General features: G+C 43.8%; 36 protein-coding genes and 1 tRNA gene (2 of these 37 cut by a window edge). 4 read left to right on the plus strand and 33 right to left on the minus strand.

Features of this window, described 5'->3' with window-relative positions:
• The 4 genes from ACRD6K_RS13130 to ACRD6K_RS13145 all read right to left on the minus strand — a co-directional run.
• On the minus strand, positions 1–979 hold the 5' portion of the coding sequence (locus tag ACRD6K_RS13130; RefSeq protein ID WP_430973601.1) for a glucoamylase family protein. The gene continues 353 nt to the left of window position 1, outside the view; the window shows 979 of its 1,332 coding nt (coding positions 1–979); its start codon is at positions 977–979; the stop codon falls past the left edge of the window.
• Between the two features lie 232 nt (positions 980–1,211).
• Positions 1,212–2,306: a LamG domain-containing protein gene (locus ACRD6K_RS13135; RefSeq protein ID WP_430973602.1), complete on the minus strand. Its 1,095-nt coding sequence runs from the start codon at positions 2,304–2,306 to the stop codon at positions 1,212–1,214.
• A gap of 24 nt (positions 2,307–2,330) precedes the next feature.
• Positions 2,331–3,869 carry a RagB/SusD family nutrient uptake outer membrane protein gene (locus ACRD6K_RS13140; protein WP_430973603.1) on the minus strand — a complete coding sequence of 513 codons (1,539 nt, stop codon included), beginning with the start codon at positions 3,867–3,869 and terminating at the stop codon, positions 2,331–2,333.
• Positions 3,870–3,890: 21 nt separating this feature from the next.
• Positions 3,891–6,908 carry a SusC/RagA family TonB-linked outer membrane protein gene (locus ACRD6K_RS13145; protein ID WP_430973604.1) on the minus strand — a complete coding sequence of 1,006 codons (3,018 nt, stop codon included), beginning with the start codon at positions 6,906–6,908 and terminating at the stop codon, positions 3,891–3,893.
• A gap of 438 nt (positions 6,909–7,346) precedes the next feature.
• Between ACRD6K_RS13145 and ACRD6K_RS13150 the strand changes: the two genes are divergently transcribed.
• The 3 genes from ACRD6K_RS13150 (at position 7,347) to ACRD6K_RS13160 (ending at position 10,911) form a co-directional block, all read left to right on the plus strand.
• Entirely contained in the window at positions 7,347–10,187 is a 2,841-nt protein-coding gene (locus ACRD6K_RS13150) for a helix-turn-helix and ligand-binding sensor domain-containing protein (protein WP_430973605.1), read from the plus strand.
• Between the two features lie 86 nt (positions 10,188–10,273).
• A tRNA-Trp gene (locus ACRD6K_RS13155) sits at positions 10,274–10,346 on the plus strand.
• A 136-nt stretch (positions 10,347–10,482) separates the two neighbouring features.
• Positions 10,483–10,911 (plus strand): GFA family protein, encoded by a 429-nt coding sequence (locus ACRD6K_RS13160; protein WP_430973606.1) that lies wholly within the window; start codon positions 10,483–10,485, stop codon positions 10,909–10,911.
• Positions 10,912–11,105: 194 nt separating this feature from the next.
• On the opposite strand, the gene ACRD6K_RS13165 is transcribed toward ACRD6K_RS13160, so the two are convergent.
• The 14 genes from ACRD6K_RS13165 to ACRD6K_RS13230 all read right to left on the minus strand — a co-directional run bounded on the left by ACRD6K_RS13165 (position 11,106) and on the right by ACRD6K_RS13230 (position 33,099).
• The gene (locus ACRD6K_RS13165; RefSeq protein WP_430973607.1) at positions 11,106–11,960 is read right to left on the minus strand and encodes a sugar phosphate isomerase/epimerase family protein; all 855 of its coding nucleotides are present in this window, start codon (positions 11,958–11,960) and stop codon (positions 11,106–11,108) included.
• 38 nt (positions 11,961–11,998) lie between these two features.
• Positions 11,999–13,720: an FAD-dependent oxidoreductase gene (locus ACRD6K_RS13170; RefSeq protein WP_430973608.1), complete on the minus strand. Its 1,722-nt coding sequence runs from the start codon at positions 13,718–13,720 to the stop codon at positions 11,999–12,001.
• A gap of 119 nt (positions 13,721–13,839) precedes the next feature.
• On the minus strand, positions 13,840–14,982 hold the full coding sequence (locus ACRD6K_RS13175) for an SGNH/GDSL hydrolase family protein (protein ID WP_430973609.1): 1,143 nt from the start codon (positions 14,980–14,982) through the stop codon (positions 13,840–13,842).
• Complete coding sequence (locus ACRD6K_RS13180) at positions 14,979–16,163, minus strand: n-acyl-d-glucosamine 2-epimerase (RefSeq protein WP_430973610.1); 1,185 nt, start codon at positions 16,161–16,163, stop codon at positions 14,979–14,981. The genes ACRD6K_RS13175 and ACRD6K_RS13180 overlap by 4 nt, the downstream gene beginning before the upstream one ends.
• A gap of 11 nt (positions 16,164–16,174) precedes the next feature.
• Positions 16,175–17,110, minus strand: a complete 936-nt coding sequence (locus ACRD6K_RS13185; RefSeq protein WP_299580012.1) for a DUF4434 domain-containing protein — start codon at positions 17,108–17,110, stop codon at positions 16,175–16,177.
• Between the two features lie 154 nt (positions 17,111–17,264).
• Positions 17,265–19,097, minus strand: a complete 1,833-nt coding sequence (locus tag ACRD6K_RS13190; RefSeq protein ID WP_299580009.1) for a sodium:solute symporter family protein — start codon at positions 19,095–19,097, stop codon at positions 17,265–17,267.
• A 64-nt stretch (positions 19,098–19,161) separates the two neighbouring features.
• Positions 19,162–20,580 (minus strand): DUF5009 domain-containing protein, encoded by a 1,419-nt coding sequence (locus ACRD6K_RS13195; RefSeq protein ID WP_430973611.1) that lies wholly within the window; start codon positions 20,578–20,580, stop codon positions 19,162–19,164.
• Between the two features lie 11 nt (positions 20,581–20,591).
• On the minus strand, positions 20,592–22,037 hold the full coding sequence (locus ACRD6K_RS13200) for a calcineurin-like phosphoesterase C-terminal domain-containing protein (protein ID WP_430973612.1): 1,446 nt from the start codon (positions 22,035–22,037) through the stop codon (positions 20,592–20,594).
• Positions 22,038–22,066: 29 nt separating this feature from the next.
• Complete coding sequence (locus ACRD6K_RS13205) at positions 22,067–23,428, minus strand: alpha amylase family protein (protein ID WP_430973613.1); 1,362 nt, start codon at positions 23,426–23,428, stop codon at positions 22,067–22,069.
• A gap of 26 nt (positions 23,429–23,454) precedes the next feature.
• Positions 23,455–24,852, minus strand: a complete 1,398-nt coding sequence (locus tag ACRD6K_RS13210; RefSeq protein WP_430973614.1) for an alpha amylase family protein — start codon at positions 24,850–24,852, stop codon at positions 23,455–23,457.
• A 192-nt stretch (positions 24,853–25,044) separates the two neighbouring features.
• Positions 25,045–26,709, minus strand: coding sequence for a DUF5018 domain-containing protein (locus ACRD6K_RS13215; protein WP_430973615.1), 1,665 nt, complete (start codon positions 26,707–26,709; stop codon positions 25,045–25,047).
• Between the two features lie 80 nt (positions 26,710–26,789).
• Positions 26,790–28,409, minus strand: coding sequence for a RagB/SusD family nutrient uptake outer membrane protein (locus ACRD6K_RS13220; protein WP_430973616.1), 1,620 nt, complete (start codon positions 28,407–28,409; stop codon positions 26,790–26,792).
• Between the two features lie 20 nt (positions 28,410–28,429).
• The gene (locus ACRD6K_RS13225) at positions 28,430–31,555 is read right to left on the minus strand and encodes a SusC/RagA family TonB-linked outer membrane protein (RefSeq protein ID WP_430973617.1); all 3,126 of its coding nucleotides are present in this window, start codon (positions 31,553–31,555) and stop codon (positions 28,430–28,432) included.
• 323 nt (positions 31,556–31,878) lie between these two features.
• Positions 31,879–33,099, minus strand: coding sequence for an ROK family protein (locus ACRD6K_RS13230; RefSeq protein WP_430973618.1), 1,221 nt, complete (start codon positions 33,097–33,099; stop codon positions 31,879–31,881).
• A 209-nt stretch (positions 33,100–33,308) separates the two neighbouring features.
• On the opposite strand from ACRD6K_RS13230, the gene ACRD6K_RS13235 reads away from it, so the two are divergent.
• On the plus strand, positions 33,309–33,488 hold the full coding sequence (locus tag ACRD6K_RS13235) for a hypothetical protein (RefSeq protein ID WP_430973619.1): 180 nt from the start codon (positions 33,309–33,311) through the stop codon (positions 33,486–33,488).
• Between the two features lie 56 nt (positions 33,489–33,544).
• Here the strand turns inward: ACRD6K_RS13235 and ACRD6K_RS13240 are convergent, their stop codons facing one another.
• The 15 genes from ACRD6K_RS13240 to ACRD6K_RS13310 form a co-directional block, all read right to left on the minus strand.
• Complete coding sequence (locus tag ACRD6K_RS13240) at positions 33,545–33,676, minus strand: alpha-amylase family protein (RefSeq protein ID WP_430973620.1); 132 nt, start codon at positions 33,674–33,676, stop codon at positions 33,545–33,547.
• 15 nt (positions 33,677–33,691) lie between these two features.
• Positions 33,692–33,931: a hypothetical protein gene (locus ACRD6K_RS13245; RefSeq protein WP_430973621.1), complete on the minus strand. Its 240-nt coding sequence runs from the start codon at positions 33,929–33,931 to the stop codon at positions 33,692–33,694.
• Between the two features lie 10 nt (positions 33,932–33,941).
• Complete coding sequence (locus tag ACRD6K_RS13250) at positions 33,942–35,282, minus strand: alpha amylase family protein (protein WP_430973622.1); 1,341 nt, start codon at positions 35,280–35,282, stop codon at positions 33,942–33,944.
• 52 nt (positions 35,283–35,334) lie between these two features.
• Positions 35,335–37,005: a glycoside hydrolase family 10-like protein gene (locus ACRD6K_RS13255; RefSeq protein ID WP_430973623.1), complete on the minus strand. Its 1,671-nt coding sequence runs from the start codon at positions 37,003–37,005 to the stop codon at positions 35,335–35,337.
• Between the two features lie 122 nt (positions 37,006–37,127).
• A complete protein-coding gene (locus ACRD6K_RS13260) occupies positions 37,128–38,858 on the minus strand; it encodes a RagB/SusD family nutrient uptake outer membrane protein (RefSeq protein WP_430973624.1) in 1,731 nt (576 codons plus the stop codon).
• 108 nt (positions 38,859–38,966) lie between these two features.
• Positions 38,967–42,140: a SusC/RagA family TonB-linked outer membrane protein gene (locus ACRD6K_RS13265; RefSeq protein WP_430973625.1), complete on the minus strand. Its 3,174-nt coding sequence runs from the start codon at positions 42,138–42,140 to the stop codon at positions 38,967–38,969.
• A 57-nt stretch (positions 42,141–42,197) separates the two neighbouring features.
• Positions 42,198–43,424 (minus strand): phosphodiester glycosidase family protein, encoded by a 1,227-nt coding sequence (locus ACRD6K_RS13270; RefSeq protein ID WP_299579986.1) that lies wholly within the window; start codon positions 43,422–43,424, stop codon positions 42,198–42,200.
• 482 nt (positions 43,425–43,906) lie between these two features.
• The gene (locus tag ACRD6K_RS13275; RefSeq protein WP_430973626.1) at positions 43,907–45,118 is read right to left on the minus strand and encodes an ROK family protein; all 1,212 of its coding nucleotides are present in this window, start codon (positions 45,116–45,118) and stop codon (positions 43,907–43,909) included.
• Positions 45,119–45,325: 207 nt separating this feature from the next.
• On the minus strand, positions 45,326–48,160 hold the full coding sequence (locus ACRD6K_RS13280; RefSeq protein WP_430973627.1) for a PAS domain-containing hybrid sensor histidine kinase/response regulator: 2,835 nt from the start codon (positions 48,158–48,160) through the stop codon (positions 45,326–45,328).
• A 257-nt stretch (positions 48,161–48,417) separates the two neighbouring features.
• Positions 48,418–51,498, minus strand: a complete 3,081-nt coding sequence (locus ACRD6K_RS13285; RefSeq protein WP_430973628.1) for an SbcC/MukB-like Walker B domain-containing protein — start codon at positions 51,496–51,498, stop codon at positions 48,418–48,420.
• An 88-nt stretch (positions 51,499–51,586) separates the two neighbouring features.
• Positions 51,587–52,807 (minus strand): metallophosphoesterase family protein, encoded by a 1,221-nt coding sequence (locus tag ACRD6K_RS13290; protein ID WP_430973629.1) that lies wholly within the window; start codon positions 52,805–52,807, stop codon positions 51,587–51,589.
• 327 nt (positions 52,808–53,134) lie between these two features.
• Positions 53,135–53,809, minus strand: coding sequence for a GDSL-type esterase/lipase family protein (locus ACRD6K_RS13295; RefSeq protein ID WP_430973630.1), 675 nt, complete (start codon positions 53,807–53,809; stop codon positions 53,135–53,137).
• Between the two features lie 31 nt (positions 53,810–53,840).
• Positions 53,841–55,175: an MFS transporter gene (locus ACRD6K_RS13300; protein WP_430973631.1), complete on the minus strand. Its 1,335-nt coding sequence runs from the start codon at positions 55,173–55,175 to the stop codon at positions 53,841–53,843.
• Positions 55,176–55,233: 58 nt separating this feature from the next.
• The gene (locus ACRD6K_RS13305) at positions 55,234–57,345 is read right to left on the minus strand and encodes a transketolase family protein (RefSeq protein ID WP_430973632.1); all 2,112 of its coding nucleotides are present in this window, start codon (positions 57,343–57,345) and stop codon (positions 55,234–55,236) included.
• Positions 57,346–57,375: 30 nt separating this feature from the next.
• Positions 57,376–57,671 carry the final stretch of a ribulokinase gene (locus ACRD6K_RS13310; RefSeq protein WP_430973633.1) on the minus strand. The gene runs 1,348 nt beyond the window's last position, so 296 of the gene's 1,644 nt are visible here — the last part of the coding sequence; its start codon lies beyond the right edge, outside the window; its stop codon occupies positions 57,376–57,378.

A 57,671-nucleotide genomic window follows, 5' to 3' on the forward strand; every position in this document is an offset into this window, starting at 1 on the left:
ACTGCTTTTCGCCATAGCCTTCGAAGCCCTTCGGGTTGTCTACCGCATATTTGTAATGAATCATGGCCTGATTCTGGTTCAGTTGCCAATAGTCTCCGTACTTGTCAGACAAGCCTTTGGGGTTCAATCCCAAGTAGGAATAATGTGCCCAGAACATTGGTCCGGTAGGTTCATTCACATTTCCATAGAAATTCAGAACCGTATTTAATCCATAGTAAACGGTATCGTTGGAAATAGCGCCGTCCTGTGCCCAGCCTTTATGGTAAGCTTCGGGCTGAATGGCATGCGTTGGAGAAGCTGCAGCCAGTACATACATGATCAGGCATTCGTTATAGCCACTGACTGGCATGTTCATATCCCAACCATAATTGGGCGACCAGTGCCAGTAAAGCACATCTTCGCCACCTTTGGTGTACCAATCCCACTCAACTTCTTCCCACAGTTGATTGATGTCGGCTACCAACTGCATCTCGGCGTCGTTTCCGCCTTCAAAATATTCAGCTACCGTTAAAAGTCCCTGAATCATAAACGCAGTTTCAACCAGGTCACCACCATCATCTTTTTTACTGAATGGCTTCACTTTGCCGGTTTTACCTTCGAGCCAGTGTGGCCACACCCCATGAAAACGATCAGCTTTTCCCAGGAAATCCACAATTCGCTGATAGCGCTCCAAGGCTTGTTCGCGCGTAATATAACCACGCTCAACACCAACCAAAATTGCCATCACTCCAAAACCAGAGCCCCCCAAAGTAATCACATCCTGATCGTTTTGCGGATAAACGCCATCCATATGAATGCGCTCGCGAGCCATCCCGGAGTTGGGTTCAGCTCCCTCCCAGAAATACTGGAAAGTCTGGTATTGAATGGTGTCCAACAGTTGCGTATCTGACAAATCAGCATAGGAGGATCCCTCCTGGGGTGCATGGGTGCATGACACTCCCATCAACAACAGTAAGCCACCTAATATTAAATGTTTCATTGCACGTATTTTATTTGGTAGTCTGATTTTCTGAATTCAATGAGTTTGAAAAAGAAAACCAATCGTATTTTGCGAAAAAAGAACACCTCTAATTTCTCCAGTATATTTTATGGGGAGAAGAAACAAGGTTCACCTTCTGGTAGAAATTAACTTTTAAGATGAAGGCCGCCCGGAACCCCAAGCAGCCTTCCATACTTAAAAGAAACCTAACTAAACTATTTCTTCTTTCTCCTTATTTCTCGTTCCCCATAATGTTCTGAATCTGCGCCTGGCTTAAAGCCTTGTTGAACAAACGAAGTTCATCCATCGCACTCTCGTCAGAGTTGTGGCCCCATTCGTTAAACCTTGGCGCGCCCGACATGATTGAAAGCACATCGCATCCAGTCCAGTCAATTCCTGTAAACGCCACTTGTTTAGCAACTTCGCCATTGATATAAATCGCACATTCCGTATCTGAAATGGAAAAGGCCAAGTGTACCCACTCTCCGGTTGTTGGGTCAACATCAGCTGCCGAGGCACCATCAACCCAAAGATCAGCTTCGCCATTTCCTACATTCAGTTTAAAGCGTTGCTTGCCAGCAGCATCTTCTCTGAAAAAACGGAACCCACTTTTACGGTTGTTCTGTTTGTCCGGATAACCAGCGTTGGCCGTATCCTCTGGCCCCATCGTCAAAATACCGGCTCGGTCTGGTGTGGCATTCACCTTCATCCAGAACACTGCAGTGAATTCATTCGAATGAAACTCCTCTCCCGGTAAAGTCAGGTAAGCAGCCGAGTCGCCCACATAAGCCTGACCGATTTTTCCTTCGGCAAAAGCCGGAGTCCCAACAACTGTTGCCTCCGTTTCTGTCAACAGGTTCATGTAAAACCCGCCTTCGAAAGGCATGTACAAGATTTCGTCCGCATACCTGGCAATGTATTTATTGGTCACCAGAAAATCCAGGGTTTCGGTGGTTGTTTTGCCTGACAGGTCAGTTGCTGTTACAACCAATGAGTAGTCGCCAATGGCAACGGCTGTTTGTGACAGGGTTTCCAACACCCGGCGGTAATCTTTAAAATCGCTGTATTCACCGATAACCTGCTCATTCAGCGTTACCGTGAATTGTTGCACTTCAATATCATCAGTTACTTCAAATTTGAAGTCGATGTCCGTTTGCTCATCGGTAAACGGGATGGTGATATCTCCGGTTGGGTAATTAATCTTCACAACCGGGGCTTCCGTATCCTCACCGGGAGCAACAGGCGTTATCGAGTCAATTCCCTCATTACATGCAACAGCAAACAAACCAGCCACCGCTGCAGTGAATATGTATTTTAATGCTTTCATTTTCATTCAATTTTTAGTGATTGGTTACTTTTGAGCTGCCCCCAGGTTTGGCAACAAATCCACTTGGTTTTGCGGGTAAGGCAGGAACGTCAGTTTTTCAGAAAACGAACGTCCTTCATAACTTAGCTCATCATATTTGTCCAAGCGAACCATATCGCTGTAGCGAATTCCCCACTCCATACCTAATTCGGCAAATTTCTCATCCATCACTTGCTCAAGTGTCACACCGCTCAGGTTGCTCAATCCGGCACGTGCGCGAACCGTATTAACCGCGGCATCAGCAGTCATGGCAGAGCTGCTTGCTCCCTGCACCAAAGCCTCGGCATGCATCAACAGGATTTCAGCATATCGAATGACAATCATGTTTTTGTTTGACCCATAACGCGTACGTCCTGGTGTTAACTGATCTGAAGGCAGGTAATGCTTACCACTTGAGAACATGGCCCGTGAAAAGTCATTAATCACATCACCCGAAGGCGTTGTATTGGAAATCCAAGCTGGCAAAGAAGTGTATTTGGGATCTTTTTTAATCTCAGCAATACCTCTGTCTGTAAACAGGACACTGGTTTCCAAGCGAGTTTCCTCGCCACGGTCCAACATAAACTTGATCCATTTCAGGCTAGGCTCATAAAAGCCCCAACCGCCATCGGCACCTTTTACTTTAGGTGACCAACCTTGTGGTCCTAAAGCGGCAAACTCGTAATAAACCATGTCACCTGAGCTTTGACCAAAATCAGAAGCTTGCAGCTCCAATAGGTTTTCGCTGCTCAGTTTTCCGGGAATCTTGAACAAGTTGTAAAAATCAGCTTCCAACGAAAATTTACCGGAGCTAATAATTTGAGAAGTCGCATCAGCAACCCCCTGGTAGTTTTTCAATTCCTGATTAGCCAAGGCTTTAATGGCTAAGGCAGTGTATTTAGTAACTCCACCAGGAATATCTACACGCTCATTGGGACGTAGGGCTGGCAAATAAGGAAGCGCTTCATCCATTTGATCTGAAAGGTGCTGCATCACTTCATCTTTGCTGGCCACATCCAAAACCAGTAAGTCAGACGGGTCAGAACTTGTTGTGATAAACACATCACCCCAAACACGTGACAACTGAAGCAACAACCATCCGCGAAGTACTTTGGCTTCTGCAATGTATTGATCAGCCGTAGCGGTATTGCTGGCAAACTCTTTATACAGCTCTATTTGCTCCATGGCTGAATGCGTGTCAAAAATATCCGCATACAGGTTTTGCCAGGTTGAGTTGTACATCCAAAAGTCCTTGTTGTAGTTGAACTTGTCCATTTCTGCAAAATCCTGCTGATCACCCAATCCTCCGGCATTCACATCGTCACCACGAACCGACATCAAAGGGAAATCTTCCCAGCCTCGTGAGTTGAATTCAGCGTAAGCACCGATCAAAGGCAAAATCATGTCCTCTGTTTGAGTGTAGTCCGTTTCTTCGGTGAAAGAAGTATTCTCTTTCGGTTCGTCCAGTAAATCATGACAGGCTGAGGCTCCGAACAATACAGCGCCCAAAGCAACCATCTTGATTGTATATTTTCTTAATTTCATAATTCTTCCTTTTTAAATCGATTAAAATTTAACATTCAGCCCAATCGTGTAAGTCGCAGGGATTGGGTAGGTTTGACGATCAATTCCATTAGCAACTTCTGGGTTGAATCCGTTGTAGTTAAATACCGTTAACGGACGATCAGCCGTGAAAGTGATTTTGGTATTTGGAATTTTTGTTCCGAAGAAATCCTTGCCATTCAGGTTGTAAGCCAACTGAATGTTTTGAATGCGCCAGAACGATCCGTCTTCAACAAAGAATGAACTTAGTTTTTGGTTCCATCCTTTTCTCAATGCTGCAGAAGAAGGGTATGAATTGGTTGTTCCTTCACCATGCCAACGGTTAACGGCCAGGTCAGCATCCATATTCAAATCAGGTGTCCAGATTACTTCACCTCGTTTGCGGTTCAGAATCTTGTTTCCGGACTGCCCTACCAGGCTGGCTGAGAATTCGAAATTTTTATAGTTAAGCCCCAGGTTGGCGCCATACATGAAGTTCGGAAAGTAAGAACCCAACACCACGCGGTCGTCATCATTAATTTGGTTATCACCGTTTTGGTCACGGTAGATAAAATCTCCGGGAACCAGGTTGTTGGCTACTGCAACCGGATCAGCCTGAATTTGCTCTTCATTCTGATAAACACCAGCTACTTCATATCCGAAGAATGCCATTAAAGGCTCACCCACCATTGAACGCTGACGGAATTCAGCTGAACCACCATCAATGTATGGCTGTCCGTACAAGTCGCGAACCTCGTTTTTCAAAGTTGAAATATTGGCTCCAATGGAGTAGCTCAAGTCTTTAGTAATTTCATCATTCCAATTCAAGGCTAACTCAAAACCAGAGTTACGAATAACTCCTACGTTTCGCAACACACTGCTTCCTGTTGAAGGAATTTTTACGCGAATTGCGGCGTTCTCCGTATCACGGATATAATAATCTGCTTCAACAGACAGACGGCTGTTAAACAGGCGAGAAGACAATCCAACGTTAGTTTCCTCCGTTACTTCCCATTTCAAAGAAGAGAAGGTACTGGCAGTGGTTGTTCCACTGTACAGAATATCGCCCAAAGAGGTTGTTACAACATTGGTAGTTGAAGCACCATCGCTGGCCTGAATTTTATCGTTTCCAAGCCGTCCCCAGCTGGCACGCACTTTCAGGAAGTCGATCACATCAATTTCTTCCATGAAATTTTCTTCAGACACAACCCATCCGGCACCAACCGTTGGAAAGTAACCCCATTTTTCCTGGTATTTTGAGCTACCGTCGGCACGCATGGTACCGTAAACCAGGTAGCGGTCGTTAAAGTTGTAAGAAATACGGCTGAAGTAAGAGATTCCGTATTGTCTGCTTCCACCGTCACGTACAGCGGTAGTCGGAATGTTCGCTAAATCAGACTGACTAATGTACCAGGCTTCTTCCTGATCAACCGGAAAATTCACGCCTTGAGCAGTCAGCATGTCATAAGCCTCGTCGCGGTATGAAGTACCACCCATAACGGTCCATTTGTGTTTACCGTAGCTATCGTCGTAAGTCAAAACATTGTCCCAAATCTGGTTTGAATAGGTTTCGCTTCGCTTAGTCAGCGTGGCATCAACCCGCTTAAAGTTGGTACTAATGAAATAAGGTAAAGCCACATCCCGGTTATTCAGAGACGTAAAGTTGTGGTTGTAGCTTGTTTTAAACGACAGTTTTTCGGGAATCACATCTACCTTGGCATAGAAATTAGCCAGGACTTTACGAATCTTCATCCGACGATTATTGTAGTCAATGGCGGCAAAAGGGTTCTGTCCTCCGCGATACCCAATGTGTTCTGCACTCGCGTATTTTGTTGGCCAGGCATCGGTGTTCAATTCATCATACACCGGCATAATTGGTACGGCCCAGTAAGCCATACTCCACGCACTTGACTCCTGGCTGTATTTGGTTGCATTACTGAAAATCATGTTACCACCAATGGTAAACCAATCAGTTGCTTTGAAATCAACTTTTGAACGAAGGTTAAAACGCTCATACTCGTTTTTCATATCCAGAATACCTTCTTGCCCAAAATAGCTGGTTCCTAATGAGTAAGTTGCCTTGTCGCTTCCACCGGCTACACTCAAACTATGGTTTTGGATCGGAGCAACACGCATAATCTCATCGTACCAATCGGTATTTACGTCTGGCACGTTAGGATTAATCCGGCTTCGACCGTAACGCTGCATGGCTTTGTAAATATTATCAATAGCAGTTTGAGAGCCAGACTCCATAGCCATCGTTGTAAATTGCTCTGCATTGGCCATCTTCAGCACATTTTGAGCCACCTGCATTCCGTAGTAGCCATCGTAGGTAATCTCTGATTTTTGATTGGTTTTTCCCGATTTGGTTTCAATCAAAACAACCCCATTGGCTGCACGCACACCATAAATAGCAGCGGCCGAGGCATCTTTCAAAACAGAGATTGAAGCAATATCCGACGTATTCAGGAAGTCGATATTGTCAAAGAACATTCCATCAACCACATAAAGCGGCGCTTCATTATTACTTCCAGGATAAGACCCGATTCCACGTACACGAATGGTCGGTGAATCGCCGGGAGCACCACTGCTCACCACCTGCATTCCAGCCACCTTGCCCTGCAAAGCCTGCATGGCCTGCCCGGCCGGAGTCTTCTGGAGCTCATCAGAGTTTACTGTAGAAATAGAAGAAGTAAGGTCCTTCACTTTCAGCTGGCCATAGCCAACCACAACGACTTCATCCACCAATTCAGTCGACTCTTCCAGTTGTACATTAATAACAGTCCGGTTACTTACCGCAACTTCCTTAGCACTTAAACCAACAAAGCTAAATACAAGCACATCTGTATTGGCTGCTTTAATGGTATAATTTCCGTCAAAATCAGTGATTGTTCCGGACGTTGTGCCTTTAATAATAACACTAACCCCTGGAATAGGCTCTCCAGTTGAAGCTTCAGTTACATTTCCCGTTATCGCATTTTGTTGCGAAAAAACCGAGGTAACCGAAAAAATAAAGCAAAATAGAAACATTAGTTTTTTCATCGTACACCTTTTTGATTCAGTTTGTGCAGCTAATCTACACTCCCCACAATATTTTAAGAAAAATTCACATACACTTCTAATTCTCTTAACATGGCGAAGTGAGTATCACGCCTCATCAGCACCTCACACCTTAATACAATAAATCCTGCAACCAGCTGTTTATCAAACATGAATTACCTCATCATTTCTCACTTTTTTAAACTTTAAACGAATATGATATAAAACATGTTTTTCACAAAAAGTAACAAATATCAGCTTTCAAAAGCCGCAATCAATTGCTCCATGAACCAACTAACTGTAGACATAACCCCTAGAATTGCTATTTTTGACATCCTGGCATTGGTGGAATTCCCCCCTTTTAGGGGATGATCGCAATCAATCGGCAGTTTACTTTTTTTTGACTTTGCGGCTTGTGGTTAATATTTAACGAAAAAGAGGATGAATCGAAATAAAGCAACTCATTTAATTTATGCGCTATTGTTTTTGCTACAGCTTGTTCTGCCCGGTGCAAAGCTACAAGCAAAAACACCCGTTTTCAACATTAAGAACTTTTCAAAGAACAATTACCACGCTTCCAAGCAAAACTGGGCAGTTGACCGCAGCCCCAACGGTTTTCTATACTTTGCCAACCATGGCGGTCTGCTGGAGTTTGATGGTGTAGACTGGAAACTCTACCGGCTTCCGAATGAAACCAACCTGCGCTCGGTTCTAGCCCTGTCCGATTCCCTGATCTACACCAGTGGCTACCGTGAGCTGGGCTATTGGCTGGCTGATGAAAACGGATTTCTGCAATACCATTCCCTGAATGAACTTGCCGCTCCGTATTTCTCCGACAACGAAGAATTTTGGAACATCGCCATTTTGGATGACGCCGTCTATTTCCATTCATTCAACAGTGTTTTGATTTACCGCAACAAGGAGATCAAACCGATCAAACTCCCCGGATTCTCGAATACCATGCACCGGGTAAATAATGATATTCTATTGGCAGTAAGCGACCAAGGGATTTTCAAAATAAAAAAAGACGGGCAGACACAGCCTTATATCCAATCGTCCTTCTTTAATGGTCTCACGATTCGGTTCATCCTTCCTTTCGGAAACAATCAAATCATATTTGGAACCAATTCCAATGGCATTTTCATTAGCGATGGTCAATCCATACGTGAGTGGAATCCTACATGGACCGACTATTTCAAGAAAAATGAAGTAAACCGCGGATTCTTTGATCAACAAGGACGTTTAATTATCGGAACGCTGATTGATGGCATTCTCATTTTTGAAAAAGACGGCTCGCTGGTCTCCCGATGCAATACCGATCAGGGGCTCCAAAACAACACGGTACTTGGAATTACAACCGATCAGTTCAACAATATCTGGCTGGCCCTGGATAACGGCATCGATTTTATCTCCAATGATCGAAACCTGGGGTTTGAAATTGAAACACTCCCGGAAATTGGCGCTGTTTATGATGCGGCTGTTTATGAAAACCAATTGTACCTGGGAACCAATCAAGGCTTGTTCAGGCGAGCACTCAATGACAACCAGGGCGACTTCCAACTCGTTCCTTCCACGCAGAATCAGGTATGGGAACTTCAGATTTACAACGACCACCTTTTTGTCGGGCACAACGATGGCACCCTGTTGATCAAAGACGGAAAACACCAATTTATTTCGAGACAGTCGGGTGGTTTTTCCATTCGTGAGGACCCAATGAAAGCCGACTACCTGCTGGAATCCACGTATTCAAACATCATTCGCATAAAGCAGGAAGAAAACACCTACCGGCAGGATGGTGTAATAAAAGGATTTTTTGACCTGATTCGCTACATTGAAATTGATCACCTGGGCGACATTTGGGCCAGCCACATGCGACGAGGCATCTACCGGCTTCAGTTGAACAACAAACGCGACAGTGTGCTTAACCGCATCTACTATGGCAAAGAGTCGGTGTTTAAAAAAGACCATTCGGTGCATGTTTTTAAGGTTGAAAACCGAATTGTTTTCACCACCGAAGAACTCTTGTACACCTATAATGATTTAACGGACTCCATCCTCCCCTATGATTTATTCAATGAGCAGCTGGGGCCTTTTATAGCCTCTAAGCGAATTATTGCTGGGCCCGACCATCATTATTGGTTTATTACGGGAGAGCAAATTGGCTTGTTCAAAATTTTCAACAACACCATTGAGCAGATAAAAACCTATCCTCGATCGCTGTTTGCGGGCAATGAGCTCATTGAGGATTATGAAAATATTTTGCCCTTAACAGAAACCAAAGCCATTGTATGTCTTGAAAACGGAATTGCACGAATTGATGCTGCAATAAGCGACACGAGTTCTGTTATTGAAAGCTTTCAGCCCAAGCTCCGCGAGTTGGAACTGACCTCCAGCCGTGGCGAAACCGTCCGAGAGGCCATTTCCGGACAGGATGTTCATATAAAATACAAATACCATAACCTGCATTTGCGGTATTCTTTTCCGTACTACACGCATAATCCGATTTATTTCCAGTCGTACTTAAAAGGACTGGATCAGGACTGGTCTGAAAAATCAACCGAACCGCGTTTTGTTTTCGACCGCTTGCCCGCCGGCAACTACACCTTGCTGGTTAAGGCCATTGATCAATGGGGCAATGAAAGCCAGGTCGACTCGCTATCGTTTAAAGTGGCGCCGCCCTGGTACCTCACCAATTACGCCCGGGCAATCTACCTGCTTCTTTTTGTTGCGGGCTTACTGGGCTTCCGCACCTGGGGAATTCAGCAAACACGCAAAAAAGAACGGCTGGAACACGATAAAAAGGAAAAAGAGCTGATTCGCTTGCGTAATGAGAAGCTCCGGGACGAGATTCAGCATAAAAGCAAGGAGTTGGCCAACTCCACCATGTCCATCATCAAAAAGAATGAGTTTCTTTTAGAGATAAAAGAACTTGTATCGAAGCAAAAAGAACAGCTGGGATCGCGCTTTCCGGACAAGTATTACAATCATTTGAACCGAAAAATTGATGAAAACATGTCAAGTGATGATGACTGGCAATTATTTGAAACCAACTTTGAGCGGGCCCACGAGCAGTTCCTTACCAAGATCAAATTGCGGTACCCGGAACTGACTGCCAAAGACCTGCGTTTATGCGCCTTTCTTCGTATGAACCTGTCGTCCAAAGAAATCGCTCCCCTGTTGGGGATCTCTGTTCGTGGAGTAGAGAATCACCGTTATCGTCTGCGTAAGAAAATGAACCTTGACCATGATGAAAAATTGACGGATCTGATTTTAGAGCTTTAGAAAAAAAAAGAACTATTTTTTCACGAAATAGCCATATTTGTTAGGTAGTTTTTCAAGATTTACTATATTTGCACTCGCATTCAAATACGGGTGTAGCTCAGTTGGTAGAGCACTGGTCTCCAAAACCAGGTGTCGGGCGTTCGAGTCGCTCCTCCCGTGCAAAAGAGCTGTTCTTCGGAGCAGCTCTTTTTTTATTTTCGTCCATTTTTTGCCACATTATTCCCCTCCCTTTCGCTTGTATTTTTTATATTTATCAGAATCAACTTGTTCCATCCAAGCGAACAGAAAAATGACCATGAAAAAAACAGGAATAATTATGTCGATGAAACATACCGGTTCATGCCTTTGTGGTGAAATTACTTTCGAAATTGAGGGAGATTTTGAGCATTTCTTTCTTTGCCATTGCAAACGTTGTCAAAAAGACACCGGCTCGGCCCATGCGGCAAATTTATTTTCTACTTCGGCAAAACTGCGCTGGCTGTCGGGAGCACATCAAGTCAAAACCTTTCGTTTAAGCGCAACCAGGCACGCCAAAAGCTTCTGCCCCTCTTGCGGATCAGCGCTTCCCATTCTTCAGCAAAACGGCTCACTGTTGGTTGTTCCGGCAGGCTGTTTTGACACCAAGATCCCCATAATACCACAAGCACATATTTTCATGGACAGCAAGGCCAATTGGGACAATAAGCTGAATGAAATTCCCTGCTTTGCCCAACTCCCCCAATAAGCGTTCTCAAGCCAGGTTGCGGTTACTCCACAAGCTCACCGCTGAGGTTGCTTGAATCACGTTACAGTCAGGCATAAAAAAAGCTGCTCCAAAATTATCGTTCGATAATCCCGAAGCAGCCTGACTATTCAAAACTCGACTAATGAGTATTTTCAAAGCTTCAGTTGTCGATCACCTGAAGCTCTATGTATCTTTTACAGCACTTGCTCAGCCAGCTCGTTGAAATAGCTGATGTTTTCCTGAATATCCGGAACTGAATTCTCCCAGTTATGCTCGTATTCAATGGAGAACAAGCCTTCAAAACCTTGTTTCTTCAGCTCTACCAGCATGCCGTTCATGTCCAGAATACCAGTTCCCCAAATCACATCGTGTTGCTCGGCTTCGCCTTCCACCTTTTCCTTGATATCCTTAAAGTGAAGCGCTTTCAGGCGTCCTTCATATTTTTTCAATCCTTCTACCGGATCAACCCCCATGCGTTTCCAATGGCCCACATCGGCACAAGCTCCAATACGGTTACTCAAGCCATCAACCGCCTCCAGAAACATGTCCGGATTCCAGTAATTGGAAGGCTTTGGGTGATTATGAATGGCCACGTTAATACCAAACTGGTTTGCCAGCTCATCAACATATTTCAGGTGTTTGTATTCCGGCTCACTCGTGATTAGTTTAATTCCCATCTGATTGGCAAACTCGAAGAGTTGTTTCCACTCGGCCTCGTCTTTGCAAATAACCACGCCGCAGGCAACAATTTTCACCTCTTTCGAACGGGCATATTCCAGCACTTGATGTTGGGTTTTCTTATCCATCCGGAAGTCCATGGAACCTTCCATACCTTCTCCCAGAGGCTGACCAAAGTACACTTCAATAGCTCCCAACCCAAGCTGATTCACTTTATCAACAGCTTCCTTGAAGGTAAATTTATGAAAGGTGTAGCTCTGAACGCCCATTTCCCAGCCGGCCTTTTCCAACTTTCCTTGTTGGGTTGAAGGTTTACAAGCCGCGGTCAATACAAGCAAGAGCAATACGCTTTTGTAGATCATTTTTCTCATGATTATTCGATTTATGATTTCATTCTTAAAGGTTTAAGCTATACCGGCCATTTTATTTCTACGCCCTGGCTCTGGATAAATTGCTGAAAATCGGCCAACAATTCTCTATTTTCGCGCACCTCGCGTGGCTTAACCTGCTTCTTGGAAGCAAAATGAACCAACATACCCACCACTTCGCCAATGTTCCACTCTACCGGGTGCAACCTGTAGCAACCGTTAGTGATGTGTGTTGTTCCGATATTTTTAGAGGCTGGAAGTAAGTTATCCATTCGCTGTGGAATCAATGATCCTAAAGGAACTTCAAAAGGAAGAGAAGGCAAATCGATGTAGTTATCGCCTTTGGTTGAAGGGTGCAAATCCAGGTAGTAGGATCCGACACCAATGCTGTCATAAAAACTTTCGCATTTAGTTGCAGCCTCCTTCCCTTTAACCAGGGTCCGGTTTTCAACGCCTACGTGTTCTTCCAGCACGGTAAATAAGGATTTGATTCGTCGCCCTTCACGAATGTACGGGTATTTGGCCATGCCATCATCGGTTCCCATTACATCCTTGCGCAAACGAATTCCGGGCCAACCGGCACCTCCATCGGGCCGCTCCACTTCAGTTTGAAGCCAGTAAATCAAAGATAAATTCAGTTGACGGGCGCCTTCCACATGCTTTTTAAAATCCTTCTCGCTAACATCCACCAAACGCCCTAGCAGGTAATCATTCTGAGGCCAGTTAACAACGGTCATGTCACCAGCAAAAGTGCCCGGCGTGAAATTATGACGGTTAATAATTTTCCGGTAATTCCACAGATTCATCACATCCCCCGTGCGCCCTCCTTCGGGGTGAAAGCCCAAGGTTTTTGGCTTCAGGGTCGATGGCGATGAATAGGTCAAGTCAAGCAAACGTCCGGGCCATTTGGGCTCCATTTGGGGCACAAAAGAACGCCAGAAATCATAGTTCGCAGGTTTATCAATCACATGGTTTTCACCAGGACGGTAATCCAAGGCAAAACACAAAGTAAAAGCTTGTTCGTTTTCAGGATCACCCACTTCCGGCGCATGCAGTTCCCTGGTTTCCTTTTTCGATTCAGTTCCGGTTACATATTCGGTTCCGGTCATCGGCAGCAAATCGCCCATTTCCGTGGCGTCAACAAAATAAGGGGCCGCAAGAACAAGGGCTTCATCCCTGCGCATATTCAAAACTTCCAGCCCTTTAACACGGCTTCCATCCACATCCGCTGCCGTCGCTTTATGTTCCAGCAAAAGCGTCAGTTGGCCAGAACTAACAAAGGGAGCAAACATGCTGTTGAGAACGGCAAGAGCCACTTTGGGTTCCACACACAAGCGAGAAACGGCACCATCACCTGGGTTCAGGTTTTCCTTAGCGGCAGCAGCTTCGGTCAAGGGATAATTACGTCTGTAGTAATCCCGCAATCCCTTCCGGAACTCCCGAAACAGCTGAGTTGCCCCATGGGTTTCAATCCAGCGGTGTTCATCCAGCGGCACCCCTTGCTGAGTTATTTGTCCACCAATCCAATCGGTTTCTTCCGTCATAATTACTGAAAGTCCGTTGCGCAAAGCCCCCAAAGCACATGCACAACCTCCCATTCCGCCACCTGCAATGACCAGATCCGCTTTCATTTCCTTTCCAGCTTTCCGTCTATTGCGTTTTGCACTTTGAACCGGTTTCCCGGCCGGACTTGCGATCAGCGGAGCAGTAGCCAGCAACCCTCCTGTTGCTCCGAGCATTCCAATAAAATTACGTCTTTTCATATCTATTTTGTTTTAGCCAATCAAGTGGTCAAGTCGCATCCCATTGGCTTCCTGATTTATATTAGTTACTTCTTTAATCTCGTTGATAATTATTCACAAAACCAGCACTCGGTCTTAGCTCAATGACTTTTTAAGACCGGTAACATTTCATCCATAGAAAAATCCCAATTCAATACCGTTCCCATCACCGGCAAAATCATGCCTGCTGTTTTCAGTTGTCCCCGGTAAGAAGGGTGTGAATCAGAACCCAAATCTGTCTCCGGATCCAGCAGTTGGCGCGGTACTCCCACGAAAATCACATCTCCTGAATTTATTTCAACTCGTACCTCATGCACCATGCGCTTGGTATAGGTAAAGGCAGGCTCATCCATCATGGGGCCCGTAATGCAAAAGATTTTCACCCCCGGGTAAACGGCTAGCAGCTTATGCAACAGCGCTTTCCCAGCTTCCACAAAATCAGCTTCATCCGGAAACGGCTGAGTAGAAAAATCGTTGGTTCCAAGGTTAACCACAATCGCGTCAGGCTGGTAGTTCGTCAGCTCGTAACGCCTTGTTGAATCATTGTCCAACAGGTAATCCAAGCGTGCGAGCATGGGCTGAAGTTTCACCGATATCTTTTCAGGATCGCCATAATTTCGAACCATTCCGAGTCCCGAATGCGATATTAAGTGATACTGCGCCTCAAAAGCCCTTGCAATTATCGGTGCGTACGATTTTTCACAGTTCTCCGTGGAAGGTTTAAACCTTTCTGTTCGGTTTTGTCCTTCGGTGCCGTAGCCACATGTGATGGAGTTCCCGATGAACATCAGTTTTCTGGCTGGTAAAGCCTCTGGCTGAACCAAGCTTTCTTTCTCACCCAGGTAAAGCCCATAAAACACGGCAGTGCCCATATCAGCTTCCGTCCGTTTTACCAGTCGCAACTGGTGTGTCCCTCGTGTAAGGCGTTCCGGAAACCACCAAACCGTGTCGTTAACGGCATGTACTACCTGCACCGGATAATCGTCCACCCATACATTGAAATAATTCCGTTCGCCGCCTTTCAAGCGAATGCCAAGCACCTTGCCTGAAAAGCCGACAGTAACCGTTACCCCGGGCCAGTTGTAAGTGGCTTCACCCTGCTCTACAGCCACCCGCCCCATGTATTGAAATTCCGGGCTATTAGCAGCAAAAAACCTGTTTTTACCGGCTCCCCAACTGCTGCTGGAGAACCAAACCAATACAACCAACAGCAGGCCAATTTTCAAGAAGTAGCTTCTTTTCATTTCAACGAAGCATTAATTGTCTCCAGGGTTTGCCAGCACTGATACAGCCCGCGTGGCACATGGAAACACCCTTTCCACTTTCCACCCTTCAGCGGAAGCAATACCTCGCCTTGACGATTCAGGTAGCCAAACCACTCCGAATGTTCTTCATCTTTAAAGTGCGACCAGGTGTAGTCGTGTACTTTTTTAAACCATTCCAGGCTTTTCTCAGAACCGGTCAGTTGGTAACCTTTCAGCATAGTAATCAAGGTTTCAATATGAACCCACCAAAGCTTTTGATCCCATTCCAGCTGCTGCGTTGGATGTCCCAAACGATCCATGAAATAGAAAATACCGCCATGTTCCTGATCCCAGCCATATTCAACCATTTGAATGGCTATTTCGTTAGCTTTCGTAATCAAATCCGGACGATTAAGTCGAACGCCCAGGTCCATAATAAACCACATGGCTTCAATGGCATGTCCCGGGTTGAGCAAACGCCCGTCAAAGGTATCCGACAAGGTCTCATCTGCATTCAGATTTTCAACCACCAGCCCAAGCTCCGGCCGATAGAACACCTCCATCACTTCATGAATACAGGTTTCCATCGTTTCCTTCAGAAAATCTTCGTCCAGCAAGTGCTCAATTTCCAAAGCCAGGTTGCACAAAATCATGGGCAAGGCAAAGTTTTTCAGGTTTCGGGTACCCGGATAGGCCTTGTTCCATTGCCCTTTGGGATTGCCTGTTTTCGCCAAAACAAGCTCGAATGTTTTTTTGGCGATATCAGCATACTCCTGGTTTCCGGTAGCTTTGCTAAGCTGTCCAAATGCCATGCTGGCAAAAGTGTAGGAGAAAATATTGTAGGGCTCTACCAAGGGGTTCCCTTCTTGCGTAAGCGAAAAGTACCAGTTCAAATTCCCGTCATGCCCGTATTTCTTCAGGAATTCAGCTCCTTGAATAGCTGCATCCAACCATTCCTGTTTTTGTTCTACCTGGTTGTACAACATTGAGAACAGCCAGACTTCGCGTCCCTGCAACCAAATAAATTTATCGGTATCAAACACGTTTCCTTCCCGATCAAGACATGTAAAATATCCGCCGAATTCTTTGTCCTGCGAACAGTTCAACCAGAAAGGAACGACATTTTCCAACAGTTCCTTCTGGTATTTCTCGGCCAGTTGTTTAAAATCTGTTTTTTCCATTGCTTCAGCCATTATTTAAATTGAGCCAGGTATTCCTGATAACGATTATACAAATGTCCGGCCTGCAAGTATGCCGACTGCGGACTCATAAAGTGCGAAAATTCAAAAGTGATGGCTTGCTCCATTCCGGCGCGCTCAGCAGCTTGCAGTTTCATCAGCAGTTTCTCCCATTTGATGGGTAAAAATTTAATGGGCATATCGCGGTCAAAGGTTTCTGAGTTGGTCCAGCTGCGAATGCCGTATTTATCAGCCATTTGCTTGTTAACTTGAAGAAAGTCATCCAGCTCATCAAACTCGATGTGTCCATCCTGAAAAGCGACAATGTCCACTGAATCCTTGATGCCGTCAAAAATCTCGCTCCAATCCTCTTCATGACGTTTCAGGCTCACTCCTTCACCACGACTTGTTTCGGCCTGGTACTGGCTAATGTTTTTAATGCCATCAATGTAAGGCGAAATCAAAGTGGTTAGTTGTCCTGAAACCGCTTTACAGTGCTCGCCAAGGCCCGAGTACATCTTAATGATCGAACCGGTTTTGCGGCTGCATTCCTGCGAGATATACCAGCCTTTAAAAGCCGGCATATGGCCGTATTTAGCCCAGACCTCTTCAATCAGTGCTTTGTTTAAGTCTAGCTCCGACTGGAAATCGCCATTTACCCAGTAACGTCCGGAATCGTACAAACCGAAATAAAAATCCATTCCATGCTTGTCGCTTAATTCCAGAAACATCTGCACAAGATCAACCGATGGTTGATAGGCCCTTTCCTGCTCCATCAATATTTTTGACGGATAAGTCAGCCATTTACGATAACCGCTGCGTATTAAAATAACCGCATTGATGCCAACCTGTTTCATGTAGGCAAAATCCAGATCCCATTCCTTTCTGCCCCAATTCTGGTGCGGAATGTCATGACTGATTTCGTCCAAAAAAGTTCCTTTTATCTTCATTCCTGTATGCGTTTATGTCTTTTAAATTCTTTATTTTTTTTACAACTTAATGCCTTCTTCGTTAAATACATTTCGCCAAGATCTAGAGCTTTGCCAGCGACAGCTGCCTGCCTGAAATAATCCCTTGACAAGCCAAAGCAACATCCGTGTGTTATTAAAATTCTTCATAGTCCTTGATCTTATCCAACCAATTATACTTCAGCACAATTGAAGTTACAACAAAAACCCCTAATGCGATATATAAGCCATTGTAATGTCTGATTACCAAATAAATTGGCGCCACGATGAGGGTCATCTGCCAAATAATACCAATCAAAACATTGAAACTATCACGTGCCAAATCTTTATTCTTGGTCAGGTTGGGATAAACCTTTTGTGCTTTTTCATGAACAGCTCCCCACCATCCCCACGGACGAACGTTCTTATAAAACTCAATCAGGGTTTCATCATCGACTGGCTTAGAGAGTAAACATCCCAAGAAACTACCGGTAGAAGCCACTAACAAAATGAGTGGGAATAGGTAAATATCCGGCGTGTCGGGGAAGAACAGGAACTTGATGGTTGATGCCAGGAGGCCACCGACCATTCCCCAGAAATACCCGTAACCGTTAAATCGCCACCACACCCATTTCAGTACGTTGGCTGCCACATAACCGCCATAAAGCGATGAAGTGATCCACAAGGTGAGTGAATTAATTGATGCCGAGAAAAACCCAAAAACAATCCCGATTGCCACAATGCTAATTGAAGCGATGTAGCTAATGCGGATGTATTTCTTGTTTGAAGCATTGGGATTGATGTATTTCTTATACAAATCGTTGACAATATAAGCCGGAGCCGAGTTGACAAAGGCCGAAAAAGTTGACATAAAAGCAGCCAGTAAACCAGCAAGAATAATTCCTTTCAGACCTACAGGAAGCAAGTTGTTGATAACAAAAGGCAGAATTTTCTCAAAATCCACCTCTCCTCCACTGGCTTTCATCATCGGCACTACCAAAGTCAGTCCCAACACGCCTAAGCCAGCCACCATTAAATAGCGCGGAGGGTAAAGAACCAAGGAGGTTAAACCACTCATTTTTGCAGCATCACGCGGCGTTTGAGTTGACAGAACCCGCTGCATATCGTAACCCGGAACAGGGCCGGCCAAACTGGAAAAAATGCCTTTAAAAAACATCATCATAACCAGAGCCCCCAACATGCCAAATCCATCTTCAGCAATTTTATCATTCACCTGGTCGAAAATACCAGACCAGTCAAGACCGGTATTCCATGTGGGCATAATGTCGAACCAGCCATTGGGCACAGCCGCATTAATTTGCTCGGGAGTAACATTAACCATGGCAAACCAAGCTACAGCCACACAGGCAATCGTCATCACAAAAAACTGCATCACTTCGGTAGCCACCACACTGTACATTCCCCCTTTAATTACATAAAGCGTGGTTAACGAAAGCAGGATTGTGGCATATACATATTCCGAAATCAGGTGTATTGAACCAATCGTGATTGATAAATCCCATGGAAAAATGGTGACAGCAAACTTTCCGATGCCGACAAAGAAGTAAGCAATAAAACCAATCGCACTGATGATCGCAAAAACCACCACAATGATGTGTGAAAGTTTCCCGCCCTTATCATTTCCAAAGCGTGTGGTAATCCATTCGGCGCCGGTCATCACATTGGATCGACGCAACCAAATGGACATAAACACCATAATAAAAATCTGATTCCACACCGGCCACAGCCAGGGAATCCAAATACTCTTCACTCCATACACAAAAAAGATGGTCACCGTCCAGGCTGTCCCGGAAATATCAAACATACCCGATCCGTTGGAAAGTCCCAGGTAATACCATTTTAACTGGTTCCCTCCCAGGAAATAGTTTTGAAGATTTTTATTCGCTTTCCTCGAAATCCAAAAGCCAATAAAAATGCTCAGGATAATGTAGCTGACAATGATCGATATGTCAATTAGTTCAAATTTCATTCTTTCAATAATTAGTAATTCATATATTCTATCAGGTTACGAACCCGATTTCCCCTCTTTCGTTTTAAACCCGCCAAATAATTTTCTTCCCGGCCATCCAGTAAACCAAGCTCATAGCCCCAATAACCAAGGCCACAGCGCGCAAGGCTCCCAGCCAAGGTAGTCCGGCAGGATACAAGGCCTCGTAAACACCATACAAAAACGTGACTTTCAGAAATGGAAACACAAACCAGCTGGTTACCACATAGGCCATTAAGGGGTTGCATCCCGCTCCGGCCAACAACTTAACCACAGCTGATTCTTTCCAGCGATCAACGACATAATCAAAAAACATCAGCAGACACAGGGCCATGCCTGAAGTCAAAATCATGTAAGATGCCGTCGCGTAATCTTTTTTTATTCCTCCCTCGACAGGTTCTATTATCAAGCCAATAACAATCAGGTAAGCTGCAAGCCCAAACAGCTGTTGATAATTTGGCAAATGCTTTTTCACCAATCCATACAAGCCCACAAGCATCAAAGGCGTTACGATAAACGCAGCCAATATCCATCGTTGAAAAAGCGCTGTAGTTAACCCCACAACCAGCACAAGCAAACCCGGAAAAAACAAATGTTTCCATGGTGAAGTGCCAGTCAAAGGCTGGTTTTCGGTTGAGTTATTTAAGCGCACTACCAGCATGTCACCCACTGCTGTCGCCGGAATAATGAGCAGCATATAGTGACTCATCCGGAATAAGAAGAACCAGGAAGTAAGCTGAAATCCATCGACAACAGCATCGAAACCGGTGTACTTACAGGCCAGCTGAACAGCCCCCCAAAACACAAACAAAGCAGCCCGCGCTACCCAGCTGTTTCGGGTAAAATACCAGCCAACAGCCCCCAACAGATACACATTAGCCAACAACAGGATGATGATATTGCTGCGGTGTAAGGAAAACTCCTGTCCGTAAACCAGGCGCAAAACCAGCAATAGGGCAACCGCTCCTCCCCAGCCAACAATGCGCCACAGACGTTTTCGCTTTTGATCCTTTATTATTCTGAACATAGGAAACATCAGGCCAAAACCAACCAAAGTCAGCCATTGCAGGTCGTACCCCTGAATCGATTGTTCGCCCAGCTTAAATGAAAGCAGGCTTTCGCCGATGGCATAAGGCAAAATATGTGCAATGTAAATGGCAAAAATAACCAGCGAGAAAAAACGGCTCGCAACAGATTTACCGAGCGCTAAGGTACTCGCGCCACCGGCTATTTTCTTGGTAAAAGCCAAAGGGATAGCCGCTCCCATACAAAATATAAAGACAGGCAGTACCAGATCAACCCAAGTTATTCCGGCTACCTGCGGATTAAAAGCATGGGTCGGTGGTGGACATTGTGCGTGATACATCCATGCCGGCAACGCCCCTCCAAACGGAATGGTAGCAGCAAGGACCATCCCGAAAATGGATAGACCACGTAAAACATCCAACGATAAAGCTCTTTTCATAGTCGGTTTTCCTAATCCAGGTCTTGTTTGTAACTATTGCCAAAGCGGTCAACCACTTCAACTGTAATTTTTGCTGATGGCACCTGAGGTTTTGCACGAAACATATGGTTGTTCTTGCGTGCATCAACCCACTTGTAAGCAAGCTTTTCCTTATCACTGTATGCCTTCGTTGTTTCCGGATCTTTGCCGCTGTAAAGCTCCATCTCTCCCATGCGCTGGCCATCTTCGTACCAATACACTTTCCACTCCGGATCATAATTCCAGACATTCGCGGTTACAAAATCAGGCTGCTCGGGATTAGCTCCCACAGCATAAGCCCGAAATTGGTAGTCTTTGTCGTAACCCGAACTCTTAAAATACCAAGTCAGCTCCGAACCATTCGCCTCAAAAACAGCATAACCTTTTGGTGTTCCGTCTTCGGCATAAGGCCCTTGCCACCATGCCCCGCAAACCGCCGACACATTGTGCTCAATCAAGCGTGGTGAAATGATGGTATTGCTGTTTTGATGGATGTGTCCCGAAATAATATGTCCCTGATAGGGTTTCAGAAGTTCATATAAGGCATGCTTATTCGCAACCGACTGCGATATGGTTGAATACGAAAACTGTTTCAAATCCTGCTCATTCAGCGTGGTTGGAATATGAAGGTTAACGACCACGGTTGAACCCGCGTCAACATGCGCCAAATCCTGCTCAAGCCACGCCAGCTGCTCTTCGGTCAGGTATCCAATGTAGAAGTAATCGCGTCCGAGGTAAAAAACATTATTCAGCACTACGTAATGGATCTCCCCGCGATTAAACGAATAATAAGCAGGTCCAAAATATTTTTCAAAAGTTTGTTCAGCCTTTTTGTTTGAACGTTTAGTGAAATACATGTCGTGATTCCCCATGGACTGATAAAACGGAATACCTGAGAGGCTCAATAGACTTTTAATGCTATCGTACAGCGCAGGAACGTCGCCTACAATGTCACCAGCTCCTAGGCCATGAAAAGGGCGTGGCGCATAATCGTCCACCAGTTTTTTCAAATCGGATGCTACTTCGCGCGCCAACAGTGCTTCCTCGCTGGTTTTAAGCTGCGGATCAGCCCAAACCACAAACCCATGTTGGCTATCATCGACATCCATTCTTTGCAATTGAAAATCAATAGCTTTAATCTTCTCTCCAGAAGAAACTGGCTGAAAGAAATGAGGCACCGAATTTACCACAGGAACGGTGTACCCGGATGGCGAAGAAATATATACGAAGCTACTCTCTAGATCTGCAGGTAATTTGTACTTCCCGTTTTTACCCGTTTTTACAACTGAAAAACCATCCGTAACTGCTACTCCCTCAATTCCCTTTCCTTCACAAGAGACTCTTCCTTTGTAAATTACCTGTTTTTGGGCCATACTGCTAAGTGGGACAGACCAGCCCCAGACCAGCAGAATAAGAATTAGACCAAGCTTCTTTATCATGATTAAGCTATTGATTTTCGTTACGAGTGCTAGTTATTCAATATTGGTTCGCGCTTGAAATAATCTGGATCAGCAGCCATTTCAAAGCCATCTTCAACCTCTTTCCACATGTTTTTCTCGATAATGTGAACGATGTCGAACATCATCAAACCATCTGATGCCTGAAAGTTCATGGCAATAGAACGAGATAGCTGTGGACGGTTATCGTAAAACTGATCAACCAGAATACCACCATAGAAAGGCAGACCATTCATAATGCCGCGAATCTTATCGCAAGATCCTTCAACACAATACCACGTACTGCGGGTTGCTTTACTATCCGTTTCATTTCTCACCAAATTGTTGTTTTTCAGGTATTCCTCCATGGTAACATTGGTATAGTAGTTTCCAACCGTGAACAAATCAAGCTCTTCGGCATAACCAAAGTTTTTATACTCAGGAGTTGCCCAGTTAAACTCTTGTGATGGATCGTACTGATCGCTGGCCCAGTTTACGCCTACTTCGAAATAGGAAGGGTACCAAGCTCCGGTGTAAGTCCCAAACGAAATGTTTGGATTAACAGCCTTCACTGTTTTTCCTGCTAAAGCCATAAAATCATGAATATTGCGGGTACGCCACTCAATCCACTTTTTGAAATATTTTCCACGAACGTAGTCGCTCTTACCATCCGCATTGGTTTTCCATTCGTAAATGTCCGTTGGGAAATTTTTAATCTCTTCGCCCAAGTATTCTTCAAATTTTTTCTTTGAAAAATCAGAAAAATCAGCCATGATGCCATCGTAACGAACACGATCCAAAATAATACCGTCCAAGTCCGGATAGTTAGCTGTTACTTCTTTTAATACATTCAGCATGTGTTCCTGGAAGTCAGGATTAATCGGATTGATCATCGCTGAGTATTTTTTCTTTTGAGTCATGATCGACACAATTCCTTGGTCGGGTGTATACACCATGGTTGCCCACTCCGGGTTTGTGGTATAAGTTTGTCCACGATCAAAATAATTGTGTCCACCAACAAATGTGTTCATCGAAGCATGCACTCGTATTCCCAGCTCATGCGCTTTAGTAATGAAGTGACCTAGGTAGTCAAATTCAGGACGCTCGAAACCAGCCCACTCCTTCATCTGTGGAGCATACTCACTTTTGTAAAGTACTTCGCCGGTAATCGGGCGAATATCAACAACAGCATCCGTAAAGCCAATATTCTTGATTTTCTCCAGGTAAAAATCAATGGAGTCAGGATAACTAAAACGTTCAAAATTGGCTTCTGCATCAAACCACAACAAAGACGGTTTATCCGGCTTGTTCTTAATTTCGTTAGAGACCTTCGGATTGCATGAAGAAAATAAGAACACTGAAAACAACAGTCCTATTAGAATTAAATTTCTCATATTTATCAAGATGTTATAAAAATGTGTTAATTGTTAACACCAATAGCAATCTGAATTCCCTGCTTGGCATATTGCCACTGGTTAGCCATTTTCAGATGGATCATATCAAAAAGAAAGTAGCCATCACATTCATCCATACAGGCTTTTACCGATTCTACAATTGCCTGATTCTCCTGTTGCTGGCTTGCCTGATTGTTGCTGTCCCAATTACCCACATCGGGACCTGCTGCTACGATAGTACCATCTTTGATCTTCTCCTTGGCTAATTTTGAAAATCCCTGCATGGACCATTCAGAAGAGCCGTAAACTTTCAAAGGCGAAGCATATGCTCCGATCAGTATCTGGTCCATCAGTTCTGCATAACCGTAGTTCATGTATTTTGGAGATGCCCACTTATAAGTCTGGGCCGGATTGTATTTTGGGCTGGCCCAGTTTACTCCTACCTCATAGTAGGTGGAATACCACCCCCCCACATAAACACCGAAAAGAATGTCTGAATTGACTGATTTTACTGCTTTTTGGGCCTTCGACATAAAGTCATGAATTACCTTCGCCCTAAATTCGAGCCATTTGGTAAAATAAGGGGGATACGAAGTCATTGCTATAACCTGCTTCATGGTTGCTCCTTGCGGCAGGATATCACCCGGGAAGTTTGCCAGTTCTATATTCCCCAGGTAGCTTTCAAACTTTTCTCTTGTCAGATCGGAAAAATCGGATTGCATCCCATCAAAGCGTCCTCTGTCCAGAATAATGCCATCCAGATCATATTGAGCAAGATCTTTCAGCAGATCACAAAGATAATTTTGAACCTCCTCATTGGCAGGGTTGAAGAATTTCGTACCTCCACCTGCATCCATCGTATTGGTAAGGCCCACAGAAAGGTTTTCGGAGGTAGCCCAATCTTTTTTAGATGCATCCCGGTAAAGGATTCCTTGGCTCCCCAGCCCACTGCTATGTCCACCAACCATTGTATTGAATCCGGCATGTACCTTCAGGCCCAATTTATGTCCTTCTTCGATGAATGCCTGAAGGTAATCCCAGGTTTCAGTTCGTTCTACCTTGGAGTACACTCCATTGACCCACGCTCCTAACCATTGCACCTGAGCCACACCCGGTACAGATGAATTATAAAGGATATCACCCGAAGTGGGGCGAATATCCACAACCACATCAGTAAAACCGGCCTCTTTAGCTAGCTTCAGATCCCGTGTAATGTTTCCTCTGCTATTTGCAAAATCCTGAAAATTAGCCGCTGCATCGATCCAGATGTACCGAGGCTTAGCTATATTTTCTTTGGGAGGATCCGGGAACTCATATTCCGTATTCAGGTCATCGTCACCGCTGCATGCAACAGACAAAACAAGCCATCCTGCAAGGAGAATGAACGAGACAGTGGTATAAAAATGAGAATTTTGTTTTATCATTCGATAGATATTGTTGATTTTCATTTGATATCTTCCCTATACTTCTTCGATATCATTCGTGTCATCTTTTGGATATTTGCCTGACTTATGTTCCTGTCTTGGCAGAGATCAAAAAATGAATTTAAAACTATGATCAAGTTGCCAGGATTTTTATACTGACAACTTGATCATAACACTACTCAGAACCCCATGTTACATGTCTATGCAGTCGTATTGCACACAGACAACACAACCATTAGTGAACATGAAGTAGAGATACATATAGTACCCATCACTGGAAACTTTCAGGATTACATCACCCGTACCATTTGCATTGGTTCCGCCATTGTCCTTGCCGCCATAAGTGCCGATTGGCGAAGTCCATATCGGTTCGGTGAAGGTGGTCGCAGCATTGGCATCATGCAGATAAACCTTATCGTCACTACCCCAGGTAAAGGAGTTGATCGATATATTCGCTGCATATGGATTGCCGTTAAAGACGGTATAGTCTGCAGCATTTTGGATCCAGTTGCCACTAATCTCCGGTCCAAACGCCTTAACCGCATTGGTTTTTCCATCAACCCAGGCAAATTTCCGGGGAAGAGCGTAATAGGAAATGAAATAGTCGCCCGTAGGATCGGAAGGATCCGTTGCAACCACATCAGCATTATTCCACCAAGCACCATCAATTCCAGTTATCGCGACAATTTCCGGCGTTTGTGAGAGCAGTACTCCGCCTTTTACCTGCCAGCGAGCAAAGCTTTTGGCATCTCCCATCAGTGCTGCGGTAATAATGGCATCTCCATCAAGACTTCCTTTAACAGAAAGTTTACGTCCGATGGAAGGACTTTCTGTCCAATCAATATAGAGTTCAGGTGTCCCGTTGACTCCCCTGATCCGCCATACCTTATAGCTACCGGCATTGGGAGCAAGATTGCTCACCAGGATATTGTCTCCGTCGTCAGCTGTTGCAAAGAAGTTCGTAAGACCTCCCACAATTGATCCCATGTTTGGCATTGTACCTACCGTTTCACCTGTCTTGCGATCCAAATAAATCCCAGCTTCATTTCTTGTATTCACAACCACATAATCTTTCGTAACAGCAAGGCTCGTAGTTAGATGTAAAGCACTGATTCCAAGATCAGACTGGATCTTCTTAGACCAAAGGACCTTGGCACTTCCGTTACGCAGCCCCAGTTCAACCTTGTTCGGCACAGCTTTATGAACAGTATAGATGGCCTTATCCTCTCCATTTTGAGCGGTTACAGTCAAAGTAACTTCCTGGTCATAATTAAGTGCAGTGGCTCTCGGGTCCGGACTGAGAGTGGCTCCGTGAGAAATACTAGCTTCCGCGATTACTTCTCCGATTGGTTCAATTGAAATAAGCGAAATTGTTTTGGCCTCTTCATCGATTATACCGGAAATACCAAGCGCATTCAGTCCAAAGTCAGTAATCTTCGCTTCCGCACTTTTCCTTATCTCAGCTACGATCTTATAATCACTTTTGGTCTTTGTCTGATCGGTGATCGTAATGAAGTTTTCTTTGGTTAAATCAAGATAAAGCAGTGAAGGAGAAACTGTCACATTATCATCAATATTTGCCTCTACCCTTACATTGCTCAGCGCATCCATTGTAAGCACCTGATCGGAGGTGCGTGGATAATTGTAAGGAAATACAATAGTGATGATTTTGTTTTCGTAGTCAATTTCGCTCGTAAAACGGTTTTCCGAGCTCTCATCGCCGTAAAACGATGCAGTTATACTGTTGATTCCTTGTCGTGATACCGATGGAGTCAGATCCTCCACCTGTTGGCAGCCGGCTAAAATCAGCATAGCTGAACAAAGGATCACAAGGATTGAATTTATATTTCGTTTCATTCGTTAAATTGTTTATTTCAATGATATCGTATAAGGCTTGTACAAATCATTCTCTCATACTCACTTCATACACTTACTGGTTATTTCCAGCTGTCGAACTGTTCAATCAATGAATTGTTGGCCAGTTCGGCGTCAGGTATCGGTAGAATATAATTCTTAGCAGAGAACTTTCTATCCTGATAGTCCACATCAATGTACTCATAATTGTCGCCGGTGATCTTAAATCCATGGCAACGGTAGTCGTTGTATTCAATGTGAGCCAACTTCCATCTTCTCATATCCCAGAAAAGATGTCCTTCGTAGGCCAGCTCCACTTTTCTTTCGTTTCTGTAGTCATCAAACCATTCATTCCCGGAAGAATTTTTTGCCGGAAGGTTTACTCTTTCGCGTACTTCGTTCATAGCCTCCCTTGCCTCGCTCATCTTGTTGAGTCTGAATGCAGCTTCAGCTTTATTAAGCAGCACTTCTGCATACCGGATCTCCACCCATGTTTGAGTACTTGGCTGACCTTTAATGTCAATAAGCGATTCATCCATGAGTTTTCGTAAAAAATAGCCGGTAGTGGTGAGTCCATAGCTGTAAGGCTGCTCCCGGTAGGCCATGAACGTTCCATAGTTGCCATTTACAGAATTTTCCATCACATTGCCTTTCCAAACACTGCCCGGATAAATAACCGTTGCCTTAAAGCGGGGTTCTAAGTCTTCGTAGGGAGGTCGCGTTGCATTGGCAGTATGGTAGGGTGTCCAGTCCATCTCTGTTCCGTCGGCTTTCTCATAGCTTTCCACCATCTCCTGGGTAGGTGTTCCCAGCCCACCAAATTCATAGCCGTCGCTTAAAGGCACGTAATCTTTGTCGAAAGTATGGGATGGTCCTATCTTATCATATTTAAACTCTAGAATTGATTCACTATTGCTGCCCTTCCATGATTGAGCATAGTCATCTACCAGATCATACTCGTTTGAGTTCACGACTGCATCTGCGGCATCATAAGCCGACTGCCAACGCTCAGCGAAAAGCATTGCTCTCGATTTAAAGGCAAGAGCCGCATATTTGGTCAATCTTCCCTGATCCTGTCCTGACCATGATTCAGGCAGGTTGGCTATAGCAAAGTCCAGATCACTTTCAATCAGATCCCAAGTGGCCTCATTCGAACTGCGGGCTTTATCCTTTTCCATCTCCGCTAGCGAAGTATAAAGGATAACCCCATCATGTCTTCTTGCCAGCTGAAAGTAGATAAATGCACGGAAGAAAAGGATCTGGGCTTCCCATTTTGTCTTCACCTCTTCGGGAAACTGGCCATACTTTTCCATAGAATCAAGAAACTCATTCATTCTTCGAATCTTATTGTACGCATCATTCCATACACTGTAGAAGCCACCCGTTGCAGAGGTAATTAGAGTAGGGTCAAAAACATAATTATTGGGATGACCTGCTTTGTGACCCGCCGCATAAGACCCATACTTGAAAGTATTGGTAAGACTCTCAGTCAGGTTACCGCTGGCCTGCGCCGATCCAAACTGTCCATACTGGTTCAGGTAAGTATAAAAACCATTGATATAAAGATCCACACTCGACTCATCCTCCCAAATCACTTTGTCGGTCAGTTTGTCCGTAGGAGTCAGGTCCAGCCAATCTGAGCAACTGCTGAAAAACAACACAGCAGTGGTCGCATAGAGTAGTGTCCTAAATATTTTTTTCATTTTCAGTCAAATTAAAGTAATTATAATGAGAAGCTAAGCCCTACAGTAAGGGTTTTCTGCTGCGGATAATATCCGTTGTTTACTCCCGGCTGTTCGGGGTCGATATTGTATTTTGTAAGTCCGCTAAATGTAAACAGGTTCGAGCCCTCCATAAAGATTCTAATTCTGTCAAAGCCAGATTTCTTGATAAGAGAGGCAGGAATCGTGTACCCAAGCTGGAACGATTTCACTCGGAGATAATTTCCATTCCTGTACCAGAAGGTTGAGGAATAGGCATTGTTTGTACTTACCGTTACCAGAGACAAACGAGGAAATTCCGCATCCTGATTATCAGGGGTCCATGAATTTTCAGGTACAAATTCCGGTGTATTTCCACCATGATAGAACATTCTTGTGAAGACAGTATTGTCCATTACACCCGAAGAATAAACCCCAGTTAATGCAACAGTACGTCCTAATCCTGATTGCAATAGAATATCAAAGTCAAACCCTTTCCAGTCTCCATTGAGATTGAGTGAGGTTTGGAATTTTGCGTAGGGACTTTTTCCTACATATCCCATATCCTGTGCATACGAAATTTTACCATCTCCATTGCGATCTTTGTACTTGATATACCCTGGCAATACAGGCGAGCCTGTAATTGTAGGAGAGTTATCAATCTCTTCCTGTGTCTGGAATAAACCTTCGGCAATAAATCCGAGCTGTGCGCCTACTTCCTTACCGGTCAATTTGCGGTAATCAGGAGTATTCTCCGAATCACCTGCATAGTAGAGCCATCTGCGTTTAGCCAAGGTTCCAATCCATTTTACGCCATATCTGAAATCTCCAATTTTATTATTGTGCGTAACGGTAAAGTCAAAACCCCTGTAGTCAATTTTATTGACGTTGTCTTTACTGAAATAGTACCCGCCCATGGATGGAGGAAATGCTCCACCGATACTTGCCAGCAAGTCGTATTGGTACTTGTAGAAGACATCCAGTTCCACACCAAGTAATCCTTTCCAGGCCATAAATTCTGCTCCCATATTATAGGTAATGGCTTTTGCCCAGGAAAGATTCGGATTACCCAATGTTCCCGAATAAATCATACTCTGGCTCTGGTTCCCCATAATGAGTGCATTCGACTGAAGGTGCATTAAATTGAGGTATTGGAAGGCACTAACGCCAGATGTCGCCGTTTTTCCGATTCCTCCCCTCAATTTGAGGTTATCTACCCAGTCGGCTTGAAACCATTCTTCGTTGTTCAATCTCCAACCAGCAGAAACAGCCGGCAGATTAACCCATTGAGATCCTGCCATTCCGCTGAAAAGGTAACTACCGTCGCGGCGGAGAGAAACTTCCAGCAGATAACGGTTGTCATAGTCATAATTGAGCCTACCTACAAAACCAATCACTCTCGACTGGCTACTGCCTCCTGAAATAGAAGGTATTTTTTCCTCACCGTTTCCTGTCGTGTTGGTAATCATACTCAATTCATCCAAGCTCAGGAAGTTAAGCCCATAACCAGTCGCTCCCAACTTGTTTGAGAAGTTGTTACGAGTTTCAGCAAGACCAAAGAAATTAACCTTGTGCATGCCGAACTGACGATCATATGTAACGCTGGACTGTGTAACCACATTAGTTGAGTTATATGCGCTTTCAGTCAGAGATGTATTCCCCGAACTGTTCTCGAAAGGCACATAGCCAATCACCTCAGTCGAAGCCCCAGGAAGCGCGGCCATCATCGTCTTAAATGGGATGGTCAGTGATTTATTGAACTGGAAAAATTTATCATAAGCTCCCATAAACTTCAGGCTTAACCCTTCCATCCATGGAGCATCATAATTGAGCGAGAAATTGGTTTGGATAGTGGTGTTCCTTGTTCGGGCATAACCGGATTCATGGATTGCTGCTAACGGACTTACAGGCGAAGAAGCGGTGCGCGTTGAGGTATAATACTCTTTTCCATCTTCTGCTGTAATCTTCATGGGGATATAGGGTAATGCGCGGACAGCCTGCTGCGGGATATTGTGCCAGTCGCCAGGGTTTGCTGAGTAATTGGGTCTGTCATGTTCATCGAGACGTCCGGCCACGTTCATCACCATAGTGATTTGATCTGTGAGTTTCGCATCAATATTGGCCCTCATGTTGTAACGGGTATAGTTGAAATTCTCAACATTACCCTTTTGTTGAAAAGCACCCAGAGCAGAGAAAAATTTCACTTTGTCTGTTCCGCCTGTAGCGCTAAGATTATGATTCGTCGTTGATCCAATACCAAACACTTCATCGTACCAGTTGGTGTTCCCCCAACCATCTACTCCAGCTTTCATCTTTTCCACCTGTTCTGAAGTGAATACAGGCTCGTCTCCATCCATCTCCCGGGCCATGTTGTACCAATAGGCATATCCCGGACCATCAAGCCATTTGATTTGATTGGCATTTTGGCTTACACCATAGTTGCCGTTGTAAGAAATACCCAGCTTCCCGTCCTTACCTCTCTTGGTTGTAACGATGACCACTGATGTGGCATTTAATCCATAGACAGAAGCGGAGGTGGCATCCTTAAGAACTGAGATCGATTCAATTTCGTGTGGGTCGATCTCATTGATGCTTCTAATTACACCATCTACAATATAAGTAGCACCTTCACCCCTAACAAGCAGTGATGCTCCATCTTGCCCGGGTTGTCCTGATTGCTGCAATGAGGTAATACCAGCTACCCTGGCTCCCAGTACGTTTGTCACACCCACTACTGGGGCTTTGGCCAATTCCGTCTCTGAAATGGTTGAAACAGCTCCAGTTATACTGGTTCTGCGTTGTGTCCCATATCCAACAACCACAATCTCATCCACCCCTTCTGTTGATTCGTCAAGTTTTACATTTATTCTTTGCTGCCCTCCTACTTGTATCTCCTGGGTTTTGTAACCGATGAAAGAGAACACAAGAATGGCATCACTGTTTTCAACAGGAACCGAGTAGTTACCGTTGAAGTCGGTAACTGTTCCTGTTTGTTTTCCTTTTATGGTTACTGAGGCTCCAATCAATGGTTCCCCGTTTGCTTCTGATACATTCCCTTTAATTGTTGTTTGTGCATAAGCGTATTGTGTGAATACGCTGATGAAAAGAATGAGCAGAAATCCATATTGATAAATTCTTTTTTTCATCATATCAATTAGCATTGATTCACTCTTAAAATGATCTTTAATTTTTAAAGCAGTTATCTGAAATATTTTGATATTCCTTTGTTAGTGACATTCTAAAAAGATAGAATGGTTACAGAGAGTTTCTGTTTTCGATCCTTGGTTGTTCGAAAACAAATATTTTTCATTTCACTTATAAAAGCAGTAAATTTGTCATATCAAAATTTACTTAATAGCCTGTCCCTGTGCCTCCGAAGCCTTGTGGCAGGCTTTTTACGTTTTCTTTTCATCGTGTTTTATTTATTCCATAGTTGATTAGTTTTATTGGTTAGTAATTTCTTCAATTTAGGTTATATCAATTGTAACGATCGGAAAACAATGGCTGCAGCCCCTTTTGAGGCGGCATCATCTCCAATCGACGAAAAGATCAATTCACACGAGCGCAAGGGCAGTTGTAACCCTGTATGCATCATGCCTGACTTGATTGAATCAATCAGGATTTCTTTTGCTGAAACAAACTCACCTCCAATAATTATGACCCCCGGATTCAACAGGTTAATCATATTCCCCATCGCTTTACCCAGTATAAAACCAATGTTGTGTGTTAGTGAGATTGCAAGCGAATCGCCTTCCGTTGCGGCTTTCAATATATCTTTGTATTTTATTTGGGTGGCTTGTTTTTGGTTTAATAACAAGGAGCTTTCGCCAGCCTCAATTTGCTGCTGAAAGTTTTGTTCCAAAGCATAGCCGGACACTTCAGTTCCCAAACATCCGCGCTTTCCGCACAAACACAATTTATCCGATTCGGCAAATTGAATATGCCCCATCTCACCAGCAAACCCCTGCTCTCCAACAACCAGTTCTCCGTTGGCAATAATGGCCAGCCCCATTCCACGGCTCAAGTTCAAAACAAAGGCATTCTTAATATTTTTTGCCTCACCAAAATATTGTTCAGCCAAACCAAGTACGTGGGTATCATTGTCGATGTGCACCGGGAAAGAAAACTTCCCCGAGAAGAAGTCGGTTAATGCACCCTCTAAAAAGTTGAAGTAATTGTAGGAGAACCCCGTTCTTGAATTCACCCGTCCGGTAATTCCCATTCCCATTCCTAAAACGCAACTCGGATCAATTCCTGATTTCGAAATGGCCTCCTGAATAAAGCGAACCACCTCGTCCAGGCAGCTCTCCGTATTTTCAAGAATGAAGTTTTCATCCTGCATTGAAAAAACTTCTTTCATCTCCAAGTTATAAACGGCAAAAGAAATTCCTTTCAACAAAACAACTGTTCCAATACAGTAAGCGATTTCCGGATCAACCTTATACAATGACGGACGACGACCATTGTCCGTTTCCTTTTTTCCGAATTCGATAATGATGTTGTCGCTAATCAACTCATTAATCAGCTTTGTGCCTGTTGGCACGCTCAGTTTTACTTTTTTACAAATCCCCGGAATAGTAAGCGGTTTTTCCGACTTATTCAACAAAGCCACAATTTTTCGTTTCTGAGTGTATTGCCGACTCTGATTACTCACCTCTTCTATTTTCTTCAGAAATATATCCACCGCAAGCATTGGAATTATTTTTATTTAAACATTGCAAGTTTATAAAGATTTTTATTAACCTCAAAGCTGTTCTTAAACATTTTAATTGAGAAATTCGCTACACAAAAAGACAACAAGACTAACATTAAGAAAACCAGAAGCTACTTGCCGCTTTTTGCAATGATCTTCACTGGTTTCGTAAATTTGCTCCGTATTTTGAACTGGCGGTAAATCAAATCATGAAAAGGGGAACGTATCATCTATGTTGGAGTCGGAACCAGTGGAAGGATTGCTGCTATGGACGTAATGAGCTACCTTGCACCCATGGATTCCCTGAAGAGCGCGCTTTAAGCCTTATTGCCGGAGGGATAGCTGATGCCTCTATTGAAATTGAACCTGACTTTGAAAAAGATGCCTAGGCTATTTATGGAATGCTCTGATTAAACCTTCAACCAGAAGATGTAGTTATTGGAATTCAATCCTCTGTGCCTGCCTTCGTTATTCCTTTTTTGATCTCATCCCACAAATCATACTCAATCACCTGAACGATATCAAAAATCATTAATCCATCAAACAATGTCAGGCAAAGTTCGACGGCATCAATCAAATTACTGCCATTTGTTTAATACAAGTCGGTTATTCCAATCTCAAGACATTTATCCAGGTAATACTGAATAGAATCAATGTAACTGAAACGTTGAAAATTAGCAGAAGCGTCAAACCATAAATACTTAGGCTTTTGAATGACAGGATGGTCCGGCTCCGTTTCCGAAACCGATTCACTCTTATCCTGGCAGGCTTGGAAAATGCAGGCCAGGACAACCCCAAAAAGACCCAGCAAACGTATGACACTTCTACCCATAACCCAGCCTTTATTGTTTTAAGGTTTCTGAAAGTAAATCCCACCAATTGCGATCGATGATATGCACAATATCAAAAAGCATCAGGCCATCCGATTTATCCAAGGCCATTTTCAATGCCCGCGCAAACTGTTCTTCATCACCTTCGTACTGATCAACATAGATGCTGCCACAAAATGGAGTTGCTCCCTGGATCAACTCATTGGTCATATCCGCACAACCTTCCACGGAGTACCAGTATTCACGGCCTTTTCCCATCGCAGCTTCAGTGCGGTTAGCCATCATTTCTTCATTCATTTTCTCAACTTCCTCTATCGTTACCTCTTTAAAATAAAGGCCGCCCATAAACAAGTCAAGCAATTCTGCATACCCGGTGTTCCGGTAATTTTTTGTCGCCCAATCATACTTCACAGATTGGTTGTACTTTTTACTGGCCCAGTTTACCCCCAGCTCGTAATAAACCGGATACCAGGCACCAGCATAAATTCCAAAATCAATATCCGAATCGATATCTTTAATCGTTTTTCTGGCATCGGCACAAAAATCATGAATGATGGTTGCACGCCACTCAATCCATTGGTTAAAGTGCTTGCCACGCTTCCATACATCGGCTCCGTTTTCATCCTTTGCCCAGTAGATAATATCTTCGGGGAATTTTTCAACTTTAATGCCGGCATAGTCCTCAAACATAGCTTTTGACTGCGGACTGAAATCCGAAGTAATTCCATCGTAACGCATACGGTCGAGAATAATCCCTTTGATGGATGGATACATTTTTACGAACTCACGGATTATATTGAGTTGGTATTCTTGAACTTCGGGCAAGGCCGGATTTAACATCCCGTTGTAGTTCCATTTCATTTCTGAAATTGGCCGCAAACCATCCATCCAGTAATTGATGGATTGCCAATCGGCATGGTCGCCATAAATAATTCCACGGTCGAAAAAGTTATGTCCGCCGCTAAACACATTCAACGAGGCATAAACGCCCAATTTGTGTTTCCGAGCCTTTTTCAGAATTACTTTGACCATGTCGTATTTATCGGGACGAACCACTCCCTTCCACTCATCCATGTATGGCGCATACTTGCTTTTGAATAAGGTTTCCCCCATGATGGATTTGACATCCACCACCAAGTCTGTAAATCCAACTTGTTTTACCTTTTCCAGGTAAAAGTCCACCGAATCAGGATAACTCAAGCGTTCAAAGTTTGCTTGGCAGTCTAACCACATGTAAAGAGGTTTATCTTGCTTTTTTTCACCTGCCAAAACAGTGTTGCCTTCTATCAGACAACAACTCCCCAGCCATAGGCTGAGGAGCAGAAGTGATTTCAAAAATAGTGTTGTATTCATCGTCTTTGTTCTCTTAAAAATACCGTCCTGAATTGTCTGCTTCTCCTGTGGGTTAAAAGCTACGGAATGGCCCGTTTTTCAATGCTTCAAGCTGCTGTTCACTCAGTCCGTTGAATGAGAACAGACAAACGCCATCGGCCCCGCCTTCTCTTGAAACTTCAATTTGCTCCAGGAGGGTTTCAGGAGTAAAACCCAGGTAGGGTCCTAAGCCCACAATCGAGCTAACCTCAGTTCCTTCAACAATATCCATCAAGCTTTGCGTTTCGCTTCTCACCACCTCGTTGTCAATGGCATAACTCATAATATAAACGGCATCCACTTGATCATTCTTCACCCATGATCCCCAGTTCTGGAATTTCAACCTTGTACTTTCAATTGGGTTGGGCACCACATCCACCGAAAGCTTCACTTCTTTATGTTTGGTTTGTAAAAGGTCATTCACTTGATTGACAAAACCAGTAACATTATTTATGCGGTAATCATTCCACTGTTCCCATTCCTTTTTGTTTTCAGGAGAAATGGCCATAATGTCGAAATTCAACTGATTACGAACTTGCTTACGACAATAATCGCAATAGCAGAATCCTTTCTCCCAAGGCTCACTTAACGAATAGCGGATATAGTCCAATTGAACTTCCTTAATAGTATATCTTTCCAACATGGTATCTACTGTTTTCAGCAGAAAGTCGGCCACTTCAGGACGTGAAGGACAGAAATAATGAAAGCCAGGCTCCAATTCAGCAAAAATTTCTCCATGTCTGAATTTTCCGACCAATTCCGGTTTCTGTTTTACCAACGGAGAGTTGGCGCCTCCAACAAAAAACATTTCGCACCAAGGGATCACCTGCATGTTGTATTTTTCACATTCCTCCATCATAACCTGCATCGGATCCCAGCCTTCAAATTGGGGAAGCTGAGGCAGTAAAGCATGGGCATTGGGGTAGATGGCATAACCATCGTAGATTGTTTCGGGCAGTATGGCATTGATACCAGCGTCAGCCATGCGTTTGATGGTCGCTTTTAACTCTTCAGGAGTTTTGTCTCTTAGGCGAACCCAAACGCCTCTAAACTCATTTTCACGTGGTTCGAACGAGTTATAATACAATTTCTTTGCACTTTCCAGCAACTTTTTACCATGTGCCAGAGCCGAGTCGGTATTTTGTTCTTTTTTGGCTTTTTCAAACGCTTCAAAATCGAGTTGTCCATTTTTTACAAACAGGTCAATAGCCTGTGTATTGGTCATTTTACCAGCTTCAGCACGTTGCAAGGCCTTCTTATACAATTCACGTGCCTGATAGATGAAGGTATTTTCGGTTGTGGCAAAATGAACAACATCGCCTTCCAATTCAATTTCCATCCCAACATTCAGGGCTTGGTTTATCCAGCGGCTTGCACTTTCATTGCCCGAAAGCACCAGTCCGTCTGCAGGAATATCAGAATTATTTCCACCAATATTCATCACACGTCCATATTGAATAACAGCTTCACTCCCCCATTCATTCGTTCCTGTTTTTTCACCAAAAGCATTGGTGTATGCTACCAAATGATGTGAGCCTCGCCCTCCCGGAAAATCCTTGTTCTCAGGATTCACAGAAGTTAATTTTTTTGTTCCTTTCTCATAATAAATGGCTGGCTCCAAAGAAGTGTCCAGCCAGGATGTTTTTGTTTGACATCCCATTAAGCCTAACATGCAAAACAATCCGATTAAAAAGTAATGCTTCATTGCTAAATTATTTTCGATAAACAAATTCAATCTTTCTTTAACCTTTTTCTAAAAACCAAACAAGCAGTGTATTTATAAAGAAAGTACTTAAGGATATGCAATCCTTAAGTACTTCTTTCTAATTATCGTTCCCAACCGGGGTTTTGAGCAAGATCCGGGTTGATCGTAATTTCCTGAGTCGGAATTGGCATCAGGTAATCACGGTTCGGATCGAAACCAAACCCTTGAGGTAAGGACTCCTGATAAGGATCCAGGAAGCCGTTTTCGTCTACCAATGGGTAGAATCCGGTAAATGAATTCTCAAGATCTGATCCATAATATTTCATTCCTTTGAATCGTTTGCCCGCAAAAGAACTGTGGGCACGCCAGCGCATTAAATCTTCAAACCTGAAGTTCTCCAATGCCAACTCCACACGACGTTCACGACGCACTTCGTAAATCAGATCTGATACACCTAACGTGTTGTTGGGGTCAGAAGGAACATTGCTCACATTAAGCGGCGCCATACCTACGCGGTTTCTAAGTTTATTGATTGATTTATCGGCAGCAGCCTGAGTCAGCTCGCCCAATTCGGCACAAGCTTCAGCATAATTCAACAAGGCTTCAGCATATCTGAAAATAACAGATGCTGTGATACCAATACCTTCCTGATTTTTTTGTTGAGCCGGATCCGGATCCAGTCCTTTGTAAAGCATGAATCCGGTAGTGTTGCGGTAAGTTCCTGACTGATCAATATATGGAGTGGTAAACACACGCTGCACGGTTGTTTCGTAACCAACATTAGTCAGCACATCGCCCGGAAGCAAAATAGTTTGAGCTAAACGAGGATCCCGGTCTGCAGCCACGGCAGATAAAGAAGAGTAGTCTGTATCCAACGCCAAAGTTCCATCTTTCTTCAGGTACGACTCAACAAGTGATAAAGAGATACCCGTACCATCACCACGCCAGGGAAGCATCCGCTGCAGGTTGTGAGAGATTCCTTCAGCAAGATCAAATTTCCGCCACAACATCACTTCCGGATTGTTGCTCAAGTCAGTTTGGTTAAACAACTTCCAATAAGATTGGTTCGGATTACCCGAATTATACAAGCTGTATTTCTGTCCATCAATTAACTCCTCAGCAGCTTCTTTAGCCAGACGTAAAAATTTTGAGCCATCGCTTCCAGCTACACCAAACGGAGTTCCACTGTGGTATTTTTCCCAGGTTCCTTCGTAAAGGCAGATGCGCGATTTAATCAACAAAGCAATTTCACGATTAATACGAAACTCTGGCGCTTCACCTTTAGGTTTCAACAAAGCCAAAGCACGATCCATCGTTGCTACAATGGAGTCAGTCACTTGGTTACGTGGCATTCTTGGCTGATACAAGGCTTCGTCGCGAGGTCCGTGTACTTCATTAAACCATGGCAAGTCTCCAAAACTTTTCAACAAGGTAAAATAGTAGTAAGCCTTAAAGAAATAAGCTTCTCCAACATACTGGTCAATATCAGCCTGAACTCCTTCGGCCGTATGATAATTAGAAAGGAAATAGTTTACATTACGGATAGCACCCCATCCCCAACCTCCTCCGGTTGTTGGAAGTGTTCCTGTGCCATTCAGGCGGGTTCTTGGAATTTCAGGCACCAAATTATCACTGTTATTTTCGCCGTAAAAAGAAGTACTCCATCCTCCATGAATGTAAAAGCTTCCTCCTGAATAATACTGATTACAATAAAGTTCCAGATCACTGGCTGATTTCCAGAATTGGTTTTTAGTGAATCTATCGGTTGGATAAAGATCCAGGTAGTCATTATCACAGGAAACAAAACCTGTCATGATAGCTGCCAATAGGACTAATATTTTAAAATTTCTCATTTGTTTGTAATTTATTCAATGTATATCTTAAACTTGAGTTTGAAAGAGAAACTGCCAGACTACATCCTTGCTGCAATCCAGCAATTCCTTCTTTCTCAGACATGACGGTTAGAAAGTTAAATTCACTCCTACAGAGAATGTCCGTTGTATAGGATACGTTTTTCCGGCAGTACCACTATTAATAGCACCTAAAGCTTCCGGATCAAAAATGTCACTCAGTTTGGTGAATGTTAACAAGTTTTCACCTGATACATAAACATTAATCTTCTTCAACCAGAATTTCTCAAGCATCTCATCAGGCAACGAGTAGCCAATTTGAGCATTCTTCAAACGTAAGTAAGAAGCATCCTGCAAATAGCGTGTTGATACCCGCTGGTTTTTATCCACTCCTGCCTGGGTTAAATAAGGTCTTGGGTAATAAGCATCCGGATTGTCTTTAGTCCAGTAATCCAGGTGTTGTTTAAACGCAGTGGTTTGCCAGCGTGAATTTGCCGATCCGAAGAAGAAGTTACCATCGAGCCAAGCATCCTTCTTGCCAACACCCTGCCAGAACATGGAGAAATCGAAGTTACGCCAGTTAAATCCGGCCGATAGACCATACTGAAATTTAGGCACCCAGTTACCAATAATTGACAAGTCACCATGATCTTCTAGCGTTGAAGCGCCAGGAGACACTTCGCCATCATTATTGATATCTTCGTATTTTACATCGCCAGGGAACCAGCGGTCATTGCTGATTTGAGAAAGATCAGGGGCGTTATTAACTTCTTCCTCGGTTTGGAATAATCCGTTTGAAGTGTATCCCCAAATTGTTCCGACTTCTTTACCTACATAATTGGTCCATAGATAGCCAGTAGGGTTATTGTATTTCTTGTAAACACTTTTATAGTTGGTCAGTGTTCCTTTAACGAAGTAAGCAAAGTCACCAATGGTATTTTGCCATCCCAAAGCAACCTCAAAACCTCTGGTTTGAATGTCCACATTGTTCAGCAAAGGTACGTTTCCACCATAGGTTGCCGGAGGTGTATCTGCTGGTCCGAGCAGGTCTTTCCGATCTCTTTGGTACCAGTCGAAAGTAGCTGTCAAACGGTTGTTAAGGAATGCTCCGTCAAGTCCAAATGTCAACATCGATACAGTTTCCCAAGTCAGGTCCGGGCTAGGCACTGACGGCATATAAACCACATTTGGTTTATTGCCACCCTCCATCAACCAAGGATAGTTACTTTGAATTTGATAAGTCTCTAGGTAAGCATAAGGCGATGCGGTTTGGTTGCCCAATGAACCGTATGACCCTCTGAACTTCAACTGACTTACATAGTAGTAATGATCTTCCATGAAGTCTTCTTTAGCCAGGTTATATCCGGCAGAGAAAGAAGGGAAAGAACCCCATCGTTTTCCATCCTGGAAATACGAACTACCATCAGCACGCCAGTTTACTTCTAACAGGTATTTTTCTTTGTAGTTGTAGTTAAAACGACCGAAATAACTGCGAGTGGCATAGTGTCCTTTACTTTCAGCTCCAAAAATTTCCCCAGTAGCTGTACTAATAGCTGGCAATAAAGGTGTTTGCAAATTCTTACGCCCAACCGAGTGGTTGCTGTAAAGCATTTTCGACTGCTGAAAGCCAGCCATCACTTTAAAATTATGATCATTAATCGCCTTGCTATAAGTAGAGTAAATTTTAGGCGATTTGTAGTCAGTCACACCAGTGTGCGTATAATAACGGCTGTCTTCAATTTTCCCATATTGAAATTCTTTTTCGCCTACACCATAATACGTAAATGTTGGATTCACTGAATACTGTTGCTCCCAGGTTGTGTTATTCCAGTCATAAGCCACTTCAGTTACCCAGCCTGCAATTGGCTCAATTTCCAAACCGAGAGTCATCATGTAACCGGTATTCTTATCAATTGTCCGTCCACCTTGCTCAATTTCAGCCACATCAGAAACACGCATGTAATGCCCGTTAGGGTCTTTAATTGGGTTTGAGGGCCATCGAGACTGCGCAATGCGGTGCAACATGTTAATATTCTGGTTCAGGAAAGTAGGCATATCAACCAAACGCGAAGTATAACGCATATTACTGCTTGCCGATAACCAGTCATACAGTTCAGTCTTAATCTTCGTACTAATAGTTTGCTTTTCAAAAGAGTCATCACCAAACGTAATGATTCCCTCCTGATTCAGGTTACTTCCTGAAATGTAGTAATCCGTTTTATCAGAAGCCCCACTAACACTAATGTTGTGCGTTTCTTGTAAAGCCCAGTCTTTAAAGTGAAAATCAAACCAGTCCGTATTCGCATTTGCATACTCGGTATTGGCCCATTTTGTTGGATCGTTCGGATTCGGAATTGTACCTGGAATATCGCCTTCGTTGATGTAGCGCTTAATCCGCTCCAATGTTTCAACCGACACTAATGGCAATCCACCACCATTAACCGATGCTGCGTTGAAGTATTGAGCATAAGCATACGAGTTTGCTTGCTCAGGAAGTTTGATTGGTGCAGAAAATGAATAGTTGTTTGAGTAATTTACACGCACCCCTTTTTTACCACTTTTAGTTGTAATCAACACAACTCCGTAGGCTGCTTTAGCTCCATAAATAGCTGCGGAAGCCGCATCCTTTAAAACAGTCATGGTTTCCACATCAGCAGGGTTCAGATCTGAAATAGATCCTTCAACACCATCAATCAGGATATAAGGGCTACCAGCACCACGAATATTCATCAATAAGTCAACACCGGGTTTACCCCCAGCGGCACTTCTTGAAACCACAAGCCCAGGAACAACTCCCTGAAGAGCCTGAGTTACACTGGTTACAGGCCGGTTCTCCATCACTTCAGCCGAAACGGTGGTAATGGCACCAGTCAGGTTTTCCTTTTTAGTTGTACCGTATCCAATGGCAACAATCTCTTCCAAATGGACATTGTCGCTTTCGAGACTTACATTGATCACACTTTGATTCCCTACAGGAACTTCAACTGTTTTTGTACCGATAAAAGAAAAAACCAGCACGTCAGTTTTGGACAATCCATCAATCGTATAAGCGCCATCCGGATCGGTTACCGTTCCTTCATAGGTTCCTTTTACCGAAACACTTACTCCTGGCAATGCTTCTTTATTTGAATCAGTTACTTTTCCGGATACCTTTACCCCATCGGCCTGAGCATAGCCGGCAAACGAGCTAAGACAAACCAACAATACCATTGTGGTTAAGAATTGTAAGGGTAGTATTCTTTCAACATACGTTAACCAGTAACGCACGGTATGTACTTTTTTCATAACAATATTATTTACTTATTTGCTACAGGACCTGCAGCTTGAAATTTAGGTTATAAGTTACTTGCTCAAAACAATAATCGAATTCGTTGTTGCGCGTTGAGCACCATCACTCAATGTATTGGCTGTTTCTGAACCATACATTAAAGTAGAAGAACCACCTCCGTCAAGGTTCAGAGCGTCATATACATCAAACTTTTTCACCATAAAGTAAGCCATCTCATCCAAGCTCATTCCCTTACTTAGATCAGAACGACCTTCAATTGCAACCATGTAAAACTTAGTCTTGTCTTTGTTGTAACCAACACAAGATCTGGGGTGACGTTGTTTTTCATGAACCATTGTACCTTCAACCTGAATAGCTTGAATAGAGTTATTCATGCCTTCTTTTACAATGTGTCCCCATCCACCGGCAACTTCAGCAATCTTAATTTCACTGTCAACTCCCGGGTAGGTATTTTCAATTTTTACTGTTTCTCCGACAGTCAGGTTCATAATGAACTCACGAGCAGCACCGTGTCCTGAAAGAATCAATTGATTTTCAGGGTCAGTCATTGTAATACGTACATTATCCATCGTATTATCGACTTCCAGTACTTTGTACTCAAAAGTACCATTTACATAGTTGATCGTTTTATCAACAGCTTCAATCAATACTTCAGCTCCCCATGGGTTGGCTCCGGATTGATTGTTCCCATTTTTCAATTTTCCATTATAAACCACCAAGTGGTCAGCCCATCGTGTTCCGTTATATGAATTAATTGCCCGTTCGCTAGCCCCGATGATCAACTTACTTTGAAAATCAGCAATTCCGATGTGAGGGACTCCCTCTGTATCCACCATTAAGGCAGCATGAGGCTGTCCTGTAATGCCGGTACTTCCAACCTTTCCTTTATGCACGGTGGTTACAAACTGCATTCCGAATTCCATTTCAAAAAAGTCACCGTTAATTCCGGCAACCACTTTTTCGCCATTGGCCTCTTTGCGTTCCACAATACTTGCCAATGTCTCTTTATTAGCAACCGTCCCCCAAGCTACCATGTCATTCGCCATAGCCAATTCGATCTGATTTTTAGGGTTGGTTAAATCAATCTCGATTGCATAAATATTCCAGGGTGTTTTTTCCTCCTGAATATGCAATAGCTTAGACCCGTTTTCCAACTCTGTTGTTTCAACGGTTTCAAATGTATATCCCGGTTCATCGGTTATATACAACTTATCTTCTTTACAATTGGTAAAAAGCGATAATGTGATCAATACCGATAGGTATACCATGTATTTTCTCATATCGAATAAAAAATTTGATTAGTTTTCTATTTAAAAAAATAAAGTTCAGCTCTATGTGTCTGGTATTTTGCTACTAGCAAAGCAATCTCAGCACACAATGCAAATACACCTTCCTTCTTTGTGTTTAATGTTAGAAACGGGCATATTTAAGATCCAAAAACAAGCTTTTCAAACAAGCTTATTTGTCATACGAAAACAAAACATAACATCTCAAGCCTTAACCGATCATTAAGTTTAACAAAGACCTGTGAGCTGTAATCATTTTGTTTTCAGTGTTAAATATTCTGAACTACAAGGAACAACTAATTGATCAATTAGCTTTTTAAGAAAAAATGAAGTAATTTTATGTTGAGATTATGCTTACCTCATGCCTGTCCCTTGCGCTTTAAGCCTTGTGGCAGGCTTTTTTTGTTTTCGTTTCATTGAGTTTTTATTCCATAAGTTGTTTCGTTTTAATCGTTAGTAAATTTTTTCAAAATAGGTTATATCAATTGTAACGATCGGAAAACAATGGCCGCAGCTCCTTTTGAAGCGGCATCATCTCCAATCGACGAAAAGATCAATTCACACGAGCGCAAGGGCAGTTGTAACCCTGTATGCATCATGCCTGACTTGATTGAATCAATCAGGATTTCTTTTGCTGAAACAAACTCACCTCCAATAATTATGACCCCCGGATTCAACAGGTTAATCATATTCCCCATCGCTTTACCCAGTATAAAACCAATGTTGTGTGTTAGTGAGATTGCAAGCGAATCGCCTTCCGTTGCGGCTTTCAATATATCTTTGTATTTTATTTGGGTGGCTTGTTTTTGGGTTAATAACAGGGAGCTTTCGCCAGCCTCAATTTGCTGCTGAAAGTTTTGTTCCAAAGCATAGCCGGACACTTCAGTTCCCAAACATCCGCGCTTTCCGCACAAACACAATTTATCCGATTCGGCAAATTGGATATGCCCCATCTCACCAGCAAACCCCTGCTCTCCAACAACCAGTTCTCCGTTGGCAATAATGGCCAGCCCCATTCCACGGCTCAAGTTCAAAACAAAGGCATTCTTAATATTTTTTGCCTCACCAAAATATTGTTCAGCCAATCCAAGTACGTGGGTATCATTGTCGATGTGCACCGGGAAAGAAAACTTCCCCGAGAAGAAGTCAGTTAATGCACCCTCTAAAAAGTTGAAGTAATTGTAGGAGAACCCCGTTCTTGAATTCACCCGTCCGGTAATTCCCATTCCCATTCCTAAAACGCGACTCGGATCAATTCCTGATTTCGAAATGGCCTCCTGAATAAAGCGAACCACCTCGTCCAGGCAGCTCTCCGTATTTTCAAGAATGAAGTTTTCATCCTGCATTGAAAAAACTTCTTTCATCTCCAGGTTATAAACGGCAAAAGAAATTCCTTTCAACAAAACAACTGTTCCAATACAGTAAGCGATTTCCGGATCAACCTTATACAATGACGGACGACGACCATTGTCCGTTTCCTTTTTTCCGAATTCGATAATGATGTTGTCGCTAATCAACTCATTAATCAGCTTTGTGCCTGTTGGCACGCTCAGTTTTACTTTTTTACAAATCCCCGGAATAGTAAGCGGTTTTTCCGACTTATTCAACAAAGCCACAATTTTTCGTTTCTGAGTGTATTGTCGACTCTCATTACTCACCTCTTCTATCTTCTTCAGAAATATATCCACAGCCCCTGTATTAGAATTATTTTTATTTAACCCCTGCAAGTTTATAAAGTTTTTTACTAACCTCAAAGCTGTTTTTCAACATTTTGCTCGATTAGTGCTCTACAGCAGAAAAAGAAGAGATAAATTATAAAAAAAAAGGGAGGTAACGTTCCCTCACGACTGAAATATCTTAAAGCTATTGCAAAAACCGAGTCATAACCAAGACCATCAGACCACGCCCAAAGAGACGCCTAAATACTTTTTCAGGAATAAAAAGAGAATATCGCGACGAATGGGTTTGGTGAGCAGATCGTCGCAGCCGGCCTTATACGCTTTCAGCCTTTCCTTGGGGAAGGAATGCGCCGTTAAGGCAAGTACAGGAATGTCCGGATATCTTGTTTTAATTTGTACGGTCGCTTCAAAGCCATCCATTTCTGGCATTATCAGGTCCATCAGAATAACATCAGGCTTTTCATTGTTCACCTTTTCAACAGCTTCCAGCCCATTACACGCAAAAACCAACTTCATATTGTTTTCCTGCAAATGAGCTTTTAACACTTCATGAACCAACAAATTATCATCAACCAAAAGCACTGTTTTCCCACTCAAAAAACCCGATGTATCGTCTACCAAAGCCAGCTTCTCATTATCTACACTTTCTTGATTTATGATAACTGGTAAAGTAATTTTGAATAAACTTCCTTTTCCGCGTACGGAATCAAGATAAATTTGGCCTTCCATTAAGTCGACATACCGCTTGACAATCGATAAACCAATTCCCATTCCTTCAAAAGCCCGTTTATAAAACTCATCAACCTGGCGGAAATATTCAAAAATATGAGCCGAGTGTTCTTTATCAATTCCAATTCCCGTATCACGAACCGACAAGGTCAAAAGCTGATTTTCCTGATCAAGCTCCAGCCCAAATTCAATTTCGCCCTCATCCGTAAACTTAACCGCATTCTTAAACAAGATGGAAAGAACCTGTATTATTTTGGCATCATCAATCATGATCGTGGAAAACACATCGCCTTTTTCGGAAAAGATGAGTTTGATTTGATCTGACTTCCCGGAGTTCATGGCTATCTCTTCCAGAATAGCACGGCCTATGCAAAACAAATCGACACAGCTAACTGGTCCATACTGACAAGCAATCCGGATTCCCTCAGCTAAGGACAAATCAAACAAGTCTTCAAGCAGTTGAAGTAATTTTTCGCCAGATTCACGAATCATCCCCGCCATTTCGGCTACGACAGTTGGATCATTGGAATATTCAGGCAACAAGCTACTAAAACCAAGAATCGGATTCATGGGTGATCGCAGCTCATGACTAATGGTGGCCAAAAACACGGATTTCAACCTGGAACTTTCTTCTGCCTGCTCTTTGGCCTGAATCAATTCTTTGGAGGTTTCCTTGCGAACAAGCTCTCCAGCAATCAAATCAGTGAGAGATCGTAAAGCATTATTTTCAATGCCCTTCCAGCCCTTTGCCTCCTTAATGGATTCGAAGCCAACAAAACCTTTAAATACATTTTCAAAATGCATCGGAATAAGCAAGACTGATTTTACATGCTGCCGATCCATACATTCCTTTTCCATGGCTGCTTCCAGAGGCAAATCATCCGTTCGCTCATAGCATACGACCTCTAGCTTTTTCATCTGATTGGCAAACCACGGGTAGCTTTCAATATTGACGGAATCACACAGTTCCGGATAAATCTCAATTCCTTCATCGGCCCAACAAGCAACTTTGCTTATCTGCCCCTGAGGATCAACCTGTAAGACATAAGACCTATCAATATTCAAAAACAGACTCATATCCTTAATTGCCGATTCAATCAGTGGACCGACCTCCAGAGATTTACTGCTAAAAAACCGACGGGAAATATCATTCAGTATTCGCTCGACATTGATATAGTACTGAACCTGCAGTTCGTTTTCTTTTCGCTGAGTGATGTCAATACTAACACCCCTCAACTTGATCAATTCACCTTCCTGAAACAGAGGTTCAATGCTATAGAATATCCACCGGATTGCACCTCCACTCAATAAAAGGCGAAACTCTGTACGAACTTGCTTTCGTTCTTTTAGGATTTCACGATAAGACTCAATCACCAAATGACGATCTTCGGGATGAACCAAACGAATAAACGGAACATAGCCGGGGGTCGTTTCTCCCGGAACAAGCTGACACAGGTGAAAAAAGTTCTCAGACCAGCTAATCTTGTTCTGCTGAATATCGTACTCCCAACTTCCCATCTCGGCTATTTTCTGCGCATACCGAATTGCTGCTTCCTTTTCTTTCAATTCAAGCTCAGCTTGTTTACGCTGACTAATATCAGATACTCCCAGATGAATGGCTTTGCGCTGTTCAAAAACAACATGCTGCGCATTGACTGTTACCGTAAGCAAACGTTCATCTTTGGTTTTCATGTTCCACTCACTTCCGATTCGCATCGATTCATCATCAGCTTTCAACACTTTATTTGCCCGCTCAGCTTCAGCCGAACATAAAACATCGAAAATCGTAAGTGTATCAAATTCTTCCGCGCTATAGCCAAATAATGCACACGCAGCTTCGTTGACCTTTAGAAAACCATATCCGCTAGTATCGTAGATAAGCATTGGCTGAGGGTTGGACTGAAACATACTTTTGAACGTAGTTTCCTTCAAAAACAAATCCTTCTCCGCCTTTTTGATCGCTGTGATATCGCGCACCTGACTAATAAAAGACTGAATTTCATTCTCACTGTCCTTTAAACAAGCCACGTGCAGTTCGGCCCACAAGGTATGGCCTGCTTTATGGATGTAGCGTTTTTGGATGGTATAGTGCTCATTTTGACCGGACTTTAATCGCTCAAATTCGGCCCAATCCGTATCAACATCCTCGCTGTGAGTAATGCTACGGAAATTCTGGTTGAACAATTCATGCTTTGAATAACCAACAAACTCACACAAAGCTTTATTCGCATACAGAATATCTCCATCAATTGACACATTTGCAAAGCCAATAGGGGAGCTCTCTATAAACGACTGAAAAGCAGGTGTGTTGTATTCTATCATTGGACCTTAGAAAGCTTATTTGAACAAAAGAGCAATATTTTTAGAAAAACCACCAAATATACAATGGAATATTAGATTCTAAAATTTTTTAGATTCTTAATAAAAAAATCGCTAAATATTTAGTATCCACCTCCAGTCTCACTTTTCTTTCAAATGCATACAAATCATTATTCTGAAGAATTCGCAGCTCAAGTTTCAACAGGTCTGTCAACATACACACTGGCCCTTTTAAACGTTTCGCCCACAGCAAAAAGCTTCTATGATTTCCAGCTTGCGTGAATTAAGCTTCCGCGCTCCTCCTGGTTATCAATGCGCAAATGCACGTCGATTTCCTGTTGCATTTCCTCAACATGCGAAATAACCCCAACGACCCGGTTTTCTTTTCGAAGCGATTTCAGCGTGTCGAATACAACGCTCAGCGATTCTTTATCCAAAGATCCAAAGCCTTCGTCGAGAAAGAAGAAATTCTGATTCGACTCCGTTATTTTTTGAATATTGTCGGCCAAGGCCAAAGCCAGCGAAAGAGCAGCCTGGAAGGTCTGTCCCCCCGAAAGCGTTTTTACGCTGCGCACCTTGCCGCCATTCATGAAGTCACGCACCTGAAAGTTATTCTCCGGCGTAATCTCCAAACTTAACTTTTGCCGGGTCAATTGAAAGAAACGATCGTTAGCGGCATGACACAAATTCTGTAAATACACCGAGGAAATGTAGTTCACAAAACCACTTCCCTTAAACAGCGATTTCATGGTCCGGATATTCTCTGCGCGCAACTCCAATGCATTCATCTCTTTGAGCAGCGCAGCCTGATTTTCTAAATCCTTTTTCAGCTTTTGCAACAACTCCGATACCTTTCCCAACTCCTGATTCTTCTGATCGATCCACTGTCCTGCACTTTTGATTTCGTCCAGCAATTTTTGGTGAACTTCCGCATCATACCGACGCTCTCCCAGCTCCTTTTCCAGCTGTGTCAGCAAGCTTTTCGTCAACGTTCGCTTCTCTTTAAAGTCAAGCAGCTTTTGTTTCTCCGTTTCCAAATCCATCGGCTGGGCCAAAATCTGCCTGACGTCATCCAAAGCCTGAAAATCAGATTGCTCCAGCTGAGCCTGAAGCTGTGCATTTAACTGCTGATTGATTTCCTGCTCTTGTCCAAGCACCTTCCGATTGGCTGTGAGCGCTCCAGCTAAGGTATCCTTCAGTTTTCGTCCCTCGGTCAGAGCATTGGAATACGTTTCAAATTGCTTCTGCAGTTGTGCGTGCTTTTGCAGTAATTCCTGCTGCTCCTTACTGATCTCATCAGAAGTTTTCAGCACATAAGCCTGCGAATCGACTAGTTGCAATTGCCCTTGATAGGTTTTTAATTCAGCCTCAGCAACAGCCAGAGCCCTTTTTATCTTTTCAAGTTCAGCCTGAAAACGCTCCTTATCATGGCTCATTTTTTCAAGCTTTTTGACCAACTGTTCCAGTTCTTCCTCCTGCTTTTTGATGATATGCTGAATTTGCTCTGACTCTCCGAAAGCTTTTTCCACATCCTCCGCAGTTTTATACTTTTCCCACCGAAACAAAGCCTGATGTTCCTTGATTTTCGCTTGAATATCTTCCTTTTTTGCAAGCCACTCCTTCCCCTGCCGCTGATTGAATTTCAGCTGACTATCCAATTCATTCAAATGCGTAATCTGATCGTTAATCTGTTCAATCCTATGTTCTTGCTCCCGTTTTTCTTTTTCCAGCTGTTGTTGATGCTCATGCGAACTTTCCGCATTGTAAATTTCCGGATGATGAGCCGAACCACAAAGCGGACACGGAGTTCCTTCCTGCAATCCGTCAGCAAAAGCCTTGAGTTGTGCTTTCAGTCGCAAATCTCCGGCTGTCTTTTCAAGCGTTTGAAGCTGCTTTTTGATCGCCTCAATTTTCTCACGAAGGTATTTCACGGCTTCCACCTGATCGGCCTGCTCGGGCAAGTCAGCAAATACGGGTTGCTGATAACAAGTCTGAAACTTCAGCTGAATACTCTTCTCCTCCTCCTGATACCTGCGCATTTCCTTTTCAAGTTCCAACTGTTGTCGCGCCATACTTTGCTGTTCCGTATGCCAGGCTTTCGCATGAGCCAAAGCAGTCAGGTCCGGCAGTTTCGTCTTTCCGTTTTTAATGGCAGCTTCCAGCTTTTCCCGGTTAATTTTAAGTTGTTCAATTTGCTCGATGGTTTGCTTGCCAATCGTTACGCCCTTTTCATAGCGTGCCTGTTCGGCCTCAATTGTTTTCTCCAGCATTTTGATTTTCAACAAATAGCCCAATTCATTGGCTTGCTGCTTTAACTCATCCCGTTTTTCGTAGCGAGGTTTCAATTCAGCCAAGGCCTTTTCCAGCTTTTCAATGGCAGCTTCTTCCTGCTTCAGTTTTTCAGCATCCTGTTTAATCTGAACAGTCTTTTGCGCTATGCGCTGGGTGCTCTGCTGCAGCGACTCCAATAAATGCCTGAACTGCACAACACATTGTTCGTAGTTGGCGATGCGCTTCTCCAGCTTCTGAAATTCCGGCTCTTGTGCTTGCAATTGCTTCAAAACGGTTTCCGTTGCTGCCATCTTCCGGGTAATTTCCTGCAGCTGCTTCCAGCCCGCCTCTTCTTTCTGAAGTTTGCTCAAGCTCGCAACCCGAACGGCCATCTCTTTTTTTAGCTGCTCCAGTTGTTGCTCATATTGCTTCACCTGCTCCGGATCAATAGCTCCTAATTGCTGTAATTGTCCTTCCAGATGCTGTTTCCGGGCATTGTTTTTCGATTCAAGTGCAGTTACCTTATAGTAAAGCTCAAACCGTTCAAGACTGAACAGCTCTTTCATCATCTGGGTGCGGTCCTTGTTTCCCAGCTGCAAAAACTCCTGAAACCGCCCCTGTGGAATAATGATGGTTCGTTTAAAGTTATCGTAACTCAAACCAACCGCACGTTCCAAAACAGATGGTTCTATGGACACCCATTCCTTCCCCTTTTGCTCATAGGCCAGTCGGTCCAGCTTCTTTACATCCTCAAAGTTTTTGCTGTTTCGACGCCCCTTAACCACAGCCCGGTAGGCCGTTTGCGCTTTACCGGTTTCAAAAACAAAATCGATGAGCAATTCATCCGACTTCAGGTTCATCATGTTGTAGTTCCGGTTATCCCCCGACAGGTTGAGCCGGTCAGTTTTACCGTAAATCGCAAAAGTAATGGCTTCCAGAATCGATGATTTACCGCTCCCCACCGAACCAAAAATGCCAAATAAGTTCGCAGCTGTCAGCTTTGTAAAATCGATGGTTTGTTTTTCCTGGTAAGAGTACAAACCTTGAAGGGTCAATTGAACTGGTATCATTGTCTGTTTTTTTTCATTGCTGATTCACTCAAACTCCGGTTTTGGCGGCAGTAATCAGCCTGGGTTCTATTCTGTTTATTCGGTGGACTTATTCTTCTTCGGCCAGTATTTCAGCAAACAACTGATTTATCTCTTCATTGGGGGCCTGCCCTTTTACATGTTTGAAATAATCTGCAAACAACTCATTCATCGTTCGAGTCAGATCAATGCTCGCATGATGACTGTCGCTCAACTCGACCGCATTGGTCACTTCCGGAATAATAGCCACAATCCCCGAATGCACCGCACCAAGCTGGCGACGCTCCATGGCGGTTAAATAGGTTTCTGTCACCATGGTCAATTCCACCAGACAATCCTGATTTTCAGACAACCATTGCAAGGCATCGTCCATTCCTTCGGCCCGTTTTCGCAAGAGTCTTTTCCCTTGGGTCAGCTCAAGTTCACGAACCGCTGCACTTTTTCCCGGCTCCAGCTCAACCAACAAAACGTACTTTTTCTGATTGGCTTCGGAAAAGCTGTACGACAACGGGCTTCCACTGTAAAAAACGGGACATGGAACTGCATCAACGCAGTGCATGCGATGCAAGTGCCCCAAAGCCGTGTATTGAATTTGCTTCGGAATGTTTTCGGTATAAACAGCCTGCGCCCCGCCCACATGCAAAATGGGCTTCTCATCCGCCGGCTCTTCAGGCAGTTCGCCTCCTTTTTTCACCACAAAGAGATGGGAAACCAATACATTCACTCCCTTCTCATCGCAATACTGATCGGCCAGTGCATTCCAGTTTTGCTGCAAAACGGCCCGCAATTCTTCTTCGCTGTTTTCATGTCCCAGGCATGTTTTCAGCCGGTGCTCGTTGGCATAAGGTGTCAGCAGCAACCGCAAGGGAAGCGCCTTTCCCGGAAGCTGGAGCTCCAGAAACCCCTTGTGGCTTTGCAAAACCCAAACACCCGACTCCAACTCAAACGGAGCCACCACCGAATTGGGATAGCCGGCAAAAATAATCCCACACTCGCGAGCCAGCGGGTCAGGGGCTTCAATGCGATCGGGCGAATCGTGGTTACCGGCAATGGCAATTACAGGACGGCGCCCATTGTTGGTCAGCCGCTTCAGCACCTTGTAAAATACATCAACGGCCTCGGTGGGCGGATTAAACGTATCAAACAAATCGCCAGCAACCAGCACCGCATCAACCTGCTCACGCTCGGCCACTTCACAAATTTCAAGCAACACCGCCTGCTGTTCTTCCATTCTGGAAAAATCATCCAGCCGCTTACCCAAATGCCAATCAGATGTATGGAGAAGTTTCATGAGGTTTATTTCTTTTTTAGATTAAACGTATTAATCCTTTTTCGATTTGACAAAAATATATTTTTTGAATGTTCTTCGCGAACAGTCAAAGATACGCCAAGCTCTGGTTTCATGCCTAAATTCTTGCTCTAAAATAAAATTCTGACTCCTTGATATTCTCAACAAACATCCAAAAAACCTTTGCTTTCGCTTCAAAATAAAAAAGGTTCATGCCAATCATGAACGATCAACACGAACCTTATAACAACACAGATTTACAACACCAAGCATCTCGCTTTGCTCCTAAAAAGCAAAAACAGAAAAGCTCAGTTCTCAATTTACTACAACTTATTCATCAACATATTTTTGAATAACTTCTTTCCATTTCAGGTAACCTTCTCCCATCAAATGCAGCCCATCATTGGTGTAATCGGGATTCAATTTAGCCCCGGAAGCATCGGTAAAATGACTAAACAGGTCAATGTAGGTAAGCTGCTTTTCGGAGGCAAGCTTTTTCAACTCCGAATTTATTTCGGGCACCATCGCCCAGCGCGAAGCATGCTTTTTAAAATTGTCAAAGGCATCGTTCACAGGCAGTACACTTTGCAAATAAATTTGGGTTTTGGGGCTTTCATGCTGAATTCGTTCAAGGATTAGGCAAATATTGCCGACAATGGAGTCAACCGAAATCCCACGCGAAACATCGTTAATTCCGATCAAAAGAAAAAGCTTGGCTGGTTTTCCTTTCACAATAGGATCCAGACGATCCAGAATTCCGCTTGTAATATCGCCACTAATCCCCCTGTTTTTTACCCGGGGATTATCAAAAAGCTCAGCCCATTCAGCTCCATCAGTAATGCTGTTTCCCAGGAAAATAATATCTTTTTTGCTGGATGGCAGGTTTTCGAACAAACTAGCCCGGCGCTCCCAGTAAATTGAATACTTCCGCTCTTGCGCCTGCGCTGTTTCCACCCAGGCAAAAACCATAAAAATGATGACTAATCGAATAACTCCTTGCTTCATTGTTGTTTAGTTTTTAAGTAATGACATCAGATCAACCGGCCTTTTCTTCGATGTAACCCGAGTTCCAGGTAAAAGCGAAGAAAATGGTCGCTGCAATTCCGGAGGCCACCAAAATCAGGAAGCCAAGCCCCCATCCATAGTGGGTTACCAAATAGCCAAGTCCCCATCCGGACAAGACGGTACTTAAGTAGGCAAACAAGCCCGTAAGCCCAATGGCAGTAGCCGCAGCTTTCTTAGTTGCCAGGTTTGCAGCAATGATTCCGACCAGTGCCTGTGGCCCATAAATAAAGAAGCCTACAATGCAAAGTAGCGTGCCATAAAAGAATGCACTTTCGTGGGGCAATTTCCAGAAGAAGAAAACGGCTATCGAACAGATCAACATGTAAATCAGAGCAGCACGTCCTCCGCGGCCTTTAAACACCTTATCCATCATCCATCCGCTTGAAAGCATTCCCAGAATCCCAAATCCCTCGTAACCAGCAACTAACCAGCCTGCTTTTTGCAAATCAACGCCTTTCATTTCCGTCAGGAAAGTTGGGCCCCAATCCAAAATTGCATACCGAATAGTGTATAGGAAAAAGTTGGCCAAACAAAGGAACCAAATGGCTGGATTACCAAAAACTTGCTTGCGCACAAAACGCTTGAAATCGCCTTTCTTTTTCTCGCCTTCCTCTTTTACTTCTTCATCCTCATTTTTATACACTTCCACGGGAGGCAAGCCCAAAGACTGCGGTTTATCGCGATGCCGGTTCAGCAGGAAAAGCACGCCCACAAAAGCCAGGGCCGCCGGAACAATAAAACAGTAGCGCCAGTCGTACACCACCAAAAAGCTGTTCAGCACCAGCACCAAAGCTGCCCCAATGGAGTGTGAAGTATTCCAAATGGCAAACTTAACACCACGTTCCGAAGGCGAGAACCAATTGGTTAAACTATTGGCACAAGGTGGAAAACCCATTCCCTGGAACCAGCCATTCAGCAACCAAAAAGCGCCAAAAGCCACCACTCCACTGCTCAAGCCAAAAAGCAAACTCATGGAAGCAGAAAAGAACAAGCCCACCGCCATAAAATAGCGCGGGTTGGTTTGATCACCAAAAAAGCCATTCACAAACTTGGAAATCCCATAAACCACACCATGCAAGGTCAGGAAAAGCCCTAAGTCGGCCTTCGAAATTCCCAAATCGGCTTCAATTGCAGGCATCGCAATCGAAATGTTTTTCCGAACGAAATAAAACATCACATAGCCAATCATCGTGGTGTACATCACCCGTGTCCGCCAATATTTGTATTTGGCATTCAACTCACTTTTATCCGTAATGGTTTGCTCCTTTTCTGGAGCAGGCTTCAGAAAACTCAATACATTCGTCATCGTTTCAATTTTAGTTTTATCGGGGTTAGTTGTTGTTATTTTTTGAACACATAGCGAATTACGACAGCGCTTCAACTGCTGGCTCTTCCACGCAGGCGAGTAATTTTTTCACTTGCTGATATACATTTTGACCGGTAAAGCCAAATTTTTCATCCAACACCTGGTAAGGCGCAGAGTAGCCAAATGAGTTTAAGCCCCAAACGGTTCCACGGTTGCCAACCAAGCCTTCCAGCGTAGTTGGCAAGCCGGCTGTTAAACCGAATACCGGGCAATCTTCCGACATCACTGCTTGCTGATATTCTTTGGGTTGATTACGGAAGATCCCTTCCGAAATAGCCGATACAATCCGAACCTTCACTCCATCTTTACGCAACAGCTGAGCACCTTCAAATAAAGTTGCGACCTCGGAACCTGAAGCCACCAGCACTACTTCCGGATTCTCATCTTCATTAACAATGTAAGCTCCCTTTTCTGCCTGACGGGCTTCTTCCTGAAGGGTCGTTTTAGCCGGTAAGTCCACAATATTTTGACGCGACAACAAAAGGCCGGTCGGTGTTGAATTATTTTTCAGGGCCATTTCCCAGGCTACTGTTGTTTCAACAGCATCAGCCGGGCGTAGCACCATCATGGAATTTGCTCCATGGTGATTCTTCAGCTTTTCCAGCAAACGAATCTGCATTTCCTGCTCAACAGGCTCATGCGTTGGGCCATCTTCACCAACCCGAAATGAATCATGTGTCCAGATAAACTTAACGGGCAGCTCCATCAAAGCAGCCATCCGCACAGCGGGTTTCATGTAATCAGAGAAAACAAAGAAAGTTCCGCACACGGGAATAACGCCGCCATGCAAAGCCATCCCAATGCACAAGCAAGCCATCGTTAACTCTGAAACTCCGGCCTCCAGAAAGGCTCCGCTAAAATCTTTTTTACTGAAACGATGTGTTTGTTTCAAAAAGCCATCGGTTTTATCTGAGTTAGATAAATCAGCCGATGAACAAATCATATTTTCAATATTTTGGGCAAAAGCACTCAATACAACAGATGAAGCCGCACGGGTAGATTGATTTGGTTTTTGCTGAATGCCCGCCCAATCCATGTCCGGCACATCACCTGAAAAGAAACGTTCCAATTTCGCGGCAAGCTCCGGATTTTCCTGAGCCCATTTGGCCTTATTGGCGTAACGTTCGGCCACGACTTCTTCCAATTCAATGTGACTTTGAGCATACAAATCCTGCACCTCAGGGAAAATGACAAATGGATTTTCCGGATCGCCTCCCAAGCCCCGAATGGTCTCATCAAATGAAGCACCAGAAGCCGACAACGGTTGTCCGTGCGTTGACAGCTGGTTGCCAAAATCTTTGCGTTCGGAAGTAACGGCGCCTTTCCCCATCACCGTCTTCCCAATGATCAGTGTTGGACGTTCGGTTTCAAACATCGCATCTTTTAAAGCTTCGCGAATCGCTTTGACATCATGCCCATCAATTTCAACAACAACCCATCCCCAGGCACGGTATTTCATCGCTACATTTTCAGTAGAAACCGTGTCAACCGTAGTTGAAAGCTGTACATTATTTGAATCATAGAACATGACCAGATTATCCAAACCTAAATGTCCGGCAATCCGGCCTGCCCCTTGTGAAATTTCTTCTTGTATGCCGCCATCGGAGATGTAAGCATAAATGGTTTGATCCATCACCTCGCCAAAGCGAGCTTTTAAAAACTTGGCAGCAATAGCAGCACCTACAGCATAAGTATGTCCCTGTCCCAATGGACCCGAGGTATTTTCTACTCCACGGGCAATATCCAACTCCGGATGACCGGAAGTAACACTTCCCCATTGACGGAATGCCGCCAGTTCATCCATCGTATATTTTCCTGTTAATGCCAACACCGAATACAACATGGGAGACATATGGCCAGGATCAAGAAAAAAACGATCCCGACCTTCCCACTCGGGATTATTAGGATCATAAATCAGAAATTCTGAAAACAAAACATTAATAAAATCAGCTCCTCCCATGGCACCCCCAGGATGTCCCGACTTGGCTTTTTCAACCATAGCAGCGGACAAAATACGGATATTGTCCGCTGCTCTCTTCATTGTTTCAATCTCGTTCATTGTTGTTCCTATTTTCTTCTGTCCTTGCTTATTTTTCAATTCTTTTTGCATACTCCCTGCCGTTTGATCCATCTTATTCTCCTATTTCTTGTATTTCAAATACTCCCGATACCTTATCTGATGAATGGCTGCATATTCTTTCCGCGGATAATATGTTTCTGAAAATCCCTGTCCCATGGTTTCCTGCGCCTCTTCAATGCTCGCATGCACACCTGAAGCGACAGCTGCGAACATGGCAGCACCCAAGGCACACGACTCTTTGGCTTTCGTAATTTTCACCGGCAAGCCTAGTACATCAGCCATTGTCTGCATGACAAAGGCTGACTTTTGAGCAATTCCGCCTGCTCCAATCACCTCATTAACGGACATCCCATTTT

The sequence above is a fragment of the Sunxiuqinia rutila genome (genome assembly GCF_050589705.1).
GTDB lineage: Bacteria > Bacteroidota > Bacteroidia > Bacteroidales > Prolixibacteraceae > Sunxiuqinia > Sunxiuqinia rutila.

Coding starts and splice junctions, on each gene's coding strand:
- ACRD6K_RS13135 (WP_430973602.1), bottom strand. CDS start 2,306: ATGAAAGCATTAAAATACATATTCACTGCAGCGGTGGCTGGTTTGTTT.
- ACRD6K_RS13140 (WP_430973603.1), bottom strand. CDS start 3,869: ATGAAATTAAGAAAATATACAATCAAGATGGTTGCTTTGGGCGCTGTA.
- ACRD6K_RS13145 (WP_430973604.1), bottom strand. CDS start 6,908: ATGAAAAAACTAATGTTTCTATTTTGCTTTATTTTTTCGGTTACCTCG.
- ACRD6K_RS13150 (WP_430973605.1), top strand. CDS start 7,347: ATGAATCGAAATAAAGCAACTCATTTAATTTATGCGCTATTGTTTTTG.
- ACRD6K_RS13160 (WP_430973606.1), top strand. CDS start 10,483: ATGAAAAAAACAGGAATAATTATGTCGATGAAACATACCGGTTCATGC.
- ACRD6K_RS13165 (WP_430973607.1), bottom strand. CDS start 11,960: ATGAGAAAAATGATCTACAAAAGCGTATTGCTCTTGCTTGTATTGACC.
- ACRD6K_RS13170 (WP_430973608.1), bottom strand. CDS start 13,720: ATGAAAAGACGTAATTTTATTGGAATGCTCGGAGCAACAGGAGGGTTG.
- ACRD6K_RS13175 (WP_430973609.1), bottom strand. CDS start 14,982: ATGAAAAGAAGCTACTTCTTGAAAATTGGCCTGCTGTTGGTTGTATTG.
- ACRD6K_RS13180 (WP_430973610.1), bottom strand. CDS start 16,163: ATGGAAAAAACAGATTTTAAACAACTGGCCGAGAAATACCAGAAGGAA.
- ACRD6K_RS13185 (WP_299580012.1), bottom strand. CDS start 17,110: ATGAAGATAAAAGGAACTTTTTTGGACGAAATCAGTCATGACATTCCG.
- ACRD6K_RS13190 (WP_299580009.1), bottom strand. CDS start 19,097: ATGAAATTTGAACTAATTGACATATCGATCATTGTCAGCTACATTATC.
- ACRD6K_RS13195 (WP_430973611.1), bottom strand. CDS start 20,580: ATGAAAAGAGCTTTATCGTTGGATGTTTTACGTGGTCTATCCATTTTC.
- ACRD6K_RS13200 (WP_430973612.1), bottom strand. CDS start 22,037: ATGATAAAGAAGCTTGGTCTAATTCTTATTCTGCTGGTCTGGGGCTGG.
- ACRD6K_RS13205 (WP_430973613.1), bottom strand. CDS start 23,428: ATGAGAAATTTAATTCTAATAGGACTGTTGTTTTCAGTGTTCTTATTT.
- ACRD6K_RS13210 (WP_430973614.1), bottom strand. CDS start 24,852: ATGATAAAACAAAATTCTCATTTTTATACCACTGTCTCGTTCATTCTC.
- ACRD6K_RS13215 (WP_430973615.1), bottom strand. CDS start 26,709: ATGAAACGAAATATAAATTCAATCCTTGTGATCCTTTGTTCAGCTATG.
- ACRD6K_RS13220 (WP_430973616.1), bottom strand. CDS start 28,409: ATGAAAAAAATATTTAGGACACTACTCTATGCGACCACTGCTGTGTTG.
- ACRD6K_RS13225 (WP_430973617.1), bottom strand. CDS start 31,555: ATGATGAAAAAAAGAATTTATCAATATGGATTTCTGCTCATTCTTTTC.
- ACRD6K_RS13230 (WP_430973618.1), bottom strand. CDS start 33,099: ATGCTTGCGGTGGATATATTTCTGAAGAAAATAGAAGAGGTGAGTAAT.
- ACRD6K_RS13235 (WP_430973619.1), top strand. CDS start 33,309: ATGAAAAGGGGAACGTATCATCTATGTTGGAGTCGGAACCAGTGGAAG.
- ACRD6K_RS13245 (WP_430973621.1), bottom strand. CDS start 33,931: ATGGGTAGAAGTGTCATACGTTTGCTGGGTCTTTTTGGGGTTGTCCTG.
- ACRD6K_RS13250 (WP_430973622.1), bottom strand. CDS start 35,282: ATGAATACAACACTATTTTTGAAATCACTTCTGCTCCTCAGCCTATGG.
- ACRD6K_RS13255 (WP_430973623.1), bottom strand. CDS start 37,005: ATGAAGCATTACTTTTTAATCGGATTGTTTTGCATGTTAGGCTTAATG.
- ACRD6K_RS13260 (WP_430973624.1), bottom strand. CDS start 38,858: ATGAGAAATTTTAAAATATTAGTCCTATTGGCAGCTATCATGACAGGT.
- ACRD6K_RS13265 (WP_430973625.1), bottom strand. CDS start 42,140: ATGAAAAAAGTACATACCGTGCGTTACTGGTTAACGTATGTTGAAAGA.
- ACRD6K_RS13270 (WP_299579986.1), bottom strand. CDS start 43,424: ATGAGAAAATACATGGTATACCTATCGGTATTGATCACATTATCGCTT.
- ACRD6K_RS13280 (WP_430973627.1), bottom strand. CDS start 48,160: ATGATAGAATACAACACACCTGCTTTTCAGTCGTTTATAGAGAGCTCC.
- ACRD6K_RS13285 (WP_430973628.1), bottom strand. CDS start 51,498: ATGATACCAGTTCAATTGACCCTTCAAGGTTTGTACTCTTACCAGGAA.
- ACRD6K_RS13290 (WP_430973629.1), bottom strand. CDS start 52,807: ATGAAACTTCTCCATACATCTGATTGGCATTTGGGTAAGCGGCTGGAT.
- ACRD6K_RS13295 (WP_430973630.1), bottom strand. CDS start 53,809: ATGAAGCAAGGAGTTATTCGATTAGTCATCATTTTTATGGTTTTTGCC.
- ACRD6K_RS13300 (WP_430973631.1), bottom strand. CDS start 55,175: ATGACGAATGTATTGAGTTTTCTGAAGCCTGCTCCAGAAAAGGAGCAA.
- ACRD6K_RS13305 (WP_430973632.1), bottom strand. CDS start 57,345: ATGCAAAAAGAATTGAAAAATAAGCAAGGACAGAAGAAAATAGGAACA.